Origin of the sequence: Sinorhizobium americanum, assembly GCF_001651855.1 — a bacterium.
In the GTDB taxonomy this organism is placed as follows: Bacteria; Pseudomonadota; Alphaproteobacteria; order Rhizobiales; family Rhizobiaceae; genus Sinorhizobium; species Sinorhizobium americanum.
Map to the genome: position 1 here is coordinate 170080 of NZ_LNQC01000049.1, position 56543 is coordinate 226622.

The following is a 56543-nucleotide window of genomic DNA, read 5'->3' on the forward strand; positions in this document are numbered from 1 at the left end:
CACCCATTCGCTCGGCTGGAATCTCATGGATTCAGGTTCGCGCATCTCCGGCTCCGCGCTTTAAATGTCGTTCCCTTGTTTATAGGGCCGGATTCGACGAATGCGAGCGATTGCGCGCGGGTGAGGCATCCCGAACGGCCGCTCAACAGGAGCGGAGCGTCTGGGATGGTAGCTCTCCGAAACGGTTGCGGTAATCGGTCGCCAGACGCCCCATATGCGTAAAGCCCCATTTGAGCGCGATATCAGTGACGCTTTGCCCCGGCCGAGCCTGGGTCAGCTCTTCGCGAAGCGCCTTCAGTCGCAAATCCTGAAGGTAGCTCATCGGGGTGGTCATCTTGAATTGGCGAAACCCCTGCTGGAGCGTACGCGAACTTACCCCGCAGGCGGTGGCAACCTCTACCAGGGTAATCGGCTTCGACAGGTTGGCCATCATGAATTCGATCGCCTTTTTCACATGCCGCGGGACCGGCGAGACCGCGCGGCGCATTTTTGCCGAGAAGCGGTGAGGCAAGGTGTCGAGAACCATCTGGATCAAGGCTTCACTTAGGTTCGTCAGCGCGAGGGGCGACCTGCGCAACGGTGCATCGCCGGCCAGCCCCGCTCTCAGCGTCGCCGCCATGCTGGCAATTGCTGTTCCCGGTCCCGACAACAGGTCGAGTTCCGGCGAGAACTCCAGGGCTCCGGAAACCGGCATCTCGACAATGTCGCAGAGCTGGCGCAACAGCGCAGCTCGATCGATAGCGACGAACATGTGCTCGCGAGCGCTCAGGGATTGAGCAGCAATGCGGCGGTCGCCTTCTATGACTGCGCCCCGGCCCGGCGATGTGCAAAAGGCCTGCCTTCCCATGCGAAGATCTACACCGCCACGAAGCGGGACGATCAGCACCAGCTGACCGTCGGCCTCGCTCTCGAAGAGGATCCGCCCATCGATATGCGTGCAGCCGATCGATACGATGCCGGCATTCGCCCAGGCGCAATTGTAGTAGATGCTTTCCCTGCCAAGCGGCCGGACGACGACACTGGAGACCCAACTCGTCAGCGTTGCTGCAAGGCGGTCCGGGTCGCGCCCTTCGAACGAAACCCAGTCCGGACGCGTCGCCGGATCCCCTAAAGCCATTGCAACTCCTCTCCTTGCGGACACTTTAAGAGCCGGATTCCGCGGGTGGCTACGTCACGCTGAAAGGCATGCCATATTACATCGCCGCGGCGGCACAGCATCATACAGTGGACCCTGTAATGCAACAGGCTGCATTCGTCACACTGAGTTGCAGGCTCCAAGCGGCAGATCCTTTCACGCTGAACGCTTTCACCGCAGCACTTCCGCGCCCGTGCCAACAGAACTGCCGACGCGCCGCCTGGTGTCGGAGGGGTTTTCGCCATAGGTCGCCCTGTAGACCGCGGAAAACCGCCCGAAATGAAAGAAGCCCCATTTCAGGCAGATCGCCCTCATGGTCTGATTGTTCTCGGGATCGATGAGGTCCTGGCGTGCTGCGCGCAGGCGAAGCCTCAGGAGATAGGCGGCGGGCGTCGTGTCCCGGAAGGCGCGAAAGCCGGTTTCCAGCGCCCGGACGGAAACGCCGGCGGCTTCAGCGACCATCGGCATGGTGATCGGCTGATTGATATTGGCCTGCATGAATTCGATCGCCCGGCGGACATGGCGCGGAGCGATCAGGCATGGCTTCTTGTCCAGCAAATGCGATAGCCGGTGGGGGACCAGGCGCACCACCACATCGGCGAGCGCCTGCGTCAAATGCGCCATGGCAATCGGCGACTGCAGCAATGGACCGCTGTCGCGTATGCCGCCCATGATCGTTTCTGCGAGATTGCCGATCAACTGGCCGGCCGGCGTGGACATGCTCACCTGCGGCAGCAGGTTCAGGGATCCGTCGAAGGGCGCCTCGAAAGTCTGACCCAATGTCTGCAGGACAACGGACCAGTTGATCAGGAGCTCGTCTACGACATTGTCTTCCCCGTGCATGATGACGCTGTTGGGTTCGAAATTGTTGTAGAGGAGCAACTCTCCTCGCCCCGCCTCCGCCGTCCGCGGCCCGTAGGTCACGCCCATTCCGCCGTTTCGAGGCAGGACGATCGACAGATACTCCGCCGTATCGGCGGTCGGCTCGATGTGGAACTGGAAATCGCTTTGATGATAGCCGGTGATCAATACGGCACTGTCGCAGGCCGAAAGGTCGATCCCCCAACGGAAACTCTGGGCCTGGCTGATCGGCTCCGCTGCGAAGGTGCCGAAAGCGCCGCCGAGCGTTTCGATCATGCTGTCGAATGACGAACCGCGAAACTGAAACGATGCTTGTGCAGCGCTGTTATCCGACATGCGACCCCGGTTGCATCCCTCAAAGCCGCCACGACAGACCCAGCGGAAGGGTGCCCGTCACGTCCTCGCCGGCGCCCTCCCGCAGACAGCGGGGATTTCCCTCCTGGTGTCGCATGCTTCCCCTACCGTCGGAAGCCGTGGCGCGAAACTGCCCAAAGCATAGGGCCGGCAAAATCGAAGCGCAACAGTGTCAGGCGCTACGACGCCTTCGCCTTCAGCAGCCGGGCAGAGCGCGCTTTCGCGTACCGGGAGAGTCCGATCTTGATGCCGACCAGCACCGGCGCGGCGACGACGAACAGCAGTGCGACCGCATTGAAGGCCGTGTCAAAGGCAATCACGCTGGACTGACCTGTCACGGTCCGGCCGAGAAGGCTGGCTGCCGCTCGGCTGGCGGCGGCTGCGTCCATCCCCTTTGCCGAAAGCATAGCCGCCGTGGTCGCCAGCCGCTCGATCACCGCGGGCTTGCCGGCAGTGACATTGGCGCCGAGGACGGCGAGATTGGCGACGAGGTTATGGTCGATCAGCGTCTGGAGCGCTGCGACCCCCGCGAGCCCGCCGAGCTGGCGGCCTGTATTGAAGAGACCGATCCCGGAGGCGAGGTTTCGGCTGTTGAGGTTGCCGAAGGCGATCAGCGTGATCGACAGGAACAGGAAGCCAAGGCCGAGGCCACGCAGCAGGATCGCCGCCATCATGTCGTCGGCACCGCTCTCGCTGGTCGAACCGGAGAGCATCCACATCGCCACCATGATCATCACGATGCCGAACGGCACCGTGGCGAAGGGCGGAACGCGCCGCACCTGGAAGAAAAAGGCGGCGACGAGCAGCGCGGCGATGAAAAGTCCGCCGCTCGGCAACAGGAGCAGGCCGGCGTCCGTAGGCCTGAATGCGAGGACCGATACGGCAAAGGACGGAATCAGGAACGCGCTGCCGAACAGGGCGGCGCCGGCGACGAAACTGACGATGAAGGCGAAGGTAAAATCCTCCGATCCGAACAGGGTGAAATCGATGAGGCCCCGGCCTTTGGCCAGAACCTGCTGGCCGAGAAATGCCAACAGCGTGGCTGTGCCGATCACCGTCAGCCACAGGATGCGCGGCTCCTCGAACCAGTCCCATCGGCTGCCCTGGCTGAAGACGTAGGTGAAGCAGAAAAGCGCGACCGAGATCAGCGCGAAGCCGATCCAATCGAACGGACGGTGCACGGTCTCGGGCGTTGTCGGCGGGTTCACGATCAACAGCAGCCCGACAGCCGCGAGCGCCACCGGAACGACGCTGAAGAAGATCCATGTCCAGGATTGGCTATCGAGCAACCACCCCTGGAGGGCAGGCGCGATTGTCGCGGGGGCGACAACGGCCCCCATCGCGAATAGGGCCTGCAGGATCGGCTGGCGGGATCGCGGATAGGCGAAAAAGATGATCGCCTGGCCGGCGACAAGCAGAGTGCCACCGGAAAGACCCTGGAGGATGCGGAGGGCGACCATCAGGTCAAGGCGATCCGTCATGGCGGCAATGCCGCAAGCGATGCCCATGACCAGGGTTGCGCCGATCACCAGGTTCAGCGGACGAATGCGGTTCATCAGCCAGGGGGCGGCCAGGAATCCGATAAGCTTGAGCGTGGTATAACCGATGTCCAGCCAGGCGAACTCGTCCGGCGTGGCATGGGTGTCGCCAATGATATCGCCGCGTCCTAGCGACAGGACGGTGCTGGCGATCGCTTCGGTCAGAGTGGCAAGCACGACGCCGGCAATAAGAATGGTTCCGGCCGCGGATCTGTCGCGGCTCGTGGCCGTAAATACCGTGGTCATGAGCCGCCTCCCGGCGCGATTTCGACGCGCGCGGACAGGCCGGGCACGATGCGGCCGGGCGAGGGATTGTTGGCAAGCCGGATCTTCACCGGAACGCGCTGGACGACGCGAACGAAGTTGCCTGTCGCATTGTCCGCGGGAAGCAGGCTGAAGGCAGAGCCGCTGCCCGGCGCAAAGCTGTCCACCACGCCGTCAAGCGCCCCGTTCGGATAGCCGTCGATGGTGATGCGGGCGCGCTGGCCGGGCCGGATATGTTCGAGCTGGGTTTCCTTGAAATTGGCCACGACCCACACGTCGTTGACCGGAACGATGTCGAGCAGGGAAGCGCCGGGCGCGACAAGCCGACCGACGCGGACCTGGCGGTTGCCGATGACGCCCGCGACCGGCGCCCGTACGATGGTGCTGTCGAGATCGATCTGGGCGAGGTCGCGCGCCGCCTCCGCCTGCGCGACGGCAGCAACGGCCGCTTCGCGCTGAGCGGCAAGGACGGCGATGCGGTGCTGCTGCGCCTCTACCGTCGCAGCGGCGGCCGAGACGTTCGCTTCGGCTCTGGTGCGTGCCGCATCGCTTTCATCGACATGGGCCTGGCTGATGGTGTTGCTGCGGATGAGTTCGCGGCGGCGATCATAGGCCTTGGTCGCCAGATCGAGCTCGGCCGCGGCCGACCGGCTCTGGGCCTCGGCCTGACGGATGAGCGCATGCTGAAGCTCTGTCTCGGCATCGACATTGATGAGGCGAGCCTCGGCAGCTTCGACATTGGCGACGGCCTGTTGAAGCCGTGCACGGTAGTCCCGATCGTCGATCCGGAACAGGACGTCACCCGCTCGGACGGTCTGGTTGTCCTGAACCGCCACGGCCGTGACGTAACCCGCAACCTTCGGCGCGAGCGACGTCACGTCGCCGCGGACATAGGCATTGTCGGTCGACGCCGCGCCGCCCGAACTGGCCCAGGCCCAACCGCCGGCCATGACGGCGACGGCGCCGACGCACAGAGCCAAGCCGGCGATCTTCTTCTTTTTGGATTGCGCCACGACGACACTTTTCGCAGGGCTCCTGCCGGTGACGATGGCGATCTTGTCCTCGAGCGTATCCATTTTCTCAGTTCCTGTTGGATGCCGATGACCCGGGAAGCAGCCCTGGCGGCGATCGCCTCCCGGGACTGCGGGCATCGAGCGACGTTGGTTATTGTCCGATGGGCGTGGTCAGCTCCGTTTCGGCGGTGTCGACGACAAACACCGCCAGCAGCCGTGCAGGCTCCGTATCGCTGGCATTCGCGCTTACCTGGTGATGCGAGCCCGGTTCTTCGTAGAAGTTCTCGCCGGCCCTGTAGACCTTTTCCGGCGAGCCGTTGACGCTGCTGCGGATCGCGCCCTCAAGCACGGTTGCATAGATGAAGGCGGATTTCGGATGCGTGTGGGCCGGCGACCCGCCGCCCGGCCCGTATTCGACGAGAACGCCCTTCATGCTCTTGCCGGGGACGTTGGGAAGCGCGTGGTCGAAGACGACGGTTACCTTTCCCGCCGGCCTGTCTTCGGCCGAAGCTGCAGTGAACGAAAGCGCTGCGAAGGCAGCGGCCGAGAGAAATCGGGCAAGCATGGCATTTCTCCTTCGAGGGTAGCTGTCAAAAGGCCAGGGCTGAGCGGGCCGCATCCATCTTTGGCGGCCCGCCGGAGGTTCAGTGGGCGGCTTGCCGGGCGAGCCAATCCTCGAACCGGATTGCGCCGATGCGTGCATTGCTGCCGGGGGTCAGCGATTGATCGTCGAGGACGGAGCCGAAGTAGCGCGCGTGCACGTCCGGTACGACCTTGCGCGCGTCCCTGGTTGCCTTGAGGAAGCGCCTGACCACCTCGTCGAGCGGGATCGCCTCCGGACCGGCCACTTCGACGGTGCCCTTGATCGGCGGCGCAAGCGCGACATCGGTGAGCGCCGCCGCGACATCGTCGGAGGCCATGGGCTGGAACAGCGCCGGCGACAGGCGAATCTCGTCACCGACCGTGCCCGCCTGGGCAATGCCGCCGACGAACTCGAAGAACTGCGTGGCGCGCAGGATGGTGTAGGGAATGCCGGACGCCTTGATGAGGTTTTCCTGCGCGACCTTCGCCCGGAAATAGCCGTTGTCGGGAAGCCGTTCGCTGCCGACGATCGAGAGGGCCACATGGTGGCGGACGCCGGCGGCAGCTTCCGCGGCCAACAGGTTGCGGCCCGACGTCTCGAAGAATTCGAGGACTGCCTTGTCTTCCCAAACCGGCGCGTTGGCGACGTCGACGACGATCTCCGCCCCGTCCAGCGCTTCGGCCAAGCCCTCGCGGGTGATGGTGTTGACGCCGGTGTTGGGGGCGGCTGCGAGCACCTCATGGCCGCGCTCCCTCAGGTTCTTCACGAGTTTCGATCCGATGAGGCCGGTGCCTCCGATGACGACGATCTTCATGGCTCTCTCCGTTTCTGCCGACCGCATCATTGCCGTCGATCCGGGGTGGAGAGTGCCTGCAAGCTTGCCGGAAGTCCTTGCCGCGGGCTTGAATTGACCTTGAGGAAATCTTGGTTATTCGTCCAAGCGGGTTGTCGGTCATCTTGCGGCAGAGATGCGAGCGCGTTACGGCGAGCCGTGCTATCAATGGACAGAAGTGTCGCCGCTGCTCCGGCTGGCAAGCCGAGCCGCTCGGTCGAGGGATGCCGACGTGCAATTCGTGTTTGGAGACTACGCGCTCGACCCCGAGCGCCGGGAGCTTACCCTACGCTCGGAAGTGGTGACCGTCGGGCCGCAGGTCTTCGACCTGCTGCTGCATCTCGTCAGGAACCGCGACCGCGTCGTCAGCAAGGACGATCTGCTTCAGGCGGTATGGAGCGGCCGGATCGTCTCGGAATCGACGATTACCAGCCACATCAACGCGGTGCGCAAGGCAATCGGCGACAACGGTGAAGAGCAGCGCCTGGTCCGCACCGTCGCCCGCAAGGGCTTCCGCTTCATAGGGGTGATCGAGACCGGCGACATCGCAAAACCGAGGCAGCCCGACGGACCGGGCATCGTCGGACACTCGCCCAGCGAAACGGGGGAGCCTCCTTCCGCGCTCGTCCTTCCGGACAAGCCCTCGATCACCGTCCTGCCCTTCCAGAATCTCAGCGGCGACCCGGAGCAGGACTATTTCGCCGACGGCGTTGTGGAGGACATCATAGCCGCCCTGTCGCGCATCCGCTGGCTGTTCGTCATCGCGCGCAATTCGAGCTTCACCTACAAGGGCCGGACGGTGGATACGAGAGACGTCGGCGAAGAGCTTGGCGTGCGCTACGTGCTCGAAGGCAGCGTGCGCAAATCCGGCAACAAGGTGCGCATCACCGGGCAGCTCATCGACGCCACGACCGGGACGCATCTCTGGGCGGAGCGCTTCGAAGGCACGCTCGACGACATCTTCGAATTGCAGGATCAGATAGCCGAAAGCGTCGTCGGGGCGATCGCGCCGCAGCTCGAACGGGCGGAGATCGAGCGCGCCAAGCGCAAGCCGACGGAAAGCCTGGACGCCTATGACTATTACCTGCGCGGCATGGCGAAGCTGCACAGCGGAACCCGGGAGGCCATCGAGGCGGCGCTACCCTTGTTCTACAAGGCGGCCGAGCTTGATGCGGAATTCGCGTCCGCCTACAGCATGGCCGCCTGGTGCCATTTCTGGCGAAAGTTGAACGGTTGGATGATCGATCCTCCGTGCGAGATCGCCGAGGGCGCTCGCCTGGCGCGGCTCGCCGTCCAACTCGGCCGCGACGATGCGGTGGCGCTGACGAGAGGCGGACATGCGCTCGCCCATCTCACCGGCGACCTCGACGGCGGTATCGCGCTCATCGACCGGGCCGTCCTGCTCAATCCCAATCTCGCTCCCGCCTGGTATCTCGGCGGTGCGCTACGCGCGCTTCGCGGCGAAACGGACGCTGCAACTGAACACTTGACGCATGCCGTTCGCCTCAGTCCGCTGGATCCGGAAATGTTCCGCATGCAGGTCGGCATGGCGCTGGCAAATTTCTTCGCCGGGCGCTTCGATCCCGCCTCGGCCTGGGCAGAAAAGGCGCTCGGGAACCTGCCCAGCTTGCTTCCGGCAGCCGCCCTGGCGGCGGCAAGCCATGCGCTCGCCGGGCGCATCGACGAAGCAGGGCATGCGATGCAGCGCCTGCGCACGCTCGATCCGTCCTTGCGCCTCTCCAACCTCAAGGACTGGCTCCCGATCCATCGACCCGAAGATCTGGCGCGGTTCGCGGATGGGCTGCGGCTGGCCGGTCTGCCCGAGTGAGCTCGACGAGCCGAAGCGTGGCCGCCTGTTTTCAGGCAGCCTGATGAGGTTACGCGGCCCGTGCCGCGCCGGCCGGCTGCTCGACGAATGCGATCAGGTCTCTGATGGTGATCAGCGGAAGCCGGTGCGTTTCAGCGAACACCACGAGTTCCGGAAGCCGGGCCATCGTTCCGTCGTCATTGGCAACTTCGCAAATGACGCCCGATGGGGACTTGCCGGCGAGGCGTGCCAGTTCCACCGCCGCCTCCGTGTGTCCGGGCCGGCCGCGCACGCCGTTCGGATGCGCCCGCAACGGAAAGATGTGGCCCGGGCGGGCGAAGTCCGCCGGACGCGCGCCGGGATCCATCAGCGCCTGGACGGTCGCGGCGCGATCGGCTGCGGAAATGCCGGTGGTGGTTGCGGGCAGGTAATCGACGGAGACGGTGAATGCTGTCTTATGGAGCTCGGTGTTCTGCGGAACCATGAGCGGGATATCGAGCGCATCGAGGCGCTCTCCTTCCATCGCGACGCAGATCAGCCCGCGGGCATGCTTCATCATGAAAGCGATCGTATCGGGCGTCACCGCATCCGAGGCGACGATGATGTCGCCTTCATTCTCCCGGTCCTCGTCGTCAACGACGACGACCATGCCGCCCAGCGCCAGGACCGCGACTGCGTCTTCAATTTTCGAGATTGCCATTCCATTGCCTTTCAAGGGTAGCCAGCTTCGGCATCAAACCGCGGCGTTTCGGCCGCTATCCATCCCTTGGGCGAACAAGTCCGCGCCGCTCGACAAAGAGCGGTATGCTGACATTGTCCTCTTCCATCCGGACTGTAACCGTCGGCCCCGGCCTCTCACCGGGTCTGCTGACCTTCCGCATCGGCGGAAGCGCTCGCGGGCTCCCGGATCGCTCCGGATACCGCCGGTGGGGATTTTCACCCCGCCCTGAGAACAAGCGTAGATAAGGAATTTCTGCAGCAAAAAGCAAGAGGCCAGCTCTTGGCCTGCCTCTGAATCTACCAGCAGCAGAAGCCGCCATCGACCAGGAGGTCGACGCCGGTCACGAAGCTTGCCGCATCCGAAAGAAGGAAAACGGCGGGCCCGACCATCTCATCCACCGTCGCCATGCGCTGCATCGGGGTCTGCTCCTCGAACAGCTTGGTCTGGTGCACCATTTCCGGCCGGGTGTTCATCGGCGTGGCCGTGTAACCCGGGCTGATCGTGTTGACGCGGATGCCGCGGCCCACCCATTCCATCGCCATCGACTTCGTCATATGGATGACACCGGCCTTCGAGGCGTTGTAGTGGCATTGGCTGAGGCCGCGGTTGACGATCACGCCGGACATCGAGGCGATGTTGACGATCGACCCGCGGCCGGTCTTCAGCATCGCCCGTGCTTCCGCCTGGCAGGACAGGAAAACACCTTTCAGGTTGATGTCCATCATCGTCTGGAACTGGCTTTCCTCCATCTCCTCGGCCGGACTGGCATTGGCGATGCCGGCCGCGTTGACGGCAAGGGCAAGCGGGCCGAGTTCGGCTTCGGTGCGGGCGACCGCCTCGTTGAGTGCCGCGCCATTGGTCACGTCGGCGGCGATCCGGATGCTGCGGCGGCCCGCGCCGGCGATGAATTCCGCGGTCTTCGCCAGTCCATCGTCGGTGCGGCGATCGAGCAGCGCAACGTCGGCGCCGCACTGCGCCAGCCCCATGGCGATGCGTTGCCCGATGCCGCTGCCAGCCCCCGTCACGAAGGCGACGTTGCCGGAGAGATCGAACAATTTCGGCGCATTGAGCGTGATTTCGGACATGATGACTTATCCCTCGTTTAGCTGGTTGCCAGTTCCATGACCGAGACGTCGTTTGCTTCTTCGCGGTCAAGGATACCGGTCTGTCTGCCCTGGGCCATGACCATGATCCGGTTGGAGACGCCAAGCACCTCTTCGAGATCGGAACTGACCACGATCACCGCGACACCCTGGCGGGCGAGGTCCATGATGAGGTCGTAGATCGACGAGCGGGCACCGACGTCGATGCCGCGCGTCGGTTCGTCGAGCACGACGACCTGGGGCTTGCGCGCCAGCCATTTGGCGAGCACCACCTTCTGCTGGTTGCCGCCGGAAAGCTCGCCGGCGTCCTGGTGGCCGCGGCCCTTCACGCCGAATTTCCTGATGCACTCGTCGGCGAACTGTTTGAGACGTCGGGAGGAAACCCAGCCGTTGCGGGCGATTGCGCCGAGATTGGCATAGCCGATGTTCTCGGCGATCGAATGATCGAGCACGACGCCCTGGAGCTTGCGGTCCTCCGGCACGAGAACCATCCCGGCACGGATCGCCTCGATGGGCGAGCGCGGCGTCACGGCCTTGCCATTCAAGAGAATCTCGCCACCGGAAATCGGATCGGCGCCGGTGATGGCGCGCACGAGCTCGGTTCGGCCGGCGCCCATGAGGCCGGCGATGCCGAAGACCTCGCCCTTGCAGACTGAAAAGCTGATATTGCGGAATGCATTCGTCGGCGAGGTGAGATCGCGCACTTCAAGCGTGACCTCTTCCCGAGGCGTCGGCAGGGCCGGGAACATGCGTTCGAGCGAGCGTCCGACCATGGCCTCGACGATGGTGCGGATCGGCACGTCGCCGCTGTCGAATTCCTGCACCTTGGCGCCGTCGCGCATGACGACCACGCGGTCGGCGATCTGGCGGATTTCCTCGAGACGGTGCGAGATATAGATGATGCCCACCCCGTCCGCCTTCAGCCGTTCGATCTGCTGGAAGAGGAGCTGGGTTTCCTCGCCGCCGAGCGCGGCGGTCGGCTCGTCGAGGATCAGAAGGCGGGCATTGAGCGTCAGCGCCTTGGCGATTTCGATGAGCTGCTGCTTGCCTGTCGAGAGCCCTTCGACGAGGCGGTCGGGCGAGATCTCGAGACCCAGCCGCTTCAGACTGCTGCGCGCCCTTTCTTCCATCGCCCTGCGGTCGACCCGGCCCGCCTTCATCGGATAGCGACCGACGAAAACGTTCTCGGCGATCGAGAGCTTCGGGAGCAATTTCAGCTCCTGATGGATCATGCCGACCCCCTCGTCCATCGCGGCACGGGGGTTGGCGGGCGCATAGGCTGCCCCAAGCCAGGTCATTTCACCGGCGGACGGCTGCACGGTGCCGGAAACAATGTTCGACAGGGTCGATTTCCCGGCACCGTTTTCGCCAAGCAGCGCCACGACCTCACCCGGATAGATGTCGAGATCGACACCGTGCAGGACCCTGATCGGACCGTAGGACTTCTGGATCCCACGGAGCGAGAGGATGGGAGAGCGGGTCGTCATGGCGCTGATGCCTTTCGGGTATCGATCCGGTTACGGATGGCTCTTCACGAACTCCGGAGCATTGTCGCAGGTCGTCAGCACGGCATTCGGCGTCTGGCGCTCTTCGACCTTCTGACCGGCGGCCACGGCAAGCGCCGATTCGACCGCAAGGACGCCCATCCTCTGGGTGCTCTGCGTGGCCGTGGCGATGAACGGACCCTTGCACTTGGCGAGATATTCGAGCGCCGAAACGTCGCCGTCATAGCCGCCAATGATCACCTTGTCGGAGAGGTTGGCAACGTCTACGGCTTTCGCAGCACCCATCGCCAGGCCGTCCGCCTGGCCGAAGATGATCTTGATGTCGGGGTTTGCCTGCAGCATGTTCTGGGCGATCGAGAAGCCTTCGTCCGCCGACCACATGTTGCTCCACTGCTGGGCGACGAGTTCCACGCCCGGAGCCTCGTCGATGGCGCGCTTGCAACCGGTGAAGCGATCGACTTCTGGCGTCGTGCCCTTCTGGCCGTGGATGATTGCCATCTTGCCCGAACCGCCGGCCTTTTCGATGATGTGCTTGCAGACGGCGTAGGCGGATTCGACGCTTTCGCCGGCGATGAAGGTATCGCCCGGCGCGCCCTCCGGGACACGGTCGACATTGATCACCGGAATGCCGGCTTCACGGGCAAGGCGGGTCGGCACGGCGGCCGCTGCTGCACCGGCCGGAATATAGATGAACGCGTTGATGTCCTGCGTCATAAGGTCCTGGACCTGGTTGACCTGGGTGGCGGTGTCGTTCTTCGCGTCGACCACCACGACGTCGATACCCTTTTCCTTCGCGTATTTTTCGACGCCGAGCTTGATCTGGTTGAAGAAGTCCGCCTGAAGGTTCGGCACCGCGAGGCCGATCTTCTTGACTTCCGCGGCCGATGCACCGAGCGGGGACATCAGGACCGCAGCGGTGGTTGCCGCCAACAGCAGGTTGGACAGTTTCATGGGGTTCTCCTCCGAGTTGCTCTGTGGATTTCCTGGTTTCGCAGGATTCCACCTCCCTTTTGCCGGCCCGCACCATTGCTGACCGTTTTCGCTTCCCCGCCGCGTTGCTGCATGCGGGGTGAACAGTGGCTATTTCCGTTTGCGATAGGTCTCGGCGGTGACGGCCAGCACGATGACGCCGCCGATGATCACCTGCTGCATGAACGGGGATACGCTCAGCAGGTTGAGGCCGTTGCGCAGGATGCCGATGATCAGCACGCCGATGATGGTGCCGCCGATGCCGCCCGTGCCACCGGAGAGCGACGTGCCGCCGATGACGACCGCGGCGATGGCGTCGAGCTCGTAGGAGACACCGGACGAGGGTTGGACCGAGTCGAGCCGTGCCGCCAGCACCATGCCTGACAGCCCCGCCAGGAGGCTGCATACCACGTAGACGAGCACTGTCGCCCGCTGGACGTTGATGCCGGCAAGCCGCGCCACTTCGGCGTTGCCGCCGATGGCGTAAAGGACGCGCCCGCCATGGCGATAACGCTGGTAGAGGAGGCCGACGACGAAGACCACCAGCATCACCGCGACCGTCAGCGTCAGGAAGCCGCCGAAGCGCACGATGGCCATGGTATTGAACCAGGCGGGAAAGCCGATGATCTGCTGGCCGTCGGTGATCATGTTGGCGAGGCCGCGAGCGATCGACATCATGGCAAGCGTCGCGATGAAGGCCGGCACGTTGAAGCGCGTGATGAGAAGGCCGGCGACCAGGCCGTTCAGCGAAGCGACCAGCAGGGCGAGCGGAATGGCGATCCACATAGGCACGCCGGCAACGACGTTTAGATAGCCGAGCACCATCATCGCCAGCGCCATGACCGAACCGACGGCAAGGTCGATGCCGCCGATCAGGATGACCATCGTCATGCCGACGGCCATGATGCCCAGTACCGTGATCTGGTCGAGCACGTTCAGGAAGTTCCTGATCGAAAGGAACTTGTCGCTGGCGAAGGTGAGAAACAGGCACAGGACAATGAGGCCGAGCAGCGGACCCGTGGCCCCTCGCATCGACTGAAGCATCCCGCCCGCGAATCCTTGCCGCTCCGTCGCTGTCGCAAGCATGGCGCCCTCCTCCCGTTTCCGGCTTCCTCACCGGTAGCCAGCATAAATATTCAATCTTGTCTGTAAATTCGTACCTTATCGATCCTCGCCGTGTCAACACGGTTCTTTGGGCTTTTCTACTCTTCCGCACCTTGACATGCTGCGGTGTCATGCAATTATATAGGTCATTGTATATTTATTCACAACGAGGGATTCATGCAGCCGAACGATCTCGACCGCATCGCTCGACAGATCCGACTTCGCGATCTGCAGGCGGTTTTCGAAGCCGGCGCCGGCCATATCGGCGGGGAAATGTCCGCCATCGACATTCTGACGGCGCTCTATTTCCGTGTGCTTCGCATATCGCCCGATCAGCCGAAGCATCCGGACCGCGACCGTTTCGTGCTGTCGAAAGGCCATGTCGCGCTGGCGCTTTATGTAACGCTCGCCAAGCGCGGCTTCCTGCCCGAGGAAGAGATCGGCACCTTCCTCAAGCCGCATTCGCGGCTGAACGGGCACCCGAACTGCACCAAGGTTCCGGGCGTCGAGACCAATACCGGGCCGCTCGGTCACGGCCTGCCGGTGGCGGTCGGCATGGCCAAGGCCGCCAAGCTGACCGGCGCCGAGTACCACACCTATGTCTTGACCGGTGACGGCGAGATGCAGGAGGGATCGAACTGGGAGGCGATCGCCGCCGCGGCGCAGTTCGGCCTCGACAATCTGACGCTGATCATCGATCACAACCGCTTCCAGCAGGGCGCCACGCTGAAGGACACCAACAATCTCGCCCCCTTCCCTGCCAAGCTCGAAGCCTTTGGCTGGGACGCCACCGAGATCAACGGCAACGATATGGACGAAATCGTTCCCGCACTGGAGCGCCGCGGCAACCGCCCGCACGCAATCGTCGCCCATACCAACAAGGGCCACGGCATTTCCTTCATGCAGGACAAGGTGGACTGGCACCACAAGGTGCCGAATGCCGAACAATACCAGATCGCCCTGGCCGAGCTTTCGGAGACTTTGTGATGAAAGACGTGATCACCTCTCCCAAGCTGCACGACTGCCGCGACGCCTTCGTTGCCGTGCTGGAGCGTCTCGGCGCGGACAATCCCAAGATCGTGGCGGTCTGCAACGACTCCGTCGGCTCGTCGAAGCTCAACGGGTTCAAGTCCAAATGGCCGGAACGGCTGGTCAATGTCGGCATTGCCGAGCAGGCCATGGTGGGCGTAGGCGCCGGTCTTGCCAATGGCGGTCTGCTACCCTTCGTTTGCGGCGCCTCCTGCTTCCTGACCGGCCGTTCTCTGGAGCAGATCAAGGCCGACATCGCCTATTCCAACGCCAATGTGAAACTGATCGGCATTTCCTCCGGCATGGCCTATGGCGAGCTTGGGCCCACGCACCATTCGATCGAGGACTTCGCCTGGACCCGAGTGCTGCCGAACCTGCCGGTGATCGCCCCCTGCGACTCGGTCGAGACCGCCGCGGCGGTGGAATGGGCGGCCCACTATGACGGACCGGTGTTCCTGCGCCTGTCGCGCGTCGGTGTTCCGGACCTCCTGCCGGCCGGGCACAGGTTCGAGCTCGGCAAGGCCAACCTGTTGCGTGACGGCGACACCATCACGCTGATCGCCAACGGCACGCTGACCCACCGCATGTTGAAGGCGGCCGACCTGCTCGCCGAACAGGGGGTCGAGGCTCGCGTGCTGAACATGGCGACGGTCCGCCCGATCGACGTCGAGGCCGTGGTGAGCGCCGCCCGCGAAACCGGGGCGATCCTGACGGCGGAAGAGCATTCCACCTTCGGCGGCCTCGGCTCGGCCATCGCCGAAGTCGTCGTGGCAGAAGCGCCCGTGCCGATGAAGGTCCTGGGCGTTCCGGGCATCTTCGCCCCGACCGGCTCGGCCGAGTTCCTGCTCGACGAATTCGGTATGTCGCCTGCCGCCATCACTGAGGCGGCCATCGCTTTGATTGCACGGAAGTCTTTTCGCGCTTGATGCTGCGCGTCTAGAGTCCGTGCCGGGCGCGGCAAACCCTCCCTATCGCCGCGCCCCCAATTCACGCCTGCCGGAGTTGCCATGACGACCGCCATCCTCGCCATCGACCAGGGCACCACGAATTCCAAGGCCGTGCTTGTCTCCACGGCCGGCGAAATCCTGTCGCGCGGCTCGTCTCCGGTCGGCATCGAGCACCCGCAGCCCGGCTGGGTAGAGCAGAGCCCCTCGCGCATATGGGACTCGGTCCAGGAGGCGATTGCTGCGTGCCTGCACGCCGGCCCTGAGGTCGACGTCCTCGGCATCGCGATTTCCAACCAGCGCGAATCCGTCACCATCTGGGATGCCGCAACAGGCAGGCCGCTCGGGCCGGTCGTGAGTTGGCAATGCCGCCGCAGCGCACCGGCCTGCACCGAACTGGTCTTGGCCGGCCACGCGCCCCGCGTCCAGGCGCTCACCGGCCTGCCCATCGATCCGATGTTCCCCGGCCCGAAGATGAAGTGGCTGCTGGAGCGTGTGCCGCCGGGACACGAAGTGCGGCTCGGTACGATCGACGCCTGGCTGATCCATTGCCTCACCAATGGCGCAATCCATGCCTGCGACGCTTCGAATGCCGCCCGCAGCCAGCTTTACGACCTCAACCGGCAGGCCTGGAGCGACGAGCTCTGCGACCTGTTCGGTGTGTCGAAATCCGCCCTGCCCGAGGTACGCGACAGCGCGTCGCGCTTCGGCGTGACCCGGAACGTGCCGGGCCTCAGAGACGGCATTCCGATTGCCGCGGCGATCGGCGACAGCCATGCGGCGCTCTTCGGACACGGCGCCTTCCGTCCCGGCGACGGCAAGGTGACCTTCGGCACCGGCTCGTCCGTGATGACGACGCTGCCCCGCTTCATCGCGCCCGAGCAGGGAATCACGACGACGATCGCCTGGTCGATCGACGGCCGGCCGACCTATGCCTTCGAGGGCAATATCCTCGTCTCGGCCGCGGCGCTCCCCTGGATGGTCGAGATGCTCGGCCTTGCCGACGTGCAGGCCCTGACCGACCTTGCCGCAACCGCCGAGCCCGGCGGGCCCGGCTTCGTCCCGGCCTTCGTGGGCCTCGGCGCACCCTATTGGCAGTCCGATGCGCGGGCGCTGTTTTCCGGTATCACCTTCAACACTACCCGCGCCCAGATGGCCCGCGCGGTGACCGATTCGATGGCCTTCCAGGTCCATGACGTCTTCAAGGTCATGTCGGCGCAGTCGCCGACGCCGCTCGGCCGCCTCTATGCGGATGGTGGGCCGAGCAGGAACACCTTCCTGATGCAGTGCGTGGCCGACACGCTGAACCACGCCGTCACCCAGTGTGACGCGCCGGAGGCCTCTGCCCTTGGCGCCGCCTATCTGGCCGGGCTTTCGCTGGGCGTGTGGCCGGATCTTGCCGCCATTGCCGCCCTGCCGCGCCCTGGCAATCCTATCGCGCCGCGTGTTTCCGACGCCACTGATCGCCTCCAGGTCTGGCGGGACGCAATCTACCGCTCGACCGTTCCGGGTCCTTCCACTATGAGTGAATAAAAATTCACGCCTGGAGGTTTCCATGGGACGGCTCAACGAGCTGCGACTGATCGCCCGAGTTGCTCAGATGTATCATATCGAAGGCAAGCGGCAGGCAGAGATCGCCGAGGTCATGCGCATGTCGCAGGCGACCGTGTCGCGCATGCTGAAGCGGGCCGAGCAGGAAGACATCGTACGGACCACAGTCATTCCGCCGCCGGGCACCTTCGCCGATCTCGAAACCGCGTTGCGCGAGCGCTACGGCCTGACCGAGGCGATCGTCATCGACTGTTCCGAGGACCGTGACGGCGCGATCATGGCGCGCATCGGCGAGGCGGCCGCCCATTTCTTCGAGGTTACCCTGCAGCAGGACGAGATCATCGGCGTCTCGAGCTGGAGCCAGACGATCCTGCGCATGGTGGATAACATCCACCCGCTCAAGACGGCCAAGGCGAAATACATCGTGCAGATCCTCGGCGGCATGGGGGACGCCTCGGTCCAGACCCACGCCACGCAGCTGACGGCGCGTCTTGCCAGGCTCACCGGCGGCGAGCCGCGGCTGCTTCTCGTCCAGGGCATCACCTCCTCGCGCGAGGCGAAACTCGTCATGCTGGCCGACCCGGTCGTGCGCGAAACGATGGACCTCTTCGGCCGGCTCAGCCTGGCGATCGTCGGCATCGGTGCGGTGGAGCCGTCTGAGCTCCTCGCCCGCTCCGGCAATACGTTCTCCCGCCAGGAAATGGCGATGCTGCACGAGGCCGGCGCCGTCGGCGAGATTTCCTACCGCTTCTACGACAGGGACGGAAAGCCGGTCGAAACGCCGCTCAACGACCGGGTCATCGGCATTTCGCTGGAAGACCTCAGGAAAGCCGACCGCGTCATGGCGCTGGCGGGCGGAGAATCGAAAACCGAAGCCATTGCAGGCGCCCTGAAACTCGGCGTCATCGATGTGCTTGTCACCGACAAGTTCACTGCGGCTCGGCTCACGGCCTGATCTTGCCCGAGATCAGCCTAAGGCAGCTCGCGCATTATGGAGGAAAGACCATGAGACGTTTTGCAGGCCAGACGGTTTTCGTCACCGGGGGCAACAAAGGGATCGGCCGCGGCATCGCCAAGCGCTTTGCCGATGAAGGGGCCAAGGTCGCCATCGCCGCAATCGAGAAGGACACGCCGGCAGCCGCCGAGGCGCTCGCCAATGAGACCGGCGCGGAGGTGATCGGCATCGTGCTGGACGTGACCGACGCCGCGGCCGTGCAGGACGCCTATGGCGATGCCGAAGCGAAGCTCGGCGCCATCTCCGTATCCGTCCAGAATGCCGGGGTCATCACCATCGCCAAGGTCGAGAACCTCACCGAACGCGAATGGGATCTGAACCTCGACGTCAATACCAAGGGCGTGTTCCTGTGCTGCCAGGAGGCGATCCGCCGCTTCCGCGCCAGCGGCACGAAGGGCCGCCTGATCAACACCGCCTCCGGCCAGGCGCGGCAGGGCTTCATCTACACCCCGCACTACGCCGCCTCGAAGTTCGGCGTCGTCGGCCTGACGCAGAGCCTTGCCAAGGAACTCGCCCGCGAAGGCATTACCGTGAACGCCATCTGCCCCGGCATCATCCACACCGAGATGTGGGACTACAATGACAGGGTCTGGGGCAAGATGCTCGGCGAATACGGCCCGGGCGAACTCATGGCCGAATGGGTCGAGGGCATTCCGATGGGCCGCGCCGGGACGCCTGCCGAAGTCGGCGCCCTCGTCGCCTTCCTGGCCTCGGCGGATGCGGCTTACATCACCGGACAGACGATCAACGTCGACGGCGGATTGATCATGTCGTGAGGGTTGGCTTGGAGACCTCCCCCACGTCCATTGCGCATGGGGCATCCTCCGACATTCCGCGCGCCGATTTGTTGCTGTGCCACTAATGGAAGCGAATGACCGCGCAGCCGTGGTGCCCGAGCGTCAGGCGGCCATCGAGCTCTTTGCCACTGAGCAGATCGACTCCCGACGGAAGCGATGAAAGGTCAACCGGGCCCTCATCCGTATTGAGCACGAACAACAGCTTGCGATCCGCCGCTTCGCGGACGGTCACCTCGACGTTGGCGGGAAGGTCGGCGACGAGGGGAGCGATGCCGGCGCGTGCGAATACCTGCTCTGCCAGGCTCTCGACCAGAGCGTCGGTGAGGTAGGTGCCCATATAGATGGCGCTGCCCTCGCCCACTCTGCGGCTGGTAATGGCCGCGCGGCCGCTGGCGAAGCGGCTGCTCCAGCGGCCAAGTACCTCGACGTCCGCATCGACTTCGAGTAACTCGTAGAGATGGGCGGCTTCGTGCTCCCGGTTGCCGAGGACGAACGTGTATCCTCGCGCGGCGGAGCTGGCGGCAAGTCGCCTTGCCGGATTGTGCAGTCCGAACTCCGTGCCGTTCAGGCCGAACAAGCCGTCGGCGCCGGGCTCGGCCACGCGGCCGAACTCCTCGACGCGAACGCCGCAGAGTTCGGAAAGCCCGCGGCCCGGAGCCCGTACCGTCGGGATGTGGTTATGTTCGTCCCGGGTTCCGGTCATGGCACCGATTACCAGCGTGCCGCCATTGCGGACGAAGGCTTCGATATTCGCATTCCATTCGGGCTTCCACATCACCCAATGCGGAACATAGAGCAGCTTGATGCGGGAGAGATCGTCTTCCGGATGGATGAAGCCGCAGGCGATGCCCTTGGAGTGGCAATAGCGGTGCAGGTGGACGGCATTTTCCAGCGGGCTCGGCATGCCCATGGGATAGGTCTTGTAGGCTTCCTGATTGTCGAAATCGGCGCCTGCGATAGCGACGTCCATGCGGACGGTGGTGCCGAGAAGATCCTTTTTGATCCTGGCGATGTCGCGGGCAAATGCCGCGGCTTCCTCGTAGCGGCGACGCGGCACATCGTCGTGGTCGATGATCCCCATCCAGTAGATCTCGGCGCCGTAATGCGCCGGTCGCCACCGGAAGAACATCAGCCCGTCCGCGCCGCGTGCCACCGAGCTCAGCGCCATGCGGCGCATCTCTCCCGGCTCGGGCGTCATTGTCGAAAACCCCGGCTGCGCGCCAAAGCCGGAGGCCTGCTCCGGAACGATGAAATTGCCGCCATATGCGCGGCAGATATCGAGATGCAGGGCCTGCGTCGCCGCGTGGCCGCCGGTGCGGCGCATCTCGTCATAAAGCATCGGATAGATGTCGAAGCCGAGAAAATCGAGGTCTTGGCCGAACTGGCCGCGAAAGTCGATGTCTTCGAGACGGCCGAGATTGTGGAAGATGAACCAGTCCGGGTTCGCGCGGCGCAGGATTTCCACCTGGTCATGCTGGAAGGCTGCCGTCGCGTGAGCGAGGAAGCGGTGATAGTCCTGGACGTGACCCGGGCTCGGAAACCCTGGATTGTGCTGGCGCGGCACCGTGACTTGATCGAAATTGTCATAGGCCGTGGCCCAGAAATTGCCGCCCCAGGCGAAGTTCAGCGCGTCTATCGCCTCGTAGCGATCGGTAAGGTAGCGGCGGAACGCGCGCTCGGTCGCTTCCGAATAGGAGGTCGAGGACGTCGTGTTGAGCTCGTTGTCGGTCTGCCAACCGATGATATGCGGGTTGTCGCGATAGTGGTTCGCCAGCGCCTCGGTGATCCTGCGGCTGTGCATGCGATAGACGGGACTATTGGTATCGGCATGCTGTCGCGAGCCGTGCGTCGCCACGCGGCCATTCTCGTCGACGCGCAGCACCTCCGGATAGGTCGCCGTCAGCCAGCGGGGCGGGGTGGCGGTCGGCGTGCAGAAGATCGTCTTGATGCCTTGCGAACCCAGCACCTCGATTGCCCGGTCGAAGAACGAAAAATCGAACACGCCCTCGCGCGGCTCCATGATGTGCCAGGCGAATTCGCCGAGCCGAACGACGTTGAAGCCGGCCGCCGCCATGCGCTCGGCGTCGCGCTGCCAATAGCTTTCGTCCACATGCTCGGGATAGTGCGGGGTGCCGATCAAAAAATCGTCGAGATTGAGGGTGCGCCAAACCGAGAGCGGCGCTGGAGCAGTGCGCTTCATTTCGTTCTTTTCCTTATTCAGAGGCTCGCGACAGGCTTGGGAGAGCTGATGGTGCGGCCTTCGGCGGTGAAGAGATAGGCCTCGCGGGCATCGAAGCCGATGGAAACGGATGCGGCGGTCTGGAATGGGCGGATATCGCCGATCTGTACCGTGAAGACACCGGTGCCACTGTCGGAACCGGTCGTCACCAGATCGCCCGCATCGACATAGACGATAGTCTCGCGGCCGAGATATTCGGTGAGCCGCACCTGTCCGGCGAACTTGAAATCGGATCCTGCCCCGTCGATGCGAAGCTTTTCGGGGCGAATGCCGATCGTCACCGTGTCGCCTCTGGTGGCCGGTTCCGCCAGCTCGTCGAACGTCACGCCATGGCCGCCGGCACAGGCAACACGGGCGCTGCGGCCGGAAGTTTCGACGACTTTGCCGGCGACGAAATTCATGCGCGGCGCGCCGAGGAACCCGGCAACGAAAAGGTTGGCGGGGTTGTTGTAGAGCTCGAGCGGCGCACCCACCTGCTCGATGCGGCCGCGATTGAGCACGACAATGCGGCTCGCCATGGTCATCGCCTCGACCTGGTCATGCGTCACATAGATCATCGTCGCGCCGAGCTCGGCGTGGAGCGTCGAAAGCTCGACCCGCATCTGAGTGCGAAGCGCCGCGTCGAGGTTCGACAGGGGCTCGTCGAACAGGAAGACGTCGGGCGACCGCGTGATGGCCCGGCCAATCGCGACGCGCTGCCGTTGGCCGCCGGAAAGTTGCTTGGGGCGCTTTTCGAGCTGTTCCTCGAGCCGCAGGATGTTCGCCGCCCGCGTGACGGCCGCATCGATCTCAGCCTTCGGGCGCTTGGCCATGCGGAGGCCGAAACCCATGTTCTCCCGCACAGTCATGTGCGGATAGAGCGCGTAGGACTGGAAGACCATGGCGATGCCGCGATCTCCCGGCTCCAGCCTGGTGACGTCCCTGCCGCTGATCCGCATCTTGCCGGAGGTCACCGTCTCAAGGCCGGCGATCGTCTTCAGGAGCGTGGACTTGCCGCAGCCGGACGGGCCGACCATGACGACGAACTCACCCTCTTCGATGGAAAGATTGATGTCCTTCAGCGCATGGAAACCGCCATAGTGTTTCTGGACATCGTGGATTTCTACGCTGGTCATTCGAAGCATCCCTGTCGTTAAAGCGTCAGCCCTTCACCGCGCCGACGGTCAAGCCGGCGATGAAATGGCGTTGCATGAGGAAGAACATCACGACGGGCGGGATCGCGACCATGATCGTGGCTGCCGCGACGAGATTCCAGGCCGAAACCCATTCACCGCGCAGATTGCTGAGGCCCGCCGTGACCGGCTTGACGGCATCGCTCTGGGTCAGCACGATCGCCCAGAAATAATCGTTCCAGACGAAGGTGAAGGTGAGGATCGCCAGGGCCGCCAGGGCCGGACGGATGAGCGGCAGCACCACATGGACCAGCGTCTGGCCCGGAGAAGCCCCTTCCGCCCGCGCCGCCTGGAAGAGTTCATCCGGCAGGGCGGCGATGAAGTTGCGCATGAACAGTGTCGCAAAGCCGGTCTGGAAGGCGATGTGGAAGACGATCAGCGCATAGAATGTGTCGTAGAGACCGATCGACACCATCAGGTCGCGCACCGGAATCATCATGATCTGCGCCGGCAGGAAATTGCCGCCGACGAAGAGCGCGAACATCAGATTGGCGCCGCGGAACCGGTAGCGCGACAGGACATAGCCGGTGAGCGTCGACAGCACCAGCACGCCGAGCACCGACGGCAAAGTGATAATCAGGCTGTTGAGGAAATAGCGGGCCATGGCCGTCTGGGTGAAGACGGCGGTGTAGTTTTCGACGAAGTTGATGCTTTTCGGCCAGCCCCAGTAATTGCCGGCCATCACTTCCTCGAAGGAGCGAAGCGAGGTTGCCATCACCGCCATCAGCGGGACGAGCCAGAGGATCAGGACCAGCGCCACCATGCCGGCATAGCCTGCCCGGCGAAGCGATGAGTCTTCGGAAATCGGACGCGGATACATCAGGCGCTCTCCCGTTCGGGCTTCAGCAGCGTGCGCAGGTACCAGGCGATGAAGGCGGCCATGATGACGAAGAGTACGGTGGCGATGGCGGCCCCGTAGCCGAAGCGGTAGGAGAAAATCGATTGTTCATACATCTGGTAGGCGAGCACGGTCGATGAGCCGAACGGACCGCCCGAGGTCATGACCGCGACCATGTCGAACGAGCGCAGCGCACCGATCACGGTCACGGCCAGCGCGATGAAGCTGACCTCGCGCAATTGCGGCAGGACCACGTGCCAGAGCATCGGCCAGCCACGCGCACCATCAACGCGGCCCGCGCCGATAAGGTCCTCGCTCAGATTATTGAGGCCAGCGAGGAATAGCACCAGACAGAAGGCGACCTGCGGCCAGAGAGCGGCAACGACGACCGCGAAGGTCACGAAATGCTCGTCGGAGAGCAGCGCCGGTGCGGTGGCGCCGAAATAACCGAAAAGCAGTGACAGCAGCCCGAAACTCGGGTCGTAGACCCAGGTGAAGACGACGCCGACGGTCACGGAAGCGAGGACGAGCGGCACGAAGAACAGCGATTTCATGACCCGCATGCCTCTGATCGGCTGATTGAGCAACAGTGCCAGCGCCAGACCCAGAGGCGGCGCCAGCATGAACAGGCCAAGCCAGATCAGATTGTTCCTGAGCGAGACGTAGAACTGCGGATCGTCGAAAAGCTGCGCATAGTTCGCGAGACCCACCCACTGCATTGCGCCGACGCCGTCCCAGTCGAAGAACGACACCCAGATCGTCTGGATGGACGCCATGATGATGACGATCCCGAACAGAAGTGCGCCGGGCAGGATGAACAAGGTTGGAGCCATCCAAGCGCGATGGCTTCGCCAGAAACCGGACATCTGATTATGCCTTCGAGATTTAGTATGAGGCCCCGCGAGCTCCGGACAGGAGTGCACCGGATGTGCAACCCCTGTCCGAAGTGCGGCGACGCCAGGGAGGCAGCGTGGCCGCCGGAGGTCGACGATCAGGCCTTGAAGATGCGCTTGCGCGTCCCTTCGAGCCGCTCGAGGATCTGATCGCGCCGGTCCGGCTTGACCATGAATTCCTGGAAGCCCTTCAATCCTTCCTGGGCCATGTCGGGATCGGTGTCGCGGTCGTAATACTGGGCCGAACCCTCGACACTCTTCAGCGATTCCACCGCAGCGTTGACCAAAGAATCCTTGCTCGGCGGGCAATCATTGCGCGGCGGCACCGCGCTTTCGGCCTCAAGGAAGGCGGAAAGGTTCTCGGGTTTGTAGAAATACGCCAGGAAGTCGCGTGCGTTTTCCTTGTTCTTGGCGTTTTTCGGCACATGGATGGAGTTGAGGGCAAAATCCTCGTAGCGCGCCAGGCCGGGCGTGATTTCCGGGAACGGCGCAAAGCCGATCTGATCGACCTGGTCCTGCGGAAACCCGTATTTGACGAAGCCGGCGAGATCCATCATCGCCGCCTTTTTCTGCGCAAGCGCGGCCGCCGCCTGTTCCCAGCCGAAGGATGTATGGTTCTGGCCGAAGAGCCCGGCATTGACGAGCTCGGCCCATTTGTCGAAGACCGGTATCATAGCCGGATCGGTGTAAGACATCTTGCCGTCCATCAGCGCCATATGCTTGTCGAGGCCGTTGATGCGCAGGTTCATGTGGTCGAACCAGCCAGCGGCCGGCCACATTTCCTTGGTGCCGATGCTGACCGGGACCATGCCTGCAGACTTGGCCTTCTCGCCAAGCGCCAGGAGTTCGTCGAGTGTCGCGGGCGGGCTCCAGCCTTTCTCAGCGAAAACGTCCTTGCGGTAGAACATTCCCCAGAGCAGGCCGCCCAGCGGCAATCCATATTGCTTTCCGTCGACGGTAACCGCACCAGCCGAGGGGCCGAGGACGCTCTTGTAATTCTCCCGTTCGAAGAGATCGGAAATGTCGTCGAACAGGTCGCGCTTGACGAAGGCTTTCATGCGGTTGCCGGAGAACCAGAAGCAGAGGTCCGGCGCGCCGACCACGAGATAGCTGCGGATCGCGGTCTTGTGCGCCTCATGATCCATATTGTTGATCGTGACCGTGACGCCGCTCGCCTTCTGATACTCGCTGGCGATGCGCTGAAGCACGTCGCGCTGTGCGGCGTTGCCGATATTGGAGATGATCGACAATTCCTTGCTCTGCGCTAAGGCCGGGCAGCCAAGCGTAATACCGGTGAATACCGCACCGGCGCCGAGCATGAACTGCCGGCGCGAATGAGTGCCGGCGATCAGCGATGAGACGTCCTTCATTGCCATTCTCTCCTCCCAAGACAAAGCTCCGCCTTTGCCGCGCGAAGGGTTCGCTCGGCAGGGCCAGTTTCTGTAAATGTGCTGAGCGTCGCCGAGCCGGGCGATTGGCCCGCAGGCGAACTCCTCCTCGTTTGCCAACGCTGCGAAGATAGCCTAGCTTGCACATACGAGCAATAGTTATTTTAAGAAATAAATTAATGGAGCCGACGTGAGAGGAAATGCCAGCACATCGCGTGCGCTGAACCGACGATTGATCCTGAACCTGCTGCGCAGTCGCGGTCCGATTTCGCGCGCCGAGATGGCCCACTTGACGGGCCTCAGCCCTGCCGCAGTCACATTCGTCGTGGCGGAACTGATGGAAGAAGCGCTTCTCGTCGAACGCGAGGCCGTATCCGGCGCCACCGGCAGGCGGCCCGTTCCTGTCGACATCAATTATGAAGCGCATCTTGCTTTCGGCTTCAAGCTCAACAGATACAGCATCAATTGCGTCCTGACCGACCTCGCCACGACCCCCTTGGCCTTGCTAGACGCGGAGGTCGCCGATACGAGGCCAGAGGGAATGATCGAAACGATTGCCGCGACGATTCCGAAACTGCTCGCACAGGCCGATCGACAGGAAAGCGAAATCATGGGTATCGGCGTCTCGATCCCCGGCGAAATCGATCCGACGACGGGCATGTGCATCCAGAGTCCTCGCTTCGGCTGGAAGGATCTGCCGTTCGCCGAGCTGCTCGCCGAACGGGTCCATGTTCCGGTATGGATCGATGACGATGTGAACGCGTTCGCAGTGGCCCAGAAACTCTTCGGCGTCGGCCGCGATCACGCGAACTTTGCGGCGCTGGCGATCGGCGCCGGCATCGGCTGCTCGCTTGTGATCAAGGGCGAGATCTATCATGGCAGCCACAGCGCCGCCGGCAAGATGGGGCATATCACTTCGGTTCCGAATGGCCGCCTGTGCGAATGCGGTCGGAAGGGATGCCTGATGGCGCATGCGGCCGAGCCGTTCATGCTCGACGAATGGCAAAACCGGACCGGCTCCGCGATCAGCCGCGACGCCTTCGCCAGCTCTGTCGAACAAAGAGACGACCTGGCGCTTTCCATCCTTTCGGACTGCGGATCGCGGATCGGGCGACACCTGGCGGACATGGTCAACCTGTTCGACCCGGAGATCATCGTGGTGGGCGGGGAAGCCGTACAGTTCGGCGAGGCGCTGCTTGCCCCGATCCGCAAAACCATGGAGGCGTTCGCATTCTTCACCAGGCCGGAACTCGTCGCCGATTGGGTCCCGAGTTCCTGGGCCAGGGGGGCGGCCGCACTCGCGACGCAGAGGATTTTCGACTTCGAGCGCTCGCCGAGCGGCTGACGCACGGGGTCGGCCGAAAGCAGTGTCGTTTCTTCAGGTGCAGAGCTTCACGCCAGCGACCGCTGCGTTCGGCTCAGCGAGGCAGCGCGCCGCGCCTGGGAGCCGTTCGCACCGGTCCGGATATACGCTAAGCGACCGCCTGTGCGCCGGTGATCTCGACGAGCGAACCGCACATGAAGGCGGCTTCGTCGGAGGCAAGGAAGGCGACGAGGGCGGCGACCTCCTCCGGCTTTCCGATCCGGCCGAAGGGAACGAGCTTGTCGAGATCGGCAATCGTGCGTCCCGATCGCTTCACCCCCGCCTCCAGCATCGGCGTGTGGATTTCACCGGGGCAGACGGCGTTGACGCGGATCTTGTGCGGCGCGTAGTCGCGGGCGAGGTTCTGGGTGAAGGCGGCGACCGCAGCCTTGGAGGTGTTGTAGGCGATGTGGTTCGGCGCCGGATGGAGACCCCATTGCGAGGCGGTGTTGACGATGACGCCGCCGCCCGCCTCGATCATGTGCGGGATCGCAGCGCGGCAAAGATAGAACATTGAATCGAGGTTGACCGCGAAGCTCGCGTGCCAGTCGTCGTCGGTCAGCGACAGGAGGTTGCCGCGCCGGTTGATGCCCGCATTGTTGACGAGCATGTCGATGCGCTTCCTCTGGTCAAATGCTTCGGCAATCAGAGAGAAACAGGGCTCCCTTCGAGAAATGTCGGCCGCGACGGCAATGGCAGAACCTCCGGCTGAGATGATATCGGCAGCAACGGCGGCTGCCGCTTCGCCATTCACGTCGGAGACGACGACCAGCGCTCCCTCATCCGCCAGCCGTCGGGCTATGGCCGAACCGATGCCGCCGCCCCCGCCGGTAACGACCGCAACCTGACCTTCGAATCTTTGCATCTCTTGCTCCTTACGTCCTATCGAATGTAACTGCCGCCGTTGACGTCGAGCGTCGCGCCGTTCAGCGATCGCTGCGACGGCCTGAGCGCGAAGGCGACGAGTTCGGCGATTTCGGCGGCCTCAGCCATCTCGCCGATCGGTATGTCGGCAACGGCAGCCTTTTTGCCGACTTTCGCGATGAAGTCCTCGGCCATCTCCGTCCGCACCCAGCCGGGCGCGATCGCCAGTGTCACGACACCGTCGGCGCCGAAGCTGCGGGCGATCGACTTCGTGAGGTTGACGAGCGCCGCCTTCGTCGCCGCATAGGGCATGGCATCGGCCGCATAGCCGCGCTGGCCGGCGCGGCTTGCCATGTTGACGATGCGGCCGCCGCCCTGCGCCCTGAAATGCGCAAGTGCCTGCTTGCAGAGATCGGCGGCGGCGAAGAAGTTCACCTGAAACTCCTTCTGCCAGGCTTGCCGCCACGCGTCGGGCTCGGCGTCGATCGTAATCTCGGTGCGAATCCCGGCATTGTTGACGAGCGCATGGATACGGCCCGCCGCTTCTTCTGCCCGGCGCCAGAGGTCGAATGCCCCCTCGGCCGCCGAAAGGTCCGCCTGAACGATCCACCCCTCGCCGGAAATACGCGCCAGCAGCGCTTCCGCTCCCGCTCGGTCGCGGCCGTAGTGGATGATCGGACGGGCGCCCTCTTCCGCCAGGCGCTCGACGATGGCCGCGCCGATGCCGCCGGAAGCGCCGGTGACGAGGACGGTCTGGCCCGATAGGGACTGGATGGACATTGTAGCCTCCTCAACCGAGCTGATCGACCTGCGGACCCCAGCTGTCGGAGAGCGCAAAGCCGCTCCTGAATGGATCCTCGTCCGAAATGCGGAGCTGTTCGCGGCCGTAGATCCAGCCGCGTCCGGTGATCCGCGGCAGCACGGCGGGACGTCCGCCGACCTCGGTGACACCGATCGCTTCCGCCACGAACTCGCCGCCGATGATCGAGCGCGACCTGCGCCGATCGCCGACGGCAATCTCGCCGCGGGCGTAAAGTGTCGCGAGATTGGCCGAACTGCCGGTGCCGCAGGGGGAGCGATCGACGCGGCCGGGCTTCAGCGTCGTGCAGGTGCGCACCGCGCCGTCCGGCTCGCGCCCGCGAAACATCACATAGGCAATCTCGTCGACACCGCTCAGTTCCGGGTGTTTCACCGTCACCTGCTCGGAGATCTGCGACTTCAGCCCGATTCCCGCTTCGGCCAGATAACGTGCATTGGCCGGCGCAATCGCGCTTCCGACCTGATCGACATCGACGATCGCGTAATAGACGCCGCCGAAAGCGATATCGACCTTGATACGGCCCCAACGCGGCGTCTCGATCTCCCGGTCCAGCGCCTCGGCGAAACTCGGCACGTTGTCGAGGCTGACCGACAGGCAGCGGCCTCCCCGGCAGGTGGCGCGGGCGACGATCAGCCCGGCCGGTGTGTCGAGCCGCACGATCGTCTCCGGCTCCTGCATTGCGACGCGGCCGCTTTCAAGCAGGGCGGTGACGACGCAGATGCAATTGCTGCCGGACATCGGATGGGCGCGGTCGGCCTGCAGGACGATAAAGCCGGCATCGGCGTCGGGCCGCGTCGGCGCGACGAGCAGATTGACCGACATGGCGACGCTGGCGCGCGGCTCGAAGGTGACGAAGCGGCGGAGGCTGTCATCGACCTGGTTGATGTGGTTCATCTTGTCGAGCAGGGTGGCGCCGGGGATTTCCGGCGCACCCCCGACGATCACCTTGCCGATCTCGCCCTGGCAATGGACCTCGAGGAGATCAAGCGAACGATCCCAGTTCATCATTTGATGTACCAGCCCCACTTCTCGCCGGCAGCAAAGCGGGTGATCTGCTTCGTCTCGAGGTAGTTTTCGAGGCCCCAGCGACCGAGTTCGCGGCCGATGCCCGACTCCTTGTAGCCGCCCCAGGGCGCCTCGGTGAAGGTCGGCTGCGAGCAGTTGATCCAGACGATGCCGGCGCGGAAGGCGCTCGCGACCCGCTCGGCGCGGACATCGTCCTTCGACATCACCGCTGCGGCGAGACCGAAGCGGGAATCATTGGCAAGCTCGATCGCTTCCTCTTCGGTCGAGAACGGTTTGATGCAGACGACCGGCCCAAAAATCTCCTCGCGCCAGGCATCGCTCTCCAACGGCACGTCGGTCAGCACCGTCGGTTCGAGATAGTAGCCCGTGTCGAAGCCTTCCGGCCGCTTGCCACCGCAGGCGACGGTCGCACCGGCGGCTTTCGCCGCCTCGATCGCCGCAACGACCTGTTCGTGCTGGCGCTTGGAGACCAGCGGTCCGAGCAGGACTCCGTCTTCGAGACCGTCACCGATCCTGATCTTCTTCGTTTCCTCGACAAGCCGCGCCAGCAGCTTGTCGTAGATGCCCTCCTGCACGAGGACTCGCGACGTCGCCGAGCAGACCTGGCCCTGGTTCCAGAAGATGCCGAACATGATCCATTCGACCGCCTCGTCGATATCGGCATCGTCGAAGACGACGAAGGGCGACTTGCCGCCGAGTTCGAGGCTGACGCGCTTGATGTCGCGGGCCGCCGCCGCCATGATCTTCGAACCGACCGGCCCGGAGCCGGTAAAGGCAAGCTTGTCGACTTGCCTGTGGTCGATGATCGCCTGGCCGGCGACCGATCCGGAGCCGGTGACGATGTTGAGGACGCCCGGCGGCAGGCCCGCGTCATCGGCGAGCGCGGCAAGTTCGAGCGCCGTCAGCGAGGTGACCTCGGCCGGCTTCAGCACGACCGTGCAGCCGGCGGCAAGCGCCGGCGCGACTTTCCAGGCCGCCATCAGCAGCGGATAATTCCAGGGAATGATCGCGCCGGCGACACCGATCGGCTCCTTGACCGCCTTGGAGGTGAAGCGGGCGTCGGCAAGCGCGATCGGCTCTTCCGGATTGTTGTCGAGCTGTTCGGCAAGCCCCGCATAGAAGTCGAAGCAGCCGGCCGCGTCGGCGACATCCCAATCGGCTTCGGGAAACGGCTTGCCGTTGTCGATCACCTCGAGACGGGCGATCTCCGCCTGCCGGGCGCGGATGCCCTCGGCAATGGCGCGCAGGTATTTTGCTCTCTGTGCGCCCGAAAGCTTCGGCCAGCCGTCCTTGTCGAAGGCGCGGCGTGCCGCCTTCACGGCGAGATCGACGTCTTCCGCCGTTGCAGCCGCGATCTGGTGAATCACTTCTTCCGTCGCCGGATTGACGACGTCGAACGTCCTGCCGTTCGCGGCCGGCGTCCATTTTCCATCGATATAGAGTTCGCTGCGCATTGTTCGCTCCATTGTTTCCCGCGCTCGCCGTCAGAACCGGTCGACGCGGTATGGTTTGAGATCGACCGGCGGCTCAGCGCCCGTCACGAGATCGGCGATCAGCCGTCCGGTCGTCGCCGCATAGGTAAGGCCCAGATGCCCATGGCCGGTGGCGTAGAAGATGCCGCGGTGTTTCGCGGAAGGGCCGATGATCGGCACCGTATCGGGAAGCGCCGGCCGGTGGCCCATCCACTCCGTCGCCTTCTCGGCCCGCAGATCCGGCAGCGCCTCGCGCGCCCGCTTGACCAGCACTTTCGCCCGCCGGTAGTCAGGCGCCGCCTCGAGACCGGCCATCTCAACCGTGCCGCCGACGCGAATGCCGCCGGCCGTCGGCGTCACCATGAAGGCGCGCGCCGGCCAGATGATCGAGTGGCGCATCGAGATTCCCGGCGCCATGATCTGGGTGTGGTAGCCACGCTCGGTCTCGAGCGGGACCGGTTCGCCGAGAAGCCGCGCCAGCTTGCCGGTATAGGCGCCGGCTGCGAGCACGACTCGAGAGGCAGCAACCGAACGGCCATCCTTCAGGCGGACGGCTTTGACGCGATCGCCACTATCAAAACCCGCGACCTCGCCCTGCTCGATCCTGCCTCCGAGAGCGAGAAACTTTTCGCGCAGTTTCAGGAGCAGCTTGTAGGGGTCGCGGATCGAGCGGTTGTCGGGAAACAGCACCGCCTTCCCAATCTTCGTCGTTAATGCTGGTTCGAGATCACGGATGGCATTACCGCCGAGGACTTCGTGGCGGAAGCCGAAGCGCTCGAGAACCGCGATATGCTCGCGGTCAGCCCTGAACTCGGCCTCGTCCGCATAGAGGCTCAGGCAGCCCTCCTCGGTCAGCATGTCCGTCAGTTCCGCCGCCTGCAGCAGCGGCATCAGATCTTCGTAGACACGACGGCAAAGCACGGCGCCTGCCGCCTCCAGCTCTTTCACCCGCGACGGGCGGCTTGCTTCGAGAAACCGAAGGAACCACGGCGTGAGCTTCGGCAGATAGGAGGGGCGGATACGCACCGGCCCTTCAGGATCGACCAGCCATTTCGGCATTTGCGCCCAGACCGAAGGGCGCGAGGCCGGCATGAATTCGGTGACGGCGATCGATGCCATGTTGCCGTAGGAGGCGCCCTTGCCGTCCGGATTCCGCTCGACGAGCACGGCGCCCTTCCCGCGGCGTTGCAGCTCGTAGGCGATTGTGGTGCCGATAATACCGGCGCCGACGACAACGACAGGACCTTCGTTATTGCTCATCTTTTATCTTTTCTCGATGTGCTGCTGCATTTAAACCGTGGTCATCCAGGTGTCGGCCATCGTGAAGCCCTCCGGATAGGGATCGGTCGGGTCCATGCCCATCTGGTAGAGACCGGTGATCCAGGCCTGGCCGGCGATCGCCGGTATCACCGCGTCGTACGCCCCGACCTTCGTCAGTCCGTCGATTGTGCAGGTGAAGCGGCTGCCGGTGATCGACTCGTGAATGAGCGTTTCGCCGGGTTGGATAAGCCCTTTCTTATGCAACAGCGCCAGCCGCGCCGACGAGCCTGTGCCGCAGGGCGAGCGGTCGCAGCGCCCCGGCGAGACGACGACGCAGTTCCTCGCGATAAGCTGGCCATTCTCCCGCCGCAGCGGTCCCATGAACTCGGTGTTGGTGATCCCCGGAATGGCCGGGTTCTCGGGATGCTCGACGGTGAGCTGCTCGGCGGCCGCGAATTTGAGCTTCTGGCCGATTTCGCAGAGCTCGCGGGCTTCCGAGGGATCGATCGAGATGCCGAGGTCGGCGGCGTCGACCATGGTGTAGGTCATGCCGCCATAGACGATGTCGACCCGAACGGTCCCGAGGCCTGCGACTTCGATCTTGGCGTCGACATGGTAGCAGAAGGCTGGCTGGTTCACGAGCCGGACGCTCGTCACCTTGCCGTCCCTGCATTCGCAGCGCACCCTGATCAGGCCTGCTGGAGACTCGAGCGTCAATTGAGTGACCGGCTCCTGCATCGGCAGGATTCCGGTCTCGAGCAGCACCGTCGCCACGCACATCGTGTTCGAACCGGACATCGCCGGATATTCGGTCGTCTCCAGGATCACATAGCCCATGTCGGCTTCGGGGTGATTGGAGGGGAGCACGATATTGGCATTGTGCCAGACCGCCCCGCGCGGCTCGAACAGCACCATCTTGCGGATGCCGTCCATGTGGGTTTCGAGATGAACCCGCTTGTCGAACATGGTCTCGCCGGGAACCTGGCCAACGCCGCCGACGATCACCTTGCCGCTTTCGCCTTCGGCATGGCAATCGACGACCGAAAGGACCTTGCTGAAGCGCATCTCTCTAGCTCCAAAGCCGCGGAAAAGTTGTCGAGGAGCCGCTTCCCTGATTGTCGAACGGCCGGGAAGCGGCGCTTCGACTGGCGATTACCAGTTCAGGATCGGCTCCATGGCGGCGCGGAACTCGGCCTTCTCATCGTCGGTCAGCGGTCCGAGCGGCGCGCGGCACTCACCGACGGGCAAGCCCTGAAGCTCGCAGCCATACTTGATCTTCTGCACGAACTTGCCGCTTTCGAGGATGTTCATCGCCCGGTAGAGCGTCTTCATCTGCGCCCGAGCCTTGTCGAGATCGCCGGAACGGAAGGTGCGGTCCAGGTCGCAGCAGGCCTTGGCCATGCAGTTCGACGGCCCGCAGATCCAGGAATCGGCGCCCCAGAACATGAAGTCGAGCGCGATGTCATCCGAGCCGGACACCAGCTGGATGCGGCCTTCGTAGCGGCTGGCGATGTCGACCGCGCGCTGCAGAACGCCCGAGCTTTCCTTGATGCCGATGACGCGCGGATTGTCGGCGAAATGGTCCATCAGCTCGAAGCTGATGTCCGAACCATCCTTGGCCGGATAGGAATAGAGGACGAGGTTCACGTCCACGGCATTAAGCACGGTCTCATAGTGCCGGATCAGTTCGGCTTGCGTCGGGCGGGTGTAGAAGGGCGGTGCGAGCAGCACAGTGTCATAGCCGATTTCCTTGGCGATCGCCGTCTGCTCGATGACTTCGCGGGTGGCGGGGGCATTGGTGCCGGCGATCAGAATTTCGCCCGGCTTGGTGAAGTCCTTGACGAATTGCAGCACGTCGCGACGCTCTTGCGTGGACTGGCTGAAATACTCACCGGTCGAGCCGTTCGGAACCCAGCCGGTGACGCCGGCCTCGCGCAGATGGGCCAGCAGCTTTTCAAAGGCCTTGAAGTCGACCCTGTTGTTCGCGTCGAACGGGGTGACGAGGGCGGGCATGACGCCAGAGAGTTTCATGGAGGTTCTCCTTTCGAAAGAATTCGGTTCAGATCGCGAGCTTGGTGAGCACGCGCCGCTCGACCAGCGTGACGGCACGGGTGAGCGGGAAGGCGATGAGGAAGTAGATGAGGGCGACCACCGTCAGCACCTCGATCGGCCGCGCCGTGTTGTTAGAAATGTTCTGGCCGACGAACATCAGGTCGGCCATGCCGACGGCGGAAACGAGCGCGCTTTCCTTGAACAGGCTGACGCAGTTCGAAAGCAGCGTCGGGACGGCGCGCAGCACCGCCTGCGGCAGGATGACGTTCGTCACCTGGACGCGGCGCGGCAGGCCGAGTGCGACGCAGGCGTCGAGCTGTTCCGGACCGATCGATTTCAGCGATGCCCGGAAGGTCTCGCTGGTGATCGCGCCCATGTAGAGGGTGAGCGCGATCACGCCCGAAGTGAGGTTGGAGAGCTCGACGCCGAGGATGAGCGGCAGGCAGAAGAAGATCCAGAAGAGCTGGACGAGCACCGGCGTGCCGCGGAAGAACTCGACATAGACGCTGGAGACAGCCCGCAGCAGAGCGCTACGCGATGTGCGGGCGAGGCCGATGAAGAAGCCGAGGCTGCAGCCGAGGACGATGCAGATCAGCGTTAGCTTGACGGTCATCCAGAGGCCGAGAAGCAGCGCTTCCTGGAAGCGAAGGATGATGGAAAAGTCGAGAGCCATGGGTCTTCTCCTCAGCTCATCATCAGTTGGCGGCGGCGTTCGAGGTAGCCGACGACCTGCGAGACGGGGAACGAGACGGCGAAATATACCAGAGCGACGAGGGTGAAAGTCTCGATCGGCCTGTACGTCTCCGTCGCCAGCGTCTTCGCCTGGTACATGAGGTCCTGCACGGCGACGATCGCGACCAGCGCCGTCTGCTGGAAGATGCCGATGCCGTTGGTGAGCAGTACGGGGATCGACGCCCGCACCGCGGTCGGCAGCACGATATAGAGGGTGCGCTGCAGCGGGTTGAGGCCGAGCGCGATGCCGGCATCGAGCTGCTCGCGCGGAACTGCCTGGATCGCGGCGCGATAGGCCTCGGCGTTGAAGGCCATCAGGTTGAGGCCGAGCGCCAGGATGCCCATCGTCATCGAGCCGAGGAAGACGTTGAACAGCATCGGCACGCAGTAGAAGAACCAGACGATCTGGACGATAGCCGGGGTGCAGCGGAAGAATTCGACGAAGAGCATCGCCGGCAGCCGCACCGGCGCGAAGCGGCTCATGATGAGGAGCGCCAGCGGAAAGCCGAGCACGACGCCGATTATGTTGGCAGCGACCGTCAGCTCAAGCGTGACCATCAGTCCCTCCCAGAGGGGACCGAACGAGACGGACTGGAAGTCGAAGGAATAACCCATCTCGCCCTCCTAATGCCGGATATGGAAGACGCGGTCGATGAAGTCCTTCGTGCGCTCTTCCTTGGGCGCGCCGAGCACCTGCTCCGGCGGTCCGTCCTCGACGACCACACCGCCGGCGCAGAAGATGACGCGCGAGGCGATGTTCTTCGCAAACCACATATCGTGGGTGACGATCATCATCGGCATGTCCTGGGCGGCAAGCTGCAGGATCACCTGCTCGACTTCGGCGACGAGCTCGGGATCAAGCGCCGAGGTCACCTCGTCGAACAGCATCAGCTTCGGATCGAGCATCAGGGCGCGGGCGATTGCGACGCGCTGCTTCTGTCCGCCGGAAAGCTGCGCCGGATAGGCATTGGCCTTGGCGCCGAGGCCGAAGCGCTCGAGCAGCGCCTGGGCGCGCTTGGTGGCGCTCGCCTTGGCTTCACCCCGGACCTTGCAGGGCGCGAGGATCAGGTTCTGGATAACGGAGAGATGCGGGAACAGCGTGTAGTGCTGGAACACCATCCCGATCGAGCGCCGCACCTCGGTGTCGATCTCAGTTTTCTTGTCGGCGCTCTCGGACGAGATATAGGGCTTGCCGCCGAAGCGGATCGAGCCGCTGTCGATCTTCTCTAGCCCCATCATGACGCGCAGCAGCGTGCTCTTGCCGCCGCCGCTCGGGCCGATGACGACGACCCGTTCGCCGGGCTTCATCTCGATGTCGAGGCCCTTGAGCACCTGGATATGCGGGCCGTAACTCTTGTGGAGGGACTGGATTTTGACAAGGGGAGCACTGAAGGACATGGTCATCGCCGACCTCGCTGGTCAAAAGAAGGGATGAGAGTGGCCGGGCTAGCGCGTGGCCGCGCCCGACCCTCTACCGTTTCGTTACTGGGCGCTCTTCAGCACGTCATCGACGGCCTTGCGGATCAGTTCATCAACGTGACCGGTCGCGACTTTTTCCTCGAGGAAGATGTTCACCACCTCGACGTCGGCAGCTGACAGCTGATGCGGCAGGCCGAAGGCGACGCCCTGCTTCGCCAGCGCCGGCGTCGGGTTCAGCGCGACCGCCCAATCGGGGTTCGACTGGGTGAAGAGCTGGTTGGTGTCCGAGGCATCGACGAGGATGTCGGCGCGGCGCGATACGACGGCGAGGCGCGTTTCATCGTTACCCGGGAGGCGCAGGATCGCGGCGTTCTTAACCGCGGCGGTGATCGCCTTGTCCTGGGCGGTGCCAGACATGACCGCGAGCGTCACGTCCTTCTTGTCGATATCGGCAACCGAAGCTGCGCCGGTCGGGATCTTCGGGTTCTCCTTGTTGTAGGCGAGCGAGATCTGGTACTCCATGGCGGGAACGGAGAACTGCACGGCCATGGCACGCGCCGGCGTCCTGTTCAGCGCCAGCGAAAGGTCCCATTTCCCCGCCTGCAGGCCGGCGACGATATTGTCCCAGGTGGTGTCGACGAATTCCGGCTTGACCTTCAGCGTCTCGGCGAATTCGCGGCAGAGATCGGCGAAGAAGCCGGAATATTCGCCGCTCGCCGGATCGCGCATCACATAGGGCGGAGCCACAGCCGCGCCGCAACGAAGGACGCCCGCCTTCTGCACGCCCTGCCAATAGCCTTCGGCGGTCTGGGCGGATGCGGCGGTGGTTGAAAGTCCAGCGATCAGGGCAAGCGCAGGCATCGCCCGCATTGCGGACGCAAGCATCTTCGAAAGCATCTTCAATTTCCTCTGTTTGATGTGCGCGGTGCGCGGTTCCACCCGTCGGCTATCGCCGATCTTGTTCTTTTGTCGTCTACGTGTCGACACGATATTTATGTCGGCAACGTGTCGACATTGTCAAGCGGAGAATTTACATTGTCTCGGCGGGGCTCTTCTGGCGTTATGCGTCCGAACGACGGAAAGGGACGTATGTGTCTGACGAAACTGAAACCAAGCGCGCCAGAGGCACCGGCTGGAAAAATGTCTACGAGACGCTCCGAAACGAGATTCTGGCGCTGACGCTCGCTCCCGGCCAACTTCTCGACGAAAGCACGCTTGCCGAGCGCTTCGACATGTCGCGCTCGCCGGTGCGCGAGGCATTGATCCGGCTCGCCGGCGAGGATCTGGTCGTGACGCTCGCGAACCGCAGCACGATCGTGGCGCCGATCGAGGTCGCGACCTTCCCGAAATATGTCGAGGCGCTGGATATAGCCCAGCGCATGAACACCCGGCTTGCCGCGGAACTGCGCACGGAGATGGACCTCAAGACGATCGCCAGGCGGCAGAAGGAATTCGAAGCGGCGGTCAAGACCGGCAATCACCTCGAGATGTCCGAGGCCAACAAGCAATTCCATATGGCGATCGCCCATGCCGGCCGGAACCCCTATCTGGTGTCGTTCTACGAGCGGCTGCTCAACCAGGGCCAGCGCATGCTACATCTCCACTTCGAATATCTGGAGCGCACCCACGAGGGCTATCTGCTGACCGACGAGCACAACCAGATGCTCGAGGCCATCCGGGCAAAGAATGTCGACCTCGCCGACGAGTTGGCGCATGCCCATACGCGCCAATTCCAGCAGAACTTCATCAATTTCATGCGCGAGAACTACACGACGGACGTTTCGCTCGGACGGCGCAAGGCGGCGGAATAGATGCGGATCGGCTTCGTCGGCACAGGAACCATTACCGAGGCGATGGTGACGGGGATCGTCGCTTCCCCGCTCGATGTGGCGGAGATCATCGTTTCGCCGCGCAGCCGCGAGATCGCCGCCCGGCTCGCGGGCCGGTTTCCCAGCGTGCGGATCGGAAGGGACAATCAGGAGGTGGTCGATGTGGCCGAAATCCTGTTCCTGGCAATCCGGCCGCAGATCGCAGAGGAAGTGATTGCCGAGCTCGCTTTCCGGAAAGGCCAGGCGGTCGTCAGCGTCATCGCGGCGACAGACCGCCCCAGGCTTCTAAGCTGGATCAACGAAGAGGTGAACCTCACACAGACGGTTCCCCTGCCCTTCGTCGCCGATCGTGAAGGCGTTACTGCGATCTATCCGCCGAACCCGGGCGTTGCCGCTCTGTTCGCCGCCCTTGGCACCGCAGTCGAATGCGAGACGAAGGAGGAATACGACCTCCTCGCCGCCGCCAGCGCCCTGATGGGCACCTATTTCGGCATTCTCGACCGGACGACCGGCTGGCTTGCCGAGAAAGGCATGGAGCGCGAGAAGGCCCGCGCCTATCTGGCTCCGCTCTTCGCCAGCCTGGCGCAGACGGCGGTCAGGGCCCAGGCGACGCCCCTCGATACGCTCAGGCGCGAGTTCTCGACGCCCGGCGGCTTGAACGAACAGGTGTTCGCCGATTTCGAACGCGGCGGCGGAAGCCGCGCCTTGACCGAGGCGCTTGAAGCGGTGCTGCGCCGGATAAGACGATAGCGAGTCAGTCGGTCCCCGCTTGATCCGCGACGCCAGGCCGCGGTCGATGCTTCGGCTTTACATTTCTTTACATTCGCCCGGAAGGCTCGAAACGTTGCCCTGTTAGCTTTCCTCCATTGCAGCAGGTGCTGCGGAGTGAAAGGAGACTGACTATGGAAAACGAGGACAAGACCCTGTCGAGCCCGGCCGCCGGAGTGCCCGCTTCGAAAGGCTGGGGACGGCGCGTCGCGATCGGCGGGCTCGCCGCCGTCGGCGTTGTCGGCGCGGTCGGATTTGCTGCCGCGCGCAGCGATGATTTCGGTTTCGGCATGGGCCGTTTCGGCATAGCCGGCCATATCATGCACGCGCATATGGGAGGAGGCGGCTTTATGGAACAGCGGATCGGCTCCATGCTCGATGAACTCGACGCGACGCCCGAGCAGGAAGACAAGCTTTGGGACATCATCGACAAGGCGCGCACCGAGATCAGGCCGACTTTCCGGGACTTCCGCGAGACGCGCGAGGAGGTTATCGAACTCCTCGGTGCGGCGACCGTCGACCGCGCCGCCGCCGAGAAACTGCGCAGCGAGCGCATTGCCGCGATCGACGCGGCTTCGCGCAAAATGACGACTGCGCTCCTCGAAGCCGCCGAAGTGCTGACGCCGGAGCAGCGCGCCAAGCTTGCAGCTCATTTGAAGGAGCGCAGGGGCCGCGGCCCGTGGTAAGACCAACGAGCGATTGAACGGAACGGAAGCGATGGCGGAACGGGTCTTGATTGTTGACGACGATACGCGCCTCTCCGCCATGCTTGCCGACTATCTCTCCGGAAACGGCTTCACCGTCCACACCGCTGCGACGGCCACGGCGGGCCTGACTGACCTCGGCCGCCGTGCGCCGGACGTCGTGATCCTCGACGTCATGCTGCCCGACTTTGACGGCTTCGAGACCTGCCGGCGCATGCGCGCGCTGTCAGACGTGCCCATCCTGATGCTGACGGCCAAGGGCGAAGAGACGGATCGCATCGTCGGCCTGGAGCTCGGGGCCGACGACTATCTGCCCAAGCCCTTCAATCCGCGCGAGCTGCTGGCGCGGCTGAAGGCCATCCTGCGCCGCCGCAATGGCAGCGCGGCGGTTTCCAGGACCTTGCGCTTCGGACGGCTGGAGATCGATCCGGGCTCCCGCTCGGTCCGGATCGACGGCCGCGAATGCGGGCTCACCAGCTACCAGTTCGACTTGCTTGTGGCACTTGCCGAAAATGCTGGCCGCACGCTGTCGCGCGAGCAGTTGATGGACGCCGTGAAAGGCGAGGAGCTGGAAGCCTTCGACCGGTCCATCGACGTCCATGTCTCGCGCATCAGGGCGGCCATCGAGAGCGATCCCAAGCATCCGCGACGCATCGTCACCGTGCGCGGCGCCGGCTATGTCTTCGCCCGCTTCCAGGACGACGAGAGATAAAGGATGTCGCCCAAAAGTGTGCAGCGGTTTTGGGATAACGACATGCATCCAAACAGAGACCTAGAGCGATGCGCAACCGGCTGTTCCTGAAAATCTACCTGACGCTGCTGGCGAGCCTTGCGGCAGTCGCCGTCGCCAGCGCCGCCTTCGTCTGGCTCGGACAGGGCGAGGAGGATGTGAGCTGGCAGAGCCAGCGCGCGCGGTTCGTCGCAGCACTCATCCCGTTGGACATGGACCGTCAGTCGGTCGAGGCGACGTTGAGGCGGTTTTCCAGGGCCTTCGACGCCGACCTTGCGGTCTATGATCGAAACGGCCGGCTGATCGCCGGCGCCGGCCGGCCGCTACCGCGCGACATTCTCGAGCGGCGCTGGCGCCACGACAGAGGCGACGTTCAAACCATGGTGACCGAGTTGCCCGACGGCCGCGCCGTGGCCGCGCGCATGGCGCGGCCCTTCCGCCCGGCCGGCCGCAATCCGCTCGCCTATCTGGCCCTGATCGCCGGGGTCATCGGGCTCGCCGCCTATCCGGTGGTGCGTCACCTGACGCGCCGGCTTGAGCGGCTGCGCGCCGGCGTCGATGCCTGGGGGCGGGGCGACTTCGTGGCCCGCGTGCCGGCGAATGGCCACGACGAAGTGGCGGCGGTGGCGAAGAGCTTCAACAGGGCCGCCGATCACGTCGAACGGCTGATCAAGTCGCACCGCGCTCTTCTCGCCAATGCCAGCCACGAATTGCGGTCGCCGCTTGCCCGGCTGCGCGTGGCGATCGACCTCTACGAGCAGGCGCCGGACGACAACCGCAAGGAGGAGATCATCCGCAACCTCGCGGAGCTCGACACGCTGGTCGAGGAGATCCTGCTGGCGAGCAGGCTCGACCATGTCGAGCGACTCGATGCGCCCGAGCCGGTCGACCTCCTCGCCCTGGTCTCGGAAGAAGGGGCGCGCAACGGCGTCGAGGTCTTAGGCATGCCCGCGACCGTCAGAGGCGATGCGCGCCTCATCGGCAGGCTGGTGCGCAATCTGATGCAGAACGCGCTTCGCCACGGCGACCCGCCAGTTTCTGCCACGGTCGCGCAGGCGGACGGTAAGGTGGAACTCAGGGTCCGCGATCACGGCCCGGGCATAGCAGAGAGCGAGGGCGCCCGTGTATTCGAGCCGTTCTACCGGCCCTCGGGACGCAGCGAGGCCGCGGGCGGCTGGGGCCTGGGGCTGGCGCTTGTGCGCCAGATCGCCGAGCGCCACGGCGGTGCCGTCCGCTACGAATCCCCGCCGGGCGGCGGCGTCTGCTTCATCGTGACGCTTCCCGCGCATCGCGACGCCGGGGCCTGAAGTGCCTCGCGCGCCGGAAAAGACGCGCGGCGCCCTAGAGGCTCTCAGCGGCTGATCGTTGCCTTGAGCGCGTCGATGGAGGACTGGATGCCGGCCTCCGTGGACATGGTGAAATCCTCCATCTCGAGGCTCACCCAGCCGTTGTAGCCGCACATGCGGACGACCGAGAAGAACTCCTTCCACCATTGCAGGTCACGGCCGGCGCCGACGGCGACGTAGTTCCAGCTGCGATTGGCAACGTCGGTGACCTCCTTCAATTCGAAAAGGCCGTTCACATCGGCAAGCCCCCGCTCAATACGGGTGTCCTTGCCGTGGCAATGGTGGATCGCACTGCCCAGCGCGCGGGCCGAGGCGATTGGATCGGCGCCCATCCACATCAGATGCGACGGGTCGAGGTTCATGCCGACCATCGGGCCGACCTCGCTGCGCAGGCGGAAGAGGGTCTCGGGATTCCAGACAAGCATCGCCGAGAAGTTTTCGAGCGCGTATTTCTCGACGCCGGCCTCCTTGGCGAGCTTCACCAGATCGTGCCAGAGCGGGAAAGCGCGGTCCTCCCACTGATAGCGATCGCGTTCCGGCATCTCGTCGGGCCAGCTCTTGGTGTAGACCAGCCAGTTCGGTACCATGTCGCCGGGCGCTGCTTCCGGCAGGCCAGACATGGTCACGATGGTCTTGACGCCGATTTCACCGGCGAGGCGGATCGTCTGCTCCATCTCCTCTCGGTGACGCTTGCCCATGGCACCCGGATCGAGCGGGTTGGCCGAGCAGTTGAGCGCCGCGATTTTAAGGCCACGGGCCTCGATCTCCCTGAGCTTCGTCCTCAAGAGCGCCCTGTCGGACAAGAGTTCGTCGGCCCGGAAATGCGGCGCGCGGGACCACCCGCCGCCGGTCATCTCGATGCCTTCGACACCGAGTTTGACGCATTTGTCGAGCATATCGGTGAAGGAGAGCTCTCCCATCACATCGGTGCAGATCGATAGTTTCATGTTGTCTCTATCCAAAAAAAGGGGGGCGCCCGAAAGCGCCCCAGGTGGTGGAGCTCAGTGAAAGTCAACCCAGGCGGAGCCGGCGTCAGCCGAGCGGACGCAGTTCTCCAGCCAGCGGACACCTTCGGTGCCTGCCTTGATGCCCGGGTAGTGATGTGTCTTCAGGAAGACCTCGTCGCCGCGCTTTCTCGCGTCGATCGCCTGCGCGATCCACAGGTAGATGTTCGACCAGCTGTCGCCCAGACCTTCGGTATGCAGCGCGCCCATGCGGTCGACGGCGAGGCTTTCTTCCTCGAGATAGGGCATGCCGTGATGGAGCGTGCGGTTCGGCTCGCCCTGCACCTCGTAGATCAGCTGATCGGGATGGCTGTCGCTCCATTCAATCGAGGCCTTGGAGCCGATGAAACGGTAGCGCTGCGACCCCATGTTGCCGGCGTTGACCGACGAAACCCAGAGACGGCCCCGCGCCCCGTTGTCGTAGTGCATCAGCACGGTCGCATGGTCTTCAAGCGGCGCACGGGTCGGGATGAAGGCCTTGCGGTCGCAGAGCAGCTTGTCGATCTTCAGATGCGGCAGGACGATCTCGGACAGGTAATAGAGATGCGTGCCTATATCGCCGAGAACGAAGGTGGGACCGGCGGTCTTAGGGTTGGTGCGCCACTTCACGGCCTCGCCGGCGCCGACGTCGTCGCCCGAGTTGAAGCCGTGGGTGTATTGCATATCGACGATGCGGATATCGCCGAGCATGCCCTTCTTGACCATGGCGGCCATCTGGTGAACCAGCGGGTGGCCGGTGAAGCCGTAGGTCACCCCGACGATCAGTCCCTTTTCCGCGGCAAGCCTTTCGACCTCCTCGCATTCGGCCACGGTGAAGAACAACGGCTTTTCGCAGATGACGTGCAGGCCGGCCTCGAGGCAGGCCTTGGTGATCTCGTAATGGGTGAAATTCGGCGTCGCGATCGAGACGACCTCGACGCCGTCCTCGCGTGCCGCCTCCCTGAAGATCAGTTCCTTGTAGTCGGCATAGCAGCGGTCCGCCTCGACGCCGAGTCTCACGCCGAAATCACGGCCGCGTTCGGCGTCGAGATCGAAGGCGCCGGCGACCAGCCGATAGGTGCCGTCACGCAGCGCCCCGGTGCGATGCTTGTAGCCCACCTGGCCGGTGCGGCCGCCACCGACCATGCCCCAGCGGAGCGGCCGATCGATAAGTCTTTCGCCATTCAGCATTTTTGAACCTTTCAGGACTGTTGTCTTCTTGACCGTAGGGCGTGACCGGAAACGTCGGTTACCGGGGGCGCCTCCAATGTCGTGGAGTAGAGCGAAGGGCGGTCGCGCATGCGGACCGGCTGGAGTTCGCCGCTTTCGACTGCCTTCAGCGCCGCATCGGCGACCAGCGTGGCGGCATAGCCGTCCCAGGTGGAGGGGCCGGTCGCCGTTCCCCGCGCCGCGGCGCCAATCCATTCGCGGAACTCCTGGTCATAGGCCTCGATGAAACGCCCGCGCCAATCCGCCGGCACCAACTGGCGCACGCCATGGATGTCGCGGATGACGGTCGCCGGACGGAGCGGCAGGCTTGCGGTGCCCTCCTCGCAGCTCACCTCGCCGCGGATGTCGTAGCCGTAGGCGATGTTGACCGAGATCTCGACATCGACCAGTACACCGGAGCCCATGTGCAGAAGCACCACCACAGGATCGCGCAGCTCCGTGCCGCGGCGCGAGCGGCGCGGCACGCGAACCTCGACACCCCTCACCTCGTCGTTCAGAAGCCAGCGCGAAATGTCCGCATCATGGACGAGCGTGTCGTTGAGCGGCATGTCCGAGGTATAGAGGCCCTCGGGAACGGCCGCATTGCGGTGGGTCGAATGGAACATCAGCGGCGCACCGAGCGTGCCGGAGTCCAGCGTCGCCTTGAGGCGGCGATAGTCGGCGTCGAAGCGGCGCATGAAGCCCACCTGCACCAGGCGGCGCCCGAACGCCACCTCGGCCTCCATCACCCTCAGCGCTGCGGCCGCGGTCGTGACCAGCGGCTTTTCGCAGAACACGGGCTTGCCGGCGGCGATGCAGTCGAGAAGCTGCTCCTCGTGGGCGGGTCCCCACGAGCAGATGACCACCGCCTCGACCGTCTCGGAGCGGATGAGATCGCCCGCCGTGGCAAAGACCGCCGCCCCCTCAGGCGCGACCGCGGCAGCACGAGCCCCGTCGATATCGCTCACCGCGATCACTTCGGCGCCCGACAGGACCTGGGTCAGACGGCGGATGTGGTCCTGGCCGATCATGCCCGTTCCGATGACACCGACCTTGAGGGTCATTTCGCCCCCCAGTACTTGTCGATGTAGCGCTGCATTTCGGCGCGCATGAATGTGCCGGAATGATCCGCCTTGTCTTCCCAGGCGAAGACGCAGGCGGTCATGATGCCGTCGAAGCCCACTTCGGCGAGGGTGGCGAAGAAATCGTCCCAGGGAACCTCGCCCTGGCCGATGTTCAAGTGCTGATGCACGCGGGCCTGCGTGCCCGGAGGGTTGAGAATGTAGCGCAGGCCCGAAGAGGCCTTGTGGTTGAACGTATCGCCGACGTGAACATGCGCGAGCACATCTCTCGCCTCGCGCAGCATCGCCTTCGTGTCGTCGCCGAAGTAGAAGGTGTGCGGTGCGCAGTAGAGGAACTTGACGTTCTTCGAGTTGACCGTGCGGATGATGTCGAGAGCGGGCTGCAGCGTCTCGCACCAATCTTCCGGATGGGGCTCGACGTGAAGCATGATGCCTTCGCGCTCGAAGACCGGGACGAGCTCTTCCATCGATCGCCACCAGGCGTCCTCGCAGGCTTCGATCATCGAGCCGGTGTGGCAGCAGTAGCACGAGTCCTTGTCGGGATGCGGTCCGCGACCGAACTCCGAATTCATCGTGTCGACGCCGAGTTCGACAGCGATCTCGATGGCCCGCTTCCAGTGCTTTACCGCCGCCTGACGCTCGGTCTCGTCATTGGAGGCCCAGCGATACATCGGCAGCAGGGAGGCAATGCCGACATTGGCGTCGGACAGCGCCTTCTTGAACGACTTGACACGGTTAGGGAAGACGCGCGGCGCCTTGAACCATTCGAGGAAATCGCCGCGAGGCGAAAGCTCGATCCAATCGTAACCGAGTTCCTTGACCTTGCTGGGCAACTCCTCAAGCGAGAGATGGCGATGCATAAACGGGTCGATTGCAATCTTCATTTTGACCTCCAGATTCCGGACGCAAGCCTCCCGCCTTCGACTGCGGTCTTTTCAGGCGCTGTCGAAGCTGCGGGTATCGCGCAGTTCGTTTGTGATGCCGTCAGCGATTACTGGGCTGGCGGCGGTGGATGTCCCTCATGACTTGCCATGTAGGTTTCGATTTGAGCCTCGAGGTCCGCCATCGTTTCCCCGCCTGCCATCAGGTCGGTAATCTCCTCACGGGTCTTCTCGCCCCTGCGGAAATCAGCGGCGATTGCCCCGCGGATGAGGACGGCGAAGTGATCGCCCACCGCCATCGCATGCATGACCTGGTGGGTGATGAAAACCACTGCCAGTCCCCGCCGCTTCGCCTCGTTGACGATCCTGAGCACATGGGCCGCCTGTTTCACGCCGAGAGCGGCGGTCGGTTCGTCGAGGATCAGCACCCGGGCGCCGAAATGCACGGCACGGGCGATTGCAAGCGACTGGCGTTCGCCGCCGGAAAGCCCCCCGACAAGGCGATCGCCATCGTCGATGCGGGTGATGCCGAAGTCCTGCACGGCCTTGACGGCAATCTCGTTGGCCGTCTTGCGGTCATAGACCTTGAACGGTCCCCAGCCCTTGGTCGGTTCGACACCGACGAAGAAGGAACGGCCGATCGACATCAGCGGAAAGGTGCCGCCGAATTGATGCACCGTCGAGATGCCCTTTTCCTGCGCATCGCGCGGCCCGCTGAACTCGACAGGCTGACCGTCCATCAGGATGGTGCCGCGCGTCGGTTTGTGCACGCCCGCAAGCGTCTTGATGAGCGTCGACTTGCCGGCGCCGTTGTCGCCGAGCAGGCAGAGCACCTCGCCCGCACGGACCTTGAGCGAGATGTTGTGAAGCACGTCGATAGGACCGAAGCTCTTGTCGACATTTTGAAGTTCAAGGATCGGAGTCTTGTCTGACATGGTTGGACGCTCACTTCTTTTTCTTAGGCACGAAGCTGAGTGCCATTCGCCGGAACGTGTTGTTCATCAGAACCGCGGCCATCAGCATCACGCCGATGATGAGGTTTGACCAGTTGCGGTCGATGTCGGTGAAATAGATGCCCTGGTTGACGACGGCGAAGGTCAGGGCGCCGAGGAAGATGCCGGCGACCGAGCCGAAGCCGCCGGTGAGCAGCACGCCGCCCACGACAATCGAGACGATCGTGTTGAAGATATAGTTCATGCCGCCTGAGACCTGCGCGGAGTTGAACAGGATCGCCCCGCACATGCCGACGAAGGACGCGGCCGTGCTCGATAGGACAAAGAGAGCAATCTTCAGCCGCTTGGTCGGGATCCCGGCATTGCGGGCGCTGACCTCGTCTCCGCCCATCGCGAAGATCCAGTTGCCGTAGCGCGTCGCATGCACCACGAAGCCAAAGATCACCGTGAGGGCAAGCCACCACAGGATAATGACTTGGAACTTGCCGAGGATGAGTTGGCCGAAGACCGTCTTCGCCCAGGCCGGCGCGTCGAGCGGAACCGAGGCGGCCGCGGTCAAAATGACGGAACCCGCAAGGACGAGACCCTGCACGGCGACCAGCGTGCCCAGCGTGATGATCAGCGAGGGCACGCTCGTGCGCACCGCCAGGAACCCGTTTGCCAGTCCCACCAGCACGCCGAAGGCCAGCGCACCGAGCATGCCGATTACGATCGGCAGGTCGTAATAGCCCGACAGAATGGCGATCGACATCGACCCAGCCGGGATCATCGCGCCGATCGAGATGTCAAGCTCGCCAGCGATCATCAGAAGGCCGACCGGCAAGGCGACGATGCCGAGATTGGCCGCGAAATTGACCCAGCTTGCAGCGCCGAAGAGCGCTCCCAGGCTGACGCCACCAAAAGCCACATAGAAGGCGATCACCGCGACGAAGCTCAACACGGCCCCGAACTCCGGGCGGCGTACGAATTGTCCTATGGAAAAGGCGTTCATTTCCCGGCCCTCATCTCTTCTTCTTCGCTGCGTAGGACATCGCCATCAGCCGGAACCTGTCGTTCATCATCACAGCGAGCAGCAGCAGCGCGCCGATGATGACGCTGCCAAGGTTTGGGTCGATGCCGGTGAAATAGACGCCCTGGTTCACGATCGCGAAGGTGAGCGTACCGAAGACGATGCCCACCACCGAGCCGGCGCCCCCGGTCAGAAGCACACCGCCGATGACCACGCACATGATCGAATTGAAGATGAACGACTGCCCCGCGAGCACCTGCGCACTTTGATAGACAAACACTTGGCTGACGCCGACGAAAGCGGCAGAGAAGCCCGACAGCATGTAGAGCCCGACGGTCAGTCTTTCCGTCGGGATGCCGGCATTGCGGGCCGAGACCTTGTCGCCACCCAAGGCGAAAATCCAGTTGCCGACAGGCGAGATGTGCAGCAGGTAGAAGAACCCCGCGACGAACAGGACCCACCAGAAGATCGTCACCTGAAACATGCCGCCGATGAACTCGCCGAGGACCGCCTTGGCGGTCGGGCTCGGCACGAGCGACACGCCGGTGCTGCCGGCGATGAGCACCGTGAAGCCCAGCGTCAGGCCCATGACGCCGAACATGGAGCCGATGGTGACAATCAAAGACGGCACCCCGGTGCGATTGACGATGAAGCCGTTGAAAAATCCGACGAGGAGCCCAACGCCAAGACCGGCAGAAATTCCGACACTCTCCGGAAGGCCGTAGTGGCCGGAGATGATGGCGACCGTCAGCGATGCCGCTGGAATGATCGCGCCGATAGAGAGGTCCATTTCCCCCGCAATCATCAAGAGCCCGACCGGCAGCGCGACGAGGCCGATCTCGGCGGCGATGTTGAGCCAACTCGCATAGCCCGCAGAGGACAGGAAGACACTGCCGCCGATCATGGCGAAGAAGACGAACACCGCGATCAAGCCCAGGAGCGACCCCGCTTCGGGCCGGCGGGAAAGCTGGCCGATGGTCGCTCTGATATTTTCGCCACCGGAAGGAACGGAGGAGACGGGGAGACTATTTGTCGTGTTCATTTGACACCACCAATGAAGCCGAAGACCGGTAACGGTCGGCGCTTTTGGAAGACTGGAAGCCGCCTGCCTCGAGCGGCGGCTTCGCGACGTGCGGCCCGAAGCTTATCGGGCGCCGGCCTTCACCCCCGCCAAGGTGGCGTCGACATTCGCCTTGTCGATGACGCCGGGACCGGTCAGGATTTCCCGGGTCGGCACGGTGAGGCCGTAATTGACCTTGCCGTTCAGGATCGAGACCGCCAGGTAGCCCTGCAGGTAACCCTGCTGGTCGATCGCGCAAAGTTGGGTACCGCTCTTGATGTTGTTCAGGATCGTTTCGTCCATGTTCATGCCACAGACCTGCACCTGGCCCTGCTTGCCGGCCTGCGTCACGCCGTTAACCGCCGAGTTGGTGTCGACATTGCCGATCGCGAACACGGCCTTGATATCCGGGTTTTGCAGCAGATGCGCCTTGAGCGCCTGCGCCACGGCCGTCGCCGAACCGAAGGAGGTCGCCGGCAGCGGCAGTGCCGAGCCGACGCCGCCACCCTCGGTGACCCCGTCGATCATACCCTTGCAGAAGGCTTCGATGTTCGCAGCACCCGGCAGCGTGTTGAGGCAGACCGCGTTCTTCAGGTCGTGCTTGGCGAAATAGGTGCCCGCAGCCTTGCCCGAAAGGTAATCGTTGGAACCGACATAGTTCATCGCCCCGAGGCGGTCGGCAGCCTCGATGCCGCCGGCATTATAGATGACCAGCGGAATGCCGGCATCGGTGACCGCCTTGAATGCGGGGTCCATTGCCTCCGGCACCCAGTTCGGGCCGACGATCGCATCGGCGCCCTGGTCAATGGCCTGGCGAATGAGTTCCGCAGCGTCGACACCAAGGTTGTCGTAGTTCTGCGGCCCGAGCCAGGTTACCGACCCGCCCTGCGCCTCCACGACCTTGCCTGCATCCTCGGCGCCCTTCTTCACGATCGACCAGAACGGATCATCCGGCTTGCCGCCGACGACAAAGATGTTGGCAGCCATTACGGCCGTTGCGGTGCAAGCAATGATCGCGGCAGCCGACACGGTTGCCGCGAGGCGGCGAAATTCACTCATCTGATTCTCCTCCCTAGAGTTTGCGATCGCGACGACGCCTCTCAGGACGCCCCTCCTTGTCGCTGCGAATGCTTGTATCAAACGGCTCACCACGATGGAACAGTTGTTGCAATTGTTGGAAATTTTTGTATCATTTAATGTCATTCCAATTTGGTGTGAAATATGTCATGAAAAAGCGCCCCACCATTGCCGACCTCGCCGAGGCATCCGGCGTCAGCGTTTCGACAATCAACCGGATCCTTGGAGGCTCCGGCTCGGTCCGTGCGGATACGATCGAGAGAGTGCAGAACGCTGCGGAAGAGATCGGTTTTTACGGGCTTGGCGTGATCGAGGACCGCAAGAGGCGGGCGCTTCCGAGCTACCGCTTCGGTTTCCTCCTGCAGCAATCGACCCGTGAACTCTATCGGCTGTTCGGCGCCAAGATCGTCGAGGCGGCCGCGAGACGACAGCATGAGAAGATTGAGCCCCTCGTCGATTTCGTCGATCTTCTCGAGCCCCAGAACATCGCCGATCGCCTGGAAGTGCTCGGCAGGCGCTGCGATGCGGTCGCGATCATCGCCGGCGACCATCCTCTGATCAGCCAGACGATCCATTCGCTCAAAGCCCGCGGCAAACCCGTGACTGCCTATGTCACGGATCAATCCGCGCCGGACAGGGCAGGCTATGTGGGTACCGACAATTGGAAGCTTGGCCGGACCGCAGCCTGGTTTCTCGCACAGACGACCTGCACGCCCGGCCGTGTCGCGGTGTTTATCGGCAACCACCGCTATCAGTGCCAGGACATCTCAGATGCAAGCTTCCGGTCATATATGCGGGAGCACGCGCCGCATCTGAGGGTGGACGACAGCCGCCCGACGCACGAAGAGCCGCAGGAAGCCTACCGGATCGTCACCGAGTTGCTCTCGGGGCTCGATGACCTCAGAGGCATCTATATTGCTGGAGGCGGCATCTCGGGGGTTCTGCGCGCGTTGCGCGAGGCGCCGGATGAAAAGCGAAGCAAGGTCAGGATCGTCTGCCGCGACATCGGTCCCGAAACCCGCAAGGGATTGACCGAGGGTCTCATCACCGCCGCTCTCTGCCATCCCCTTGAGCGGACCTCGGACGAATTGATCGCGACCATGGTCGATTCGCTGGAACATCGCAACAGCACGACGATCCTGCAGCGCGTCGTTCCGTTCGAGATTATCACGCCGGAGAGCGTATAGCTCTTTCACCCGCGGCAAGGACCGATGCGCCGGCACTCAGATGGTAAATGCGGCACGAAACGCTTCCAGCGCGGCTTCGGGATCGCCTGCAGCCCAAGCTTCCATGCCGATCGGGCCGCAATAGCCCATGGCATTCAGCGCCTTGGCGATACCGTTCCAGTTGATCTCGCCGGTACCGGGTTCATAGCGGCCGGGTACGTCGGCCACCTGGATCTCGCCGATCCAAGGCAGGCACCTGCGGCAAAGTTCGATCAGGTTCCCCTCGCCGATCTGGGCATGGTAGAGATCGAGATTGAGGCGGAGCCGCGGATGATCGACGCTTGAGACCAGCGCCAGCGTGTCTTCGGCGCGCCCGAAGGGGACGCCCGGATGGTCGACCGGCAGGTTTAGGTTCTCGAGCGTGAAGATGACGTCCTCTTCCTCCGCCATATCCACAATGCGGCAGAGCGTTTCACGGGCCTTCAGCCACATCGCGCCGGTGACGACCTCAATCGGCTGGACAGGCAGGCCTCCGTCTCCCAAGCCTGTGCCATGCAGGTTGAGCCGCTGGACGCCAAGCCGCCTCCCGATCCGCGCTGTCTCGCGTGCAGTCCTGAGAAGTTCTGCTGCACCATCGTCGTCCGTCAGGCGGCCGGTCAGATAGCCGTTCATGATCGTGAAGGTCGCGCCGGTCGCTTCCAACTTGTTGAGATCGTGCTCCGGCCAGTTCCAGAGGCCAACGCCGAAACCCATTTCTTTCAGGCGCGCGGCGCGCCACTCGATCGGCCTGTCGCGCCAGAGCATTTCCGCGCAGGCTGCAAGCGGGAAGGGAGAGGTCTTGGGTGCATCCATTCGGGTGGTGTCCGTTTATGACGAGAGCGGTTCGGAAGGATGTCGATGCGGCCGGCACGTCATTCTTCCTCTTACACAACATCTGCGCAAGCAGCGGCCGGAACAAGTTTGGCGGCTGTACATTTTGATGGTCATGAAGAGAAAAACCCTGTTCGCAGCATCACTTACATTATCCTTCTGCGGCCCCGTCAGCGCTCAGGAGCTTCAGGTGGACGCAATCAACACCGCCTCGATCGCCTCCATTCCGCCGGAGCGGCCACCCGAAGCGCCTCGACCGGACCCGGCCATCGTCCATCTCCAGGTCCTTCTGGACCGCGCCGGTTCGTCGACCGGGGTGATCGACGGCTATTACGGCGAGAATGTCACCAAAGCGATTGCAGGATTTGAGGCCCTGCAAGGTCTTCCCGTCGATGGAAAGCTGGACCCAAAAATCATCGAAAAGCTTCCGGCCGATAAGCCCGTTATCGAGCCTTACGTCATCTCCGAAGAGGACACCAAGGATCTCGTCGAGAGCATTCCCGAAGACTATGCCGAGCAGGCCCGGATGGAGCACCTCGGCTATACGAGCGTCGCGGAAAGGCTGTCCGAACGCTTTCACATGGACATCGATCTTCTGAAGGCGCTCAATCCGGGCTCCGCATTTGCCGTCGGCGAAACGGTGTCGGTGGCGATGCCCGGCGCCGCGATGGAGGGCAAGGTCAAACGCATCGAGGCCCGCAGGCAGGCGGGGCAAGTCCTTGCATTCGCCGAAGACGGCTCGCTGCTTGCCATATATCCCGCCACGATCGGCAGCGAAGAATCGCCTTCGCCCTCCGGTACCCACAAGGTCAAGGGGGTCGCTCGAATGCCTCCCTACGAATACAACCCCAAGATCAACTTCCAGCAGGGCAATAACAATGAGGCTCTGACGCTGCCCAAAGGCCCGAATGGCCCCGTCGGAAGCGTCTGGATCGACCTGACGGAGCCGACCTACGGGATCCACGGCACGCCGGAACCGTCGCTGATCGACAAGGCGGGGTCACACGGATGCATTCGCTTGACGAACTGGGACGCCGAGGAATTGGCGGAGATGGTCAAGCCGGGTGTTGTCGTCGAGTTCACCGACTGAACGATTGCCGCTGCCGGGTTGAGACCCGCCATACCCCCAGGGCCGTCTTGTAGTTGTGGACGACGCTGCAATCATGACTTGTAAACGCGAAAACGGAAGCATATCGCTCGACTAGCGTGCTGCTGGCGATGAGCAACCGCTTGTTAATGATCGATCACCCGAGAGAAATCCATGCACCGAAATTTTCTTGTGTTCACTCTGGCCGCGATGCTGTTGCCGGGAGTGGCCCAGGCAAATGAATGCCCGACTGCAGCCACCGCCAAGAAGGGCTTCATGCTGCTGCAAGTCGATACGCAGAGCGAGTTCCGCGAACACCAGGGGCCGATCGTCAAGATCGTGAACAGATTTGGCGGGCCGATGCAGACGGTGTTCTCCTATCGAGGGCTGATCGAACTGTCGCGCATGGACGCCGAAGCGCCGCGAGCGATCTATGCGCTTTCGGATCTCAAGGACATTTTTCCGCTCAAGAAGGGTGCAGCCCACAAGATTTCATTTGTTCCCCTTGAGCCCGACGAACCCGCAGACGGGGAGTGGACCTTCGAGCTTGCCGTCACCGGCCAGGAAACCTTCAAGCTGGAGGACTGCAAGTATAAGGTCTGGAGGGTCCGCCAGACGACGCGGAATGGCAGCGAGATGGTCGATGGCTGGAGTGCTCTTTATTCACCCGATCTCGGGGCGACGCTCGCCAAGATCTACGGGGAAGGCACTGCCAACGAATATACGGTCCGGTACGAACGGATCCGACCACTTCAGCGGTAGCATCATCGCAACAGACGATCGTTTCGACGCGCAGCGCCGAGGTGACATTCGTCCCTGACCTTGACCATCCGGCAAGAACAGTCTTGACGGCGCGGCGATAACAGTGACTATTGGCGTCCATTCACCAGGGGGGTCCCGGCAAGGGGCTGAGATACTGCTAGAGCGCGCAGTGACCCGTTGAACCTGATCCAGTTCATACTGGCGTAGGGACGGTGCAGACGCTTGATGCCAGGATTCCGTATACCCGCGATCCATCGGCGATGCGTCTTTTCATCCTTCCGGCTTCAGAACTGGGTCTCCAACGCGAAAACTTTGGAGCCTCAAGATGAATGTTTTCAAGCCTCTCGCAGCACCCTCGGTCACGCAAGGACCGCTTCCCGCATCGAAGAAGGTCTACAAGTCGGGCGAGATCCACGCCGACATCCGCGTGCCGATGCGCGAGATTGCGCTGCACCCGACCTCGGGCGAGCCGCCGGTCACCGTCTATGATTCCTCCGGCCCCTATACGCTCGAGAACGCCGATATCCGCATCGACGCGGGCCTGCCGCGGCTTCGCCGCGACTGGATCCTGGCGCGCGGCGATGTCGAGAGCTATGAGGGGCGCACCGTCAAGGCGGAGGACAACGGCTTTGCCACCGGCGAGCGGCTGACGCCGGAATTTCCCGTCCGCCACCAGCCGCTCAAGGCCAAGCCCGGCCAGGCCGTCACCCAGCTTGCCTATGCGCGGGCCGGCATCATCACGCCGGAAATGGAATTCATCGCCATTCGCGAAAACCTCGGCCGCAAGGCGGCGAAGGAGGCGCTTGCCCGCGACGGCGAGAGCTTCGGCGCCGCGGTGCCGGATTTCGTCACGCCGGAATTCGTCCGCCAGGAGGTCGCCAGTGGCCGGGCGATCATCCCCGCCAACATCAACCATCCTGAAAGCGAGCCGATGATCATCGGCCGGAATTTCCTGGTGAAGATCAACGCCAATATCGGCAATTCCGCCGTCACCTCGTCGATGGCCGAGGAGGTCGAGAAGATGGTCTGGGCGACGCGCTGGGGCGCCGATACGGTCATGGACCTCTCGACCGGCCGCAACATCCACAACATCCGTGAATGGATCATCCGCAATTCGCCGGTGCCGATCGGCACCGTGCCACTCTACCAGGCGCTGGAGAAGGTGAACGGCATTGCCGAAGACCTCACCTGGGAGGTCTATCGCGACACCCTCATCGAGCAGGCCGAGCAGGGCGTCGACTATTTCACCATCCATGCCGGCGTTCGGCTGCACTACATCCCGCTCACCGTCGATCGGATCACCGGCATCGTCTCGCGCGGCGGCTCGATCATGGCCAAATGGTGCCTGCACCATCACCGCGAAAGCTTCCTCTACGAGCATTTCGAGGAGATCTGCGACATCTGCCGCGCCTACGACGTCTCCTTCTCGCTCGGCGACGGCCTGCGCCCCGGCTCGATCGCCGACGCCAATGATGCCGCGCAGTTCGCGGAACTCGAAACGCTCGGCGAGTTGACGCAGATCGCCTGGGCCAAGGACTGCCAGGTGATGATCGAGGGCCCCGGCCATGTGCCGATGCACAAGATCAAGGAGAACATGGACAAGCAGCTCAAAACCTGCGGCGAGGCGCCCTTCTACACGCTTGGACCGCTGACGACCGACATCGCGCCCGGCTACGACCACATCACGTCGGGCATCGGCGCGGCGATGATCGGCTGGTTCGGCACCGCGATGCTCTGCTACGTGACGCCCAAGGAGCATCTGGGGCTGCCCGACCGCAACGACGTCAAGGTGGGCGTCATCACCTACAAGATCGCCGCGCACGCCGCCGACCTCGCCAAGGGCCATCCGGCCGCCCGCATCCGAGACGACGCGCTTTCGCGCGCCCGTTTCGAATTCCGCTGGGAGGATCAGTTCCACCTGTCGCTCGATCCGGAAACCGCCCGCAATTTCCACGACGAAACCTTGCCGAAGGAGGCGCATAAGGTTGCGCATTTCTGCTCCATGTGCGGCCCGAAATTCTGCTCGATGCGGATCTCCCACGACATCCGCGCCGAGGCGCAGAAGGAGGGACTCGAGGTCATGGCGGCGAAATACCGCGAGGGCGGCGACCTCTACATGCCGGTCGGCGAAGGCGGCGCAGCCACGACCGCCGGAGAATGAGATGCACGTGTTGATCAAGGGGGCCGGCGTCGCCGGCCTGACGGCCGCTCATGCGCTCGTCGGGCGCGGCGCGGCAGTCATGGTCGCTGAACGCACGCACGGCTTTGCGAACGCCGCCTCGTGGTATGCCGGCGGCATGCTCGCGCCCTGGTGCGAGCGGGAAAGTGCCGAGGAAACCGTCCTTATCCGCGGCACCGCTGCCG

Annotated in this window: 54 protein-coding genes and 2 riboswitches (2 of these 56 only partly in view); of the genes, 17 read left to right on the plus strand and 37 right to left on the minus strand. The window is 63.7% G+C overall.

What is annotated here, in order from left to right; translation table 11 throughout:
* The 7 genes from ATC00_RS11705 to ATC00_RS11735 all read right to left on the minus strand — a co-directional run.
* Positions 1–45, minus strand: the start of a protein-coding gene (locus ATC00_RS11705; protein ID WP_064252869.1) for a hypothetical protein. Its footprint begins 462 nt before the window's first position; the window shows 45 of its 507 coding nt (coding positions 1–45); it begins with the start codon at positions 43–45; the stop codon falls past the left edge of the window.
* Between the two features lie 97 nt (positions 46–142).
* Positions 143–1117, minus strand: coding sequence for an AraC family transcriptional regulator (locus ATC00_RS11710; RefSeq protein ID WP_037382247.1), 975 nt, complete (start codon positions 1115–1117; stop codon positions 143–145).
* A 189-nt stretch (positions 1118–1306) separates the two neighbouring features.
* Positions 1307–2332 carry a helix-turn-helix domain-containing protein gene (locus ATC00_RS11715; protein ID WP_064252870.1) on the minus strand — a complete coding sequence of 342 codons (1026 nt, stop codon included), beginning with the start codon at positions 2330–2332 and terminating at the stop codon, positions 1307–1309.
* 197 nt (positions 2333–2529) lie between these two features.
* Complete coding sequence (locus tag ATC00_RS11720; RefSeq protein WP_064252871.1) at positions 2530–4134, minus strand: DHA2 family efflux MFS transporter permease subunit; 1605 nt, start codon at positions 4132–4134, stop codon at positions 2530–2532.
* Complete coding sequence (locus ATC00_RS11725) at positions 4131–5228, minus strand: HlyD family secretion protein (RefSeq protein ID WP_064252872.1); 1098 nt, start codon at positions 5226–5228, stop codon at positions 4131–4133. Before ATC00_RS11725 ends, ATC00_RS11720 begins: the two co-directional genes overlap by 4 nt.
* 88 nt (positions 5229–5316) lie before the next feature.
* Positions 5317–5730: a cupin domain-containing protein gene (locus tag ATC00_RS11730; RefSeq protein ID WP_064252873.1), complete on the minus strand. Its 414-nt coding sequence runs from the start codon at positions 5728–5730 to the stop codon at positions 5317–5319.
* Positions 5731–5809: 79 nt separating this feature from the next.
* Positions 5810–6562, minus strand: coding sequence for an SDR family oxidoreductase (locus ATC00_RS11735; RefSeq protein WP_064252874.1), 753 nt, complete (start codon positions 6560–6562; stop codon positions 5810–5812).
* 250 nt (positions 6563–6812) lie between these two features.
* On the opposite strand from ATC00_RS11735, the gene ATC00_RS11740 reads away from it, so the two are divergent.
* Positions 6813–8408, plus strand: a complete 1596-nt coding sequence (locus ATC00_RS11740; protein WP_064253062.1) for a winged helix-turn-helix domain-containing tetratricopeptide repeat protein — start codon at positions 6813–6815, stop codon at positions 8406–8408.
* A 49-nt stretch (positions 8409–8457) separates the two neighbouring features.
* On the opposite strand, the gene ribB is transcribed toward ATC00_RS11740, so the two are convergent.
* From ribB to ATC00_RS11765, 5 genes are all read right to left on the minus strand, one after another.
* Positions 8458–9087 (minus strand): 3,4-dihydroxy-2-butanone-4-phosphate synthase, encoded by a 630-nt coding sequence (ribB, locus tag ATC00_RS11745; RefSeq protein ID WP_064252875.1) that lies wholly within the window; start codon positions 9085–9087, stop codon positions 8458–8460.
* Between the two features lie 111 nt (positions 9088–9198).
* Positions 9199–9345, minus strand: a riboswitch (FMN riboswitch).
* Between the two features lie 59 nt (positions 9346–9404).
* Positions 9405–10193: an SDR family oxidoreductase gene (locus ATC00_RS11750; protein WP_064252876.1), complete on the minus strand. Its 789-nt coding sequence runs from the start codon at positions 10191–10193 to the stop codon at positions 9405–9407.
* 17 nt (positions 10194–10210) lie between these two features.
* Positions 10211–11698, minus strand: coding sequence for a sugar ABC transporter ATP-binding protein (locus tag ATC00_RS11755; RefSeq protein ID WP_064252877.1), 1488 nt, complete (start codon positions 11696–11698; stop codon positions 10211–10213).
* Positions 11699–11728: 30 nt separating this feature from the next.
* Positions 11729–12667 carry a substrate-binding domain-containing protein gene (locus ATC00_RS11760; RefSeq protein WP_064252878.1) on the minus strand — a complete coding sequence of 313 codons (939 nt, stop codon included), beginning with the start codon at positions 12665–12667 and terminating at the stop codon, positions 11729–11731.
* 129 nt (positions 12668–12796) lie between these two features.
* Positions 12797–13771, minus strand: a complete 975-nt coding sequence (locus ATC00_RS11765; RefSeq protein WP_064252879.1) for an ABC transporter permease — start codon at positions 13769–13771, stop codon at positions 12797–12799.
* Between the two features lie 195 nt (positions 13772–13966).
* Between ATC00_RS11765 and ATC00_RS11770 the strand changes: the two genes are divergently transcribed.
* The 5 genes from ATC00_RS11770 (at position 13967) to ATC00_RS11790 (ending at position 19104) form a co-directional block, all read left to right on the plus strand.
* Positions 13967–14776 (plus strand): transketolase, encoded by an 810-nt coding sequence (locus ATC00_RS11770; protein WP_064252880.1) that lies wholly within the window; start codon positions 13967–13969, stop codon positions 14774–14776.
* The gene (locus tag ATC00_RS11775) at positions 14776–15744 is read left to right on the plus strand and encodes a transketolase family protein (RefSeq protein ID WP_064252881.1); all 969 of its coding nucleotides are present in this window, start codon (positions 14776–14778) and stop codon (positions 15742–15744) included. Before ATC00_RS11770 ends, ATC00_RS11775 begins: the two co-directional genes overlap by 1 nt.
* 81 nt (positions 15745–15825) lie before the next feature.
* The gene (locus ATC00_RS11780) at positions 15826–17295 is read left to right on the plus strand and encodes an FGGY family carbohydrate kinase (RefSeq protein ID WP_064252882.1); all 1470 of its coding nucleotides are present in this window, start codon (positions 15826–15828) and stop codon (positions 17293–17295) included.
* A gap of 22 nt (positions 17296–17317) precedes the next feature.
* Positions 17318–18268 (plus strand): sugar-binding transcriptional regulator, encoded by a 951-nt coding sequence (locus ATC00_RS11785; protein ID WP_064252883.1) that lies wholly within the window; start codon positions 17318–17320, stop codon positions 18266–18268.
* Positions 18269–18318: 50 nt separating this feature from the next.
* On the plus strand, positions 18319–19104 hold the full coding sequence (locus ATC00_RS11790) for an SDR family oxidoreductase (RefSeq protein WP_064252884.1): 786 nt from the start codon (positions 18319–18321) through the stop codon (positions 19102–19104).
* An 82-nt stretch (positions 19105–19186) separates the two neighbouring features.
* On the opposite strand, the gene ATC00_RS11795 is transcribed toward ATC00_RS11790, so the two are convergent.
* The 5 genes from ATC00_RS11795 to ATC00_RS11815 form a co-directional block, all read right to left on the minus strand.
* Complete coding sequence (locus tag ATC00_RS11795; RefSeq protein WP_064252885.1) at positions 19187–21325, minus strand: beta-galactosidase; 2139 nt, start codon at positions 21323–21325, stop codon at positions 19187–19189.
* 17 nt (positions 21326–21342) lie between these two features.
* Positions 21343–22479, minus strand: coding sequence for an ABC transporter ATP-binding protein (locus tag ATC00_RS11800; protein ID WP_064252886.1), 1137 nt, complete (start codon positions 22477–22479; stop codon positions 21343–21345).
* Positions 22480–22504: 25 nt separating this feature from the next.
* Positions 22505–23356 (minus strand): carbohydrate ABC transporter permease, encoded by an 852-nt coding sequence (locus ATC00_RS11805; protein WP_064252887.1) that lies wholly within the window; start codon positions 23354–23356, stop codon positions 22505–22507.
* Positions 23356–24240: a carbohydrate ABC transporter permease gene (locus ATC00_RS11810; RefSeq protein ID WP_064252888.1), complete on the minus strand. Its 885-nt coding sequence runs from the start codon at positions 24238–24240 to the stop codon at positions 23356–23358. The genes ATC00_RS11805 and ATC00_RS11810 overlap by 1 nt, the downstream gene beginning before the upstream one ends.
* A 125-nt stretch (positions 24241–24365) precedes the next feature.
* Positions 24366–25643 (minus strand): ABC transporter substrate-binding protein, encoded by a 1278-nt coding sequence (locus ATC00_RS11815; RefSeq protein ID WP_064252889.1) that lies wholly within the window; start codon positions 25641–25643, stop codon positions 24366–24368.
* 202 nt (positions 25644–25845) lie between these two features.
* Here ATC00_RS11815 and ATC00_RS11820 point away from each other — a divergent pair, with 202 nt between their 5' ends.
* Positions 25846–27000: an ROK family protein gene (locus tag ATC00_RS11820; RefSeq protein WP_064252890.1), complete on the plus strand. Its 1155-nt coding sequence runs from the start codon at positions 25846–25848 to the stop codon at positions 26998–27000.
* A 127-nt stretch (positions 27001–27127) separates the two neighbouring features.
* Here the strand turns inward: ATC00_RS11820 and ATC00_RS11825 are convergent, their stop codons facing one another.
* The 11 genes from ATC00_RS11825 to ATC00_RS11875 form a co-directional block, all read right to left on the minus strand.
* Positions 27128–27883: an SDR family NAD(P)-dependent oxidoreductase gene (locus tag ATC00_RS11825; protein ID WP_064252891.1), complete on the minus strand. Its 756-nt coding sequence runs from the start codon at positions 27881–27883 to the stop codon at positions 27128–27130.
* A gap of 17 nt (positions 27884–27900) precedes the next feature.
* Entirely contained in the window at positions 27901–28662 is a 762-nt protein-coding gene (locus ATC00_RS11830; protein ID WP_064252892.1) for an SDR family NAD(P)-dependent oxidoreductase, read from the minus strand.
* Between the two features lie 10 nt (positions 28663–28672).
* Positions 28673–29707 (minus strand): proline racemase family protein, encoded by a 1035-nt coding sequence (locus ATC00_RS11835; RefSeq protein WP_064253063.1) that lies wholly within the window; start codon positions 29705–29707, stop codon positions 28673–28675.
* The gene (locus tag ATC00_RS11840) at positions 29707–31182 is read right to left on the minus strand and encodes an aldehyde dehydrogenase family protein (protein WP_064252893.1); all 1476 of its coding nucleotides are present in this window, start codon (positions 31180–31182) and stop codon (positions 29707–29709) included. Before ATC00_RS11840 ends, ATC00_RS11835 begins: the two co-directional genes overlap by 1 nt.
* Positions 31183–31212: 30 nt before the next feature.
* On the minus strand, positions 31213–32460 hold the full coding sequence (locus tag ATC00_RS11845; RefSeq protein ID WP_064252894.1) for an NAD(P)/FAD-dependent oxidoreductase: 1248 nt from the start codon (positions 32458–32460) through the stop codon (positions 31213–31215).
* A gap of 30 nt (positions 32461–32490) precedes the next feature.
* Positions 32491–33525, minus strand: coding sequence for a proline racemase family protein (locus ATC00_RS11850; RefSeq protein WP_064252895.1), 1035 nt, complete (start codon positions 33523–33525; stop codon positions 32491–32493).
* Between the two features lie 87 nt (positions 33526–33612).
* A complete protein-coding gene (locus tag ATC00_RS11855) occupies positions 33613–34491 on the minus strand; it encodes a dihydrodipicolinate synthase family protein (protein ID WP_064252896.1) in 879 nt (292 codons plus the stop codon).
* 28 nt (positions 34492–34519) lie between these two features.
* Positions 34520–35185, minus strand: coding sequence for an amino acid ABC transporter permease (locus ATC00_RS11860; RefSeq protein ID WP_064252897.1), 666 nt, complete (start codon positions 35183–35185; stop codon positions 34520–34522).
* Between the two features lie 11 nt (positions 35186–35196).
* Complete coding sequence (locus tag ATC00_RS11865; RefSeq protein ID WP_064252898.1) at positions 35197–35859, minus strand: amino acid ABC transporter permease; 663 nt, start codon at positions 35857–35859, stop codon at positions 35197–35199.
* Between the two features lie 9 nt (positions 35860–35868).
* Complete coding sequence (locus ATC00_RS11870; protein ID WP_064252899.1) at positions 35869–36648, minus strand: amino acid ABC transporter ATP-binding protein; 780 nt, start codon at positions 36646–36648, stop codon at positions 35869–35871.
* Between the two features lie 78 nt (positions 36649–36726).
* Positions 36727–37560, minus strand: a complete 834-nt coding sequence (locus ATC00_RS11875) for a substrate-binding periplasmic protein (protein ID WP_064252900.1) — start codon at positions 37558–37560, stop codon at positions 36727–36729.
* Between the two features lie 194 nt (positions 37561–37754).
* On the opposite strand from ATC00_RS11875, the gene ATC00_RS11880 reads away from it, so the two are divergent.
* The 5 genes from ATC00_RS11880 (at position 37755) to ATC00_RS11900 (ending at position 42001) form a co-directional block, all read left to right on the plus strand.
* A complete protein-coding gene (locus ATC00_RS11880; RefSeq protein WP_064252901.1) occupies positions 37755–38474 on the plus strand; it encodes a GntR family transcriptional regulator in 720 nt (239 codons plus the stop codon).
* Positions 38475–39242: a pyrroline-5-carboxylate reductase gene (locus ATC00_RS11885; protein ID WP_064252902.1), complete on the plus strand. Its 768-nt coding sequence runs from the start codon at positions 38475–38477 to the stop codon at positions 39240–39242. It begins immediately after the preceding gene.
* Between the two features lie 152 nt (positions 39243–39394).
* On the plus strand, positions 39395–39946 hold the full coding sequence (locus ATC00_RS11890; RefSeq protein ID WP_064252903.1) for a Spy/CpxP family protein refolding chaperone: 552 nt from the start codon (positions 39395–39397) through the stop codon (positions 39944–39946).
* A gap of 31 nt (positions 39947–39977) precedes the next feature.
* Positions 39978–40676 carry a response regulator gene (locus ATC00_RS11895; RefSeq protein WP_064252904.1) on the plus strand — a complete coding sequence of 233 codons (699 nt, stop codon included), beginning with the start codon at positions 39978–39980 and terminating at the stop codon, positions 40674–40676.
* A gap of 68 nt (positions 40677–40744) precedes the next feature.
* Positions 40745–42001, plus strand: a complete 1257-nt coding sequence (locus ATC00_RS11900) for a sensor histidine kinase (RefSeq protein ID WP_064252905.1) — start codon at positions 40745–40747, stop codon at positions 41999–42001.
* Positions 42002–42045: 44 nt separating this feature from the next.
* On the opposite strand, the gene ATC00_RS11905 is transcribed toward ATC00_RS11900, so the two are convergent.
* The 8 genes from ATC00_RS11905 to ATC00_RS11940 form a co-directional block, all read right to left on the minus strand.
* A complete protein-coding gene (locus ATC00_RS11905; RefSeq protein ID WP_064252906.1) occupies positions 42046–42987 on the minus strand; it encodes a sugar phosphate isomerase/epimerase family protein in 942 nt (313 codons plus the stop codon).
* Between the two features lie 54 nt (positions 42988–43041).
* A complete protein-coding gene (locus ATC00_RS11910) occupies positions 43042–44214 on the minus strand; it encodes a Gfo/Idh/MocA family protein (RefSeq protein ID WP_064252907.1) in 1173 nt (390 codons plus the stop codon).
* 11 nt (positions 44215–44225) lie between these two features.
* Positions 44226–45296 (minus strand): Gfo/Idh/MocA family oxidoreductase, encoded by a 1071-nt coding sequence (locus ATC00_RS11915; protein WP_064252908.1) that lies wholly within the window; start codon positions 45294–45296, stop codon positions 44226–44228.
* Positions 45293–46198 (minus strand): sugar phosphate isomerase/epimerase family protein, encoded by a 906-nt coding sequence (locus ATC00_RS11920; protein WP_064252909.1) that lies wholly within the window; start codon positions 46196–46198, stop codon positions 45293–45295. The genes ATC00_RS11915 and ATC00_RS11920 overlap by 4 nt, the downstream gene beginning before the upstream one ends.
* A gap of 107 nt (positions 46199–46305) precedes the next feature.
* Positions 46306–47130, minus strand: coding sequence for an ATP-binding cassette domain-containing protein (locus ATC00_RS11925; RefSeq protein ID WP_064252910.1), 825 nt, complete (start codon positions 47128–47130; stop codon positions 46306–46308).
* 10 nt (positions 47131–47140) lie between these two features.
* Positions 47141–48139: an ABC transporter permease gene (locus tag ATC00_RS11930; RefSeq protein ID WP_064252911.1), complete on the minus strand. Its 999-nt coding sequence runs from the start codon at positions 48137–48139 to the stop codon at positions 47141–47143.
* A gap of 10 nt (positions 48140–48149) precedes the next feature.
* Positions 48150–49199, minus strand: a complete 1050-nt coding sequence (locus ATC00_RS11935; protein WP_082912245.1) for an ABC transporter permease — start codon at positions 49197–49199, stop codon at positions 48150–48152.
* A gap of 102 nt (positions 49200–49301) precedes the next feature.
* Positions 49302–50276: a sugar ABC transporter substrate-binding protein gene (locus ATC00_RS11940; RefSeq protein WP_064252912.1), complete on the minus strand. Its 975-nt coding sequence runs from the start codon at positions 50274–50276 to the stop codon at positions 49302–49304.
* Positions 50277–50443: 167 nt separating this feature from the next.
* Here ATC00_RS11940 and ATC00_RS11945 point away from each other — a divergent pair, with 167 nt between their 5' ends.
* A complete protein-coding gene (locus ATC00_RS11945; protein ID WP_064253065.1) occupies positions 50444–51481 on the plus strand; it encodes a LacI family DNA-binding transcriptional regulator in 1038 nt (345 codons plus the stop codon).
* A 36-nt stretch (positions 51482–51517) separates the two neighbouring features.
* Here ATC00_RS11945 and ATC00_RS11950 read toward each other — a convergent pair whose 3' ends face one another.
* Positions 51518–52312, minus strand: coding sequence for a TIM barrel protein (locus ATC00_RS11950; RefSeq protein ID WP_064252913.1), 795 nt, complete (start codon positions 52310–52312; stop codon positions 51518–51520).
* 127 nt (positions 52313–52439) lie between these two features.
* Between ATC00_RS11950 and ATC00_RS11955 the strand changes: the two genes are divergently transcribed.
* The 4 genes from ATC00_RS11955 to thiO all read left to right on the plus strand — a co-directional run.
* On the plus strand, positions 52440–53420 hold the full coding sequence (locus ATC00_RS11955) for a L,D-transpeptidase family protein (RefSeq protein WP_064252914.1): 981 nt from the start codon (positions 52440–52442) through the stop codon (positions 53418–53420).
* Positions 53421–53591: 171 nt separating this feature from the next.
* On the plus strand, positions 53592–54179 hold the full coding sequence (locus tag ATC00_RS11960) for a hypothetical protein (RefSeq protein ID WP_064252915.1): 588 nt from the start codon (positions 53592–53594) through the stop codon (positions 54177–54179).
* A 116-nt stretch (positions 54180–54295) separates the two neighbouring features.
* Positions 54296–54407, plus strand: a riboswitch (TPP riboswitch).
* Between the two features lie 97 nt (positions 54408–54504).
* Positions 54505–56340 carry a phosphomethylpyrimidine synthase ThiC gene (gene thiC / locus ATC00_RS11965; RefSeq protein ID WP_064252916.1) on the plus strand — a complete coding sequence of 612 codons (1836 nt, stop codon included), beginning with the start codon at positions 54505–54507 and terminating at the stop codon, positions 56338–56340.
* Between the two features lies 1 nt (position 56341).
* Positions 56342–56543, plus strand: partial view of a glycine oxidase ThiO gene (thiO, locus tag ATC00_RS11970; RefSeq protein WP_064252917.1) — the 5' end (the start) only. Its footprint extends 776 nt past the window's final position; the window shows 202 of its 978 coding nt (coding positions 1–202); it begins with the start codon at positions 56342–56344; its stop codon lies off the right edge, out of view.

Excerpts from the sequence above, each read along its gene's own strand:
- ATC00_RS11810 (WP_064252888.1), bottom strand. The coding sequence starts at position 24,240 with ATGTCCGGTTTCTGGCGAAGCCATCGCGCTTGGATGGCTCCAACCTTG.
- ATC00_RS11895 (WP_064252904.1), top strand. The coding sequence starts at position 39,978 with ATGGCGGAACGGGTCTTGATTGTTGACGACGATACGCGCCTCTCCGCC.
- ATC00_RS11770 (WP_064252880.1), top strand. The coding sequence starts at position 13,967 with ATGCAGCCGAACGATCTCGACCGCATCGCTCGACAGATCCGACTTCGC.
- ATC00_RS11730 (WP_064252873.1), bottom strand. The coding sequence starts at position 5,730 with ATGCTTGCCCGATTTCTCTCGGCCGCTGCCTTCGCAGCGCTTTCGTTC.
- ATC00_RS11915 (WP_064252908.1), bottom strand. The coding sequence starts at position 45,296 with ATGACCCTCAAGGTCGGTGTCATCGGAACGGGCATGATCGGCCAGGAC.
- ATC00_RS11935 (WP_082912245.1), bottom strand. The coding sequence starts at position 49,199 with ATGAACACGACAAATAGTCTCCCCGTCTCCTCCGTTCCTTCCGGTGGC.
- ATC00_RS11905 (WP_064252906.1), bottom strand. The coding sequence starts at position 42,987 with ATGAAACTATCGATCTGCACCGATGTGATGGGAGAGCTCTCCTTCACC.
- ATC00_RS11955 (WP_064252914.1), top strand. The coding sequence starts at position 52,440 with ATGGTCATGAAGAGAAAAACCCTGTTCGCAGCATCACTTACATTATCC.
- ATC00_RS11925 (WP_064252910.1), bottom strand. The coding sequence starts at position 47,130 with ATGTCAGACAAGACTCCGATCCTTGAACTTCAAAATGTCGACAAGAGC.
- ATC00_RS11960 (WP_064252915.1), top strand. The coding sequence starts at position 53,592 with ATGCACCGAAATTTTCTTGTGTTCACTCTGGCCGCGATGCTGTTGCCG.
- ATC00_RS11720 (WP_064252871.1), bottom strand. The coding sequence starts at position 4,134 with ATGACCACGGTATTTACGGCCACGAGCCGCGACAGATCCGCGGCCGGA.
- ATC00_RS11795 (WP_064252885.1), bottom strand. The coding sequence starts at position 21,325 with ATGAAGCGCACTGCTCCAGCGCCGCTCTCGGTTTGGCGCACCCTCAAT.
- ATC00_RS11870 (WP_064252899.1), bottom strand. The coding sequence starts at position 36,648 with ATGACCATGTCCTTCAGTGCTCCCCTTGTCAAAATCCAGTCCCTCCAC.
- ATC00_RS11885 (WP_064252902.1), top strand. The coding sequence starts at position 38,475 with ATGCGGATCGGCTTCGTCGGCACAGGAACCATTACCGAGGCGATGGTG.
- ATC00_RS11945 (WP_064253065.1), top strand. The coding sequence starts at position 50,444 with ATGAAAAAGCGCCCCACCATTGCCGACCTCGCCGAGGCATCCGGCGTC.
- ATC00_RS11930 (WP_064252911.1), bottom strand. The coding sequence starts at position 48,139 with ATGAACGCCTTTTCCATAGGACAATTCGTACGCCGCCCGGAGTTCGGG.
- ATC00_RS11825 (WP_064252891.1), bottom strand. The coding sequence starts at position 27,883 with ATGCAAAGATTCGAAGGTCAGGTTGCGGTCGTTACCGGCGGGGGCGGC.
- ATC00_RS11920 (WP_064252909.1), bottom strand. The coding sequence starts at position 46,198 with ATGAAGATTGCAATCGACCCGTTTATGCATCGCCATCTCTCGCTTGAG.
- ATC00_RS11835 (WP_064253063.1), bottom strand. The coding sequence starts at position 29,707 with ATGAACTGGGATCGTTCGCTTGATCTCCTCGAGGTCCATTGCCAGGGC.
- ATC00_RS11865 (WP_064252898.1), bottom strand. The coding sequence starts at position 35,859 with ATGGGTTATTCCTTCGACTTCCAGTCCGTCTCGTTCGGTCCCCTCTGG.
- ATC00_RS11780 (WP_064252882.1), top strand. The coding sequence starts at position 15,826 with ATGACGACCGCCATCCTCGCCATCGACCAGGGCACCACGAATTCCAAG.
- ATC00_RS11725 (WP_064252872.1), bottom strand. The coding sequence starts at position 5,228 with ATGGATACGCTCGAGGACAAGATCGCCATCGTCACCGGCAGGAGCCCT.
- ATC00_RS11855 (WP_064252896.1), bottom strand. The coding sequence starts at position 34,491 with ATGAAACTCTCTGGCGTCATGCCCGCCCTCGTCACCCCGTTCGACGCG.
- ATC00_RS11765 (WP_064252879.1), bottom strand. The coding sequence starts at position 13,771 with ATGCTTGCGACAGCGACGGAGCGGCAAGGATTCGCGGGCGGGATGCTT.
- ATC00_RS11735 (WP_064252874.1), bottom strand. The coding sequence starts at position 6,562 with ATGAAGATCGTCGTCATCGGAGGCACCGGCCTCATCGGATCGAAACTC.
- ATC00_RS11760 (WP_064252878.1), bottom strand. The coding sequence starts at position 12,667 with ATGAAACTGTCCAACCTGCTGTTGGCGGCAACCACCGCTGCGGTCCTG.
- ATC00_RS11950 (WP_064252913.1), bottom strand. The coding sequence starts at position 52,312 with ATGGATGCACCCAAGACCTCTCCCTTCCCGCTTGCAGCCTGCGCGGAA.
- ATC00_RS11710 (WP_037382247.1), bottom strand. The coding sequence starts at position 1,117 with ATGGCTTTAGGGGATCCGGCGACGCGTCCGGACTGGGTTTCGTTCGAA.
- ATC00_RS11860 (WP_064252897.1), bottom strand. The coding sequence starts at position 35,185 with ATGGCTCTCGACTTTTCCATCATCCTTCGCTTCCAGGAAGCGCTGCTT.
- ATC00_RS11800 (WP_064252886.1), bottom strand. The coding sequence starts at position 22,479 with ATGACCAGCGTAGAAATCCACGATGTCCAGAAACACTATGGCGGTTTC.
- ribB (WP_064252875.1), bottom strand. The coding sequence starts at position 9,087 with ATGGCAATCTCGAAAATTGAAGACGCAGTCGCGGTCCTGGCGCTGGGC.
- ATC00_RS11755 (WP_064252877.1), bottom strand. The coding sequence starts at position 11,698 with ATGACGACCCGCTCTCCCATCCTCTCGCTCCGTGGGATCCAGAAGTCC.
- ATC00_RS11790 (WP_064252884.1), top strand. The coding sequence starts at position 18,319 with ATGAGACGTTTTGCAGGCCAGACGGTTTTCGTCACCGGGGGCAACAAA.
- ATC00_RS11850 (WP_064252895.1), bottom strand. The coding sequence starts at position 33,525 with ATGCGCTTCAGCAAGGTCCTTTCGGTCGTCGATTGCCATGCCGAAGGC.
- ATC00_RS11845 (WP_064252894.1), bottom strand. The coding sequence starts at position 32,460 with ATGAGCAATAACGAAGGTCCTGTCGTTGTCGTCGGCGCCGGTATTATC.
- ATC00_RS11805 (WP_064252887.1), bottom strand. The coding sequence starts at position 23,356 with ATGTATCCGCGTCCGATTTCCGAAGACTCATCGCTTCGCCGGGCAGGC.
- ATC00_RS11840 (WP_064252893.1), bottom strand. The coding sequence starts at position 31,182 with ATGCGCAGCGAACTCTATATCGATGGAAAATGGACGCCGGCCGCGAAC.
- ATC00_RS11785 (WP_064252883.1), top strand. The coding sequence starts at position 17,318 with ATGGGACGGCTCAACGAGCTGCGACTGATCGCCCGAGTTGCTCAGATG.
- ATC00_RS11715 (WP_064252870.1), bottom strand. The coding sequence starts at position 2,332 with ATGTCGGATAACAGCGCTGCACAAGCATCGTTTCAGTTTCGCGGTTCG.
- ATC00_RS11775 (WP_064252881.1), top strand. The coding sequence starts at position 14,776 with ATGAAAGACGTGATCACCTCTCCCAAGCTGCACGACTGCCGCGACGCC.
- ATC00_RS11900 (WP_064252905.1), top strand. The coding sequence starts at position 40,745 with ATGCGCAACCGGCTGTTCCTGAAAATCTACCTGACGCTGCTGGCGAGC.
- ATC00_RS11910 (WP_064252907.1), bottom strand. The coding sequence starts at position 44,214 with ATGCTGAATGGCGAAAGACTTATCGATCGGCCGCTCCGCTGGGGCATG.
- ATC00_RS11750 (WP_064252876.1), bottom strand. The coding sequence starts at position 10,193 with ATGTCCGAAATCACGCTCAATGCGCCGAAATTGTTCGATCTCTCCGGC.
- ATC00_RS11875 (WP_064252900.1), bottom strand. The coding sequence starts at position 37,560 with ATGCTTTCGAAGATGCTTGCGTCCGCAATGCGGGCGATGCCTGCGCTT.
- ATC00_RS11830 (WP_064252892.1), bottom strand. The coding sequence starts at position 28,662 with ATGTCCATCCAGTCCCTATCGGGCCAGACCGTCCTCGTCACCGGCGCT.
- thiC (WP_064252916.1), top strand. The coding sequence starts at position 54,505 with ATGAATGTTTTCAAGCCTCTCGCAGCACCCTCGGTCACGCAAGGACCG.
- ATC00_RS11890 (WP_064252903.1), top strand. The coding sequence starts at position 39,395 with ATGGAAAACGAGGACAAGACCCTGTCGAGCCCGGCCGCCGGAGTGCCC.
- ATC00_RS11815 (WP_064252889.1), bottom strand. The coding sequence starts at position 25,643 with ATGGCAATGAAGGACGTCTCATCGCTGATCGCCGGCACTCATTCGCGC.
- ATC00_RS11940 (WP_064252912.1), bottom strand. The coding sequence starts at position 50,276 with ATGAGTGAATTTCGCCGCCTCGCGGCAACCGTGTCGGCTGCCGCGATC.